54 protein-coding genes and 1 tRNA gene (2 of these 55 running past the window's edge) are annotated in these 56,976 nt (G+C 57.5%); 32 read left to right on the plus strand and 23 right to left on the minus strand.

What is annotated here, in order from left to right:
• The 3 genes in view from AC27VJ_RS20665 to AC27VJ_RS20675 are tightly spaced (each overlapping or abutting the next) and all read left to right on the plus strand, a layout consistent with a single transcriptional unit that may run on beyond the window.
• Positions 1–404, plus strand: the final stretch of a protein-coding gene (locus AC27VJ_RS20665) for a branched-chain amino acid ABC transporter permease (RefSeq protein WP_488685688.1). The gene continues 601 nt to the left of window position 1, outside the view; only the last 404 of its 1,005 coding nucleotides appear in the window; the start codon falls outside the window, past its left edge; the stop codon is at positions 402–404.
• A complete protein-coding gene (locus AC27VJ_RS20670; protein ID WP_488685587.1) occupies positions 401–1,165 on the plus strand; it encodes an ABC transporter ATP-binding protein in 765 nt (254 codons plus the stop codon). The genes AC27VJ_RS20665 and AC27VJ_RS20670 overlap by 4 nt, the downstream gene beginning before the upstream one ends.
• Positions 1,146–1,874 (plus strand): ABC transporter ATP-binding protein, encoded by a 729-nt coding sequence (locus tag AC27VJ_RS20675; protein ID WP_488685588.1) that lies wholly within the window; start codon positions 1,146–1,148, stop codon positions 1,872–1,874. Before AC27VJ_RS20670 ends, AC27VJ_RS20675 begins: the two co-directional genes overlap by 20 nt.
• A 17-nt stretch (positions 1,875–1,891) precedes the next feature.
• Here the strand turns inward: AC27VJ_RS20675 and AC27VJ_RS20680 are convergent, their stop codons facing one another.
• The 7 genes from AC27VJ_RS20680 to AC27VJ_RS20710 all read right to left on the minus strand — a co-directional run bounded on the left by AC27VJ_RS20680 (position 1,892) and on the right by AC27VJ_RS20710 (position 9,138).
• Positions 1,892–2,998, minus strand: a complete 1,107-nt coding sequence (locus AC27VJ_RS20680) for a thioesterase domain-containing protein (RefSeq protein WP_488685589.1) — start codon at positions 2,996–2,998, stop codon at positions 1,892–1,894.
• Positions 2,965–5,022 (minus strand): non-ribosomal peptide synthetase, encoded by a 2,058-nt coding sequence (locus AC27VJ_RS20685; protein WP_488685590.1) that lies wholly within the window; start codon positions 5,020–5,022, stop codon positions 2,965–2,967. Before AC27VJ_RS20685 ends, AC27VJ_RS20680 begins: the two co-directional genes overlap by 34 nt.
• On the minus strand, positions 4,904–5,890 hold the full coding sequence (locus AC27VJ_RS20690) for a condensation domain-containing protein (RefSeq protein WP_488685591.1): 987 nt from the start codon (positions 5,888–5,890) through the stop codon (positions 4,904–4,906). The genes AC27VJ_RS20685 and AC27VJ_RS20690 overlap by 119 nt, the downstream gene beginning before the upstream one ends.
• A 731-nt stretch (positions 5,891–6,621) precedes the next feature.
• Positions 6,622–6,771, minus strand: coding sequence for a hypothetical protein (locus AC27VJ_RS20695; protein WP_488685592.1), 150 nt, complete (start codon positions 6,769–6,771; stop codon positions 6,622–6,624).
• A gap of 46 nt (positions 6,772–6,817) precedes the next feature.
• Positions 6,818–7,600 carry a DJ-1/PfpI family protein gene (locus AC27VJ_RS20700; RefSeq protein ID WP_488685593.1) on the minus strand — a complete coding sequence of 261 codons (783 nt, stop codon included), beginning with the start codon at positions 7,598–7,600 and terminating at the stop codon, positions 6,818–6,820.
• 286 nt (positions 7,601–7,886) lie between these two features.
• Positions 7,887–8,252: a hypothetical protein gene (locus tag AC27VJ_RS20705; protein WP_488685594.1), complete on the minus strand. Its 366-nt coding sequence runs from the start codon at positions 8,250–8,252 to the stop codon at positions 7,887–7,889.
• A gap of 286 nt (positions 8,253–8,538) precedes the next feature.
• Complete coding sequence (locus AC27VJ_RS20710) at positions 8,539–9,138, minus strand: helix-turn-helix domain-containing protein (RefSeq protein WP_353578360.1); 600 nt, start codon at positions 9,136–9,138, stop codon at positions 8,539–8,541.
• 156 nt (positions 9,139–9,294) lie between these two features.
• Between AC27VJ_RS20710 and AC27VJ_RS20715 the strand changes: the two genes are divergently transcribed.
• The 4 genes from AC27VJ_RS20715 to kynU are packed head-to-tail and all read left to right on the plus strand — an operon-like array spanning position 9,295 to position 13,394.
• The gene (locus AC27VJ_RS20715; RefSeq protein ID WP_488685595.1) at positions 9,295–10,275 is read left to right on the plus strand and encodes a dipeptide epimerase; all 981 of its coding nucleotides are present in this window, start codon (positions 9,295–9,297) and stop codon (positions 10,273–10,275) included.
• 20 nt (positions 10,276–10,295) lie between these two features.
• On the plus strand, positions 10,296–11,300 hold the full coding sequence (locus AC27VJ_RS20720) for an N-acetyltransferase DgcN family protein (RefSeq protein WP_488685689.1): 1,005 nt from the start codon (positions 10,296–10,298) through the stop codon (positions 11,298–11,300).
• 55 nt (positions 11,301–11,355) lie between these two features.
• Positions 11,356–12,195: a tryptophan 2,3-dioxygenase gene (locus AC27VJ_RS20725; RefSeq protein WP_488685596.1), complete on the plus strand. Its 840-nt coding sequence runs from the start codon at positions 11,356–11,358 to the stop codon at positions 12,193–12,195.
• A gap of 2 nt (positions 12,196–12,197) precedes the next feature.
• On the plus strand, positions 12,198–13,394 hold the full coding sequence (kynU, locus tag AC27VJ_RS20730; protein ID WP_488685597.1) for a kynureninase: 1,197 nt from the start codon (positions 12,198–12,200) through the stop codon (positions 13,392–13,394).
• Positions 13,395–13,401: 7 nt separating this feature from the next.
• Here kynU and AC27VJ_RS20735 read toward each other — a convergent pair whose 3' ends face one another.
• Positions 13,402–14,169, minus strand: a complete 768-nt coding sequence (locus AC27VJ_RS20735) for an IclR family transcriptional regulator (RefSeq protein WP_488685598.1) — start codon at positions 14,167–14,169, stop codon at positions 13,402–13,404.
• A gap of 177 nt (positions 14,170–14,346) precedes the next feature.
• Here AC27VJ_RS20735 and AC27VJ_RS20740 point away from each other — a divergent pair, with 177 nt between their 5' ends.
• The 7 genes from AC27VJ_RS20740 (at position 14,347) to AC27VJ_RS20770 (ending at position 22,696) form a co-directional block, all read left to right on the plus strand.
• On the plus strand, positions 14,347–15,864 hold the full coding sequence (locus AC27VJ_RS20740; RefSeq protein WP_488685599.1) for an ABC transporter substrate-binding protein: 1,518 nt from the start codon (positions 14,347–14,349) through the stop codon (positions 15,862–15,864).
• Positions 15,865–15,944: 80 nt separating this feature from the next.
• Positions 15,945–16,922 carry an ABC transporter permease gene (locus tag AC27VJ_RS20745; protein ID WP_488685600.1) on the plus strand — a complete coding sequence of 326 codons (978 nt, stop codon included), beginning with the start codon at positions 15,945–15,947 and terminating at the stop codon, positions 16,920–16,922.
• 14 nt (positions 16,923–16,936) lie between these two features.
• Entirely contained in the window at positions 16,937–17,854 is a 918-nt protein-coding gene (locus AC27VJ_RS20750; RefSeq protein ID WP_488685601.1) for an ABC transporter permease, read from the plus strand.
• On the plus strand, positions 17,854–18,831 hold the full coding sequence (locus tag AC27VJ_RS20755; RefSeq protein WP_488685602.1) for an ABC transporter ATP-binding protein: 978 nt from the start codon (positions 17,854–17,856) through the stop codon (positions 18,829–18,831). Before AC27VJ_RS20750 ends, AC27VJ_RS20755 begins: the two co-directional genes overlap by 1 nt.
• A 19-nt stretch (positions 18,832–18,850) precedes the next feature.
• Positions 18,851–19,876 (plus strand): ABC transporter ATP-binding protein, encoded by a 1,026-nt coding sequence (locus AC27VJ_RS20760; RefSeq protein WP_488685603.1) that lies wholly within the window; start codon positions 18,851–18,853, stop codon positions 19,874–19,876.
• Positions 19,866–21,185 (plus strand): NAD(P)/FAD-dependent oxidoreductase, encoded by a 1,320-nt coding sequence (locus AC27VJ_RS20765; protein ID WP_488685604.1) that lies wholly within the window; start codon positions 19,866–19,868, stop codon positions 21,183–21,185. The genes AC27VJ_RS20760 and AC27VJ_RS20765 overlap by 11 nt, the downstream gene beginning before the upstream one ends.
• Positions 21,182–22,696 (plus strand): amidase, encoded by a 1,515-nt coding sequence (locus tag AC27VJ_RS20770; RefSeq protein ID WP_488685605.1) that lies wholly within the window; start codon positions 21,182–21,184, stop codon positions 22,694–22,696. The genes AC27VJ_RS20765 and AC27VJ_RS20770 overlap by 4 nt, the downstream gene beginning before the upstream one ends.
• Before the next feature lie 80 nt (positions 22,697–22,776).
• On the opposite strand, the gene AC27VJ_RS20775 is transcribed toward AC27VJ_RS20770, so the two are convergent.
• The 4 genes from AC27VJ_RS20775 to argH all read right to left on the minus strand — a co-directional run bounded on the left by AC27VJ_RS20775 (position 22,777) and on the right by argH (position 28,600).
• Complete coding sequence (locus tag AC27VJ_RS20775) at positions 22,777–25,461, minus strand: TIGR02302 family protein (protein ID WP_488685606.1); 2,685 nt, start codon at positions 25,459–25,461, stop codon at positions 22,777–22,779.
• Positions 25,462–25,626: 165 nt separating this feature from the next.
• Positions 25,627–26,895 carry a diaminopimelate decarboxylase gene (gene lysA, locus AC27VJ_RS20780; protein WP_488685607.1) on the minus strand — a complete coding sequence of 423 codons (1,269 nt, stop codon included), beginning with the start codon at positions 26,893–26,895 and terminating at the stop codon, positions 25,627–25,629.
• 11 nt (positions 26,896–26,906) lie between these two features.
• Positions 26,907–27,104, minus strand: coding sequence for an LPS translocon maturation chaperone LptM (gene lptM / locus AC27VJ_RS20785; protein ID WP_488685608.1), 198 nt, complete (start codon positions 27,102–27,104; stop codon positions 26,907–26,909).
• A 95-nt stretch (positions 27,105–27,199) separates the two neighbouring features.
• Entirely contained in the window at positions 27,200–28,600 is a 1,401-nt protein-coding gene (argH, locus tag AC27VJ_RS20790; protein ID WP_488685609.1) for an argininosuccinate lyase, read from the minus strand.
• Positions 28,601–28,624: 24 nt separating this feature from the next.
• Between argH and tlpA the strand changes: the two genes are divergently transcribed.
• Positions 28,625–29,293, plus strand: coding sequence for a thiol:disulfide interchange protein TlpA (gene tlpA / locus AC27VJ_RS20795; protein ID WP_488685610.1), 669 nt, complete (start codon positions 28,625–28,627; stop codon positions 29,291–29,293).
• 9 nt (positions 29,294–29,302) lie between these two features.
• Here the strand turns inward: tlpA and AC27VJ_RS20800 are convergent, their stop codons facing one another.
• From AC27VJ_RS20800 to AC27VJ_RS20830, 7 genes are all read right to left on the minus strand, one after another.
• A complete protein-coding gene (locus AC27VJ_RS20800) occupies positions 29,303–30,184 on the minus strand; it encodes a 3-hydroxybutyryl-CoA dehydrogenase (protein ID WP_113089211.1) in 882 nt (293 codons plus the stop codon).
• A 120-nt stretch (positions 30,185–30,304) separates the two neighbouring features.
• The gene (locus AC27VJ_RS20805; RefSeq protein WP_113089212.1) at positions 30,305–31,234 is read right to left on the minus strand and encodes an electron transfer flavoprotein subunit alpha/FixB family protein; all 930 of its coding nucleotides are present in this window, start codon (positions 31,232–31,234) and stop codon (positions 30,305–30,307) included.
• Positions 31,235–31,258: 24 nt separating this feature from the next.
• Positions 31,259–32,005: an electron transfer flavoprotein subunit beta/FixA family protein gene (locus AC27VJ_RS20810; protein WP_488685611.1), complete on the minus strand. Its 747-nt coding sequence runs from the start codon at positions 32,003–32,005 to the stop codon at positions 31,259–31,261.
• 119 nt (positions 32,006–32,124) lie between these two features.
• Positions 32,125–32,961 (minus strand): rhomboid family intramembrane serine protease, encoded by an 837-nt coding sequence (locus tag AC27VJ_RS20815; protein WP_488685612.1) that lies wholly within the window; start codon positions 32,959–32,961, stop codon positions 32,125–32,127.
• A 21-nt stretch (positions 32,962–32,982) separates the two neighbouring features.
• Positions 32,983–33,570, minus strand: coding sequence for a cob(I)yrinic acid a,c-diamide adenosyltransferase (locus AC27VJ_RS20820; RefSeq protein ID WP_488685613.1), 588 nt, complete (start codon positions 33,568–33,570; stop codon positions 32,983–32,985).
• 15 nt (positions 33,571–33,585) lie between these two features.
• On the minus strand, positions 33,586–33,783 hold the full coding sequence (locus AC27VJ_RS20825) for a twin transmembrane helix small protein (RefSeq protein ID WP_113089216.1): 198 nt from the start codon (positions 33,781–33,783) through the stop codon (positions 33,586–33,588).
• 62 nt (positions 33,784–33,845) lie between these two features.
• Positions 33,846–34,679 carry an SDR family oxidoreductase gene (locus AC27VJ_RS20830; protein WP_488685614.1) on the minus strand — a complete coding sequence of 278 codons (834 nt, stop codon included), beginning with the start codon at positions 34,677–34,679 and terminating at the stop codon, positions 33,846–33,848.
• Between the two features lie 185 nt (positions 34,680–34,864).
• Between AC27VJ_RS20830 and AC27VJ_RS20835 the strand changes: the two genes are divergently transcribed.
• Complete coding sequence (locus AC27VJ_RS20835) at positions 34,865–35,773, plus strand: YihY/virulence factor BrkB family protein (RefSeq protein WP_488685615.1); 909 nt, start codon at positions 34,865–34,867, stop codon at positions 35,771–35,773.
• On the opposite strand, the gene gluQRS is transcribed toward AC27VJ_RS20835, so the two are convergent.
• A complete protein-coding gene (gluQRS, locus tag AC27VJ_RS20840; protein ID WP_488685616.1) occupies positions 35,744–36,625 on the minus strand; it encodes a tRNA glutamyl-Q(34) synthetase GluQRS in 882 nt (293 codons plus the stop codon). The two genes, AC27VJ_RS20835 and gluQRS, sit on opposite strands and share 30 nt — an antisense overlap.
• Here gluQRS and AC27VJ_RS20845 point away from each other — a divergent pair.
• Complete coding sequence (locus tag AC27VJ_RS20845; RefSeq protein WP_488685617.1) at positions 36,624–37,334, plus strand: DNA-3-methyladenine glycosylase family protein; 711 nt, start codon at positions 36,624–36,626, stop codon at positions 37,332–37,334. The two genes, gluQRS and AC27VJ_RS20845, sit on opposite strands and share 2 nt — an antisense overlap.
• 99 nt (positions 37,335–37,433) lie before the next feature.
• Entirely contained in the window at positions 37,434–37,991 is a 558-nt protein-coding gene (locus tag AC27VJ_RS20850; RefSeq protein WP_113089221.1) for an HNH endonuclease, read from the plus strand.
• A gap of 5 nt (positions 37,992–37,996) precedes the next feature.
• On the opposite strand, the gene AC27VJ_RS20855 is transcribed toward AC27VJ_RS20850, so the two are convergent.
• Positions 37,997–38,512: a disulfide bond formation protein B gene (locus AC27VJ_RS20855; protein WP_488685618.1), complete on the minus strand. Its 516-nt coding sequence runs from the start codon at positions 38,510–38,512 to the stop codon at positions 37,997–37,999.
• 251 nt (positions 38,513–38,763) lie between these two features.
• On the opposite strand from AC27VJ_RS20855, the gene AC27VJ_RS20860 reads away from it, so the two are divergent.
• The 14 genes from AC27VJ_RS20860 to pglB all read left to right on the plus strand — a co-directional run bounded on the left by AC27VJ_RS20860 (position 38,764) and on the right by pglB (position 54,153).
• Positions 38,764–38,848: transfer RNA gene (locus AC27VJ_RS20860), tRNA-Leu, on the plus strand.
• Positions 38,849–39,362: 514 nt separating this feature from the next.
• Complete coding sequence (locus AC27VJ_RS20865) at positions 39,363–41,015, plus strand: ABC transporter substrate-binding protein (protein ID WP_488685619.1); 1,653 nt, start codon at positions 39,363–39,365, stop codon at positions 41,013–41,015.
• 38 nt (positions 41,016–41,053) lie between these two features.
• The gene (locus AC27VJ_RS20870; RefSeq protein WP_488685620.1) at positions 41,054–42,064 is read left to right on the plus strand and encodes an ABC transporter permease; all 1,011 of its coding nucleotides are present in this window, start codon (positions 41,054–41,056) and stop codon (positions 42,062–42,064) included.
• On the plus strand, positions 42,061–42,909 hold the full coding sequence (locus tag AC27VJ_RS20875) for an ABC transporter permease (RefSeq protein WP_488685621.1): 849 nt from the start codon (positions 42,061–42,063) through the stop codon (positions 42,907–42,909). The genes AC27VJ_RS20870 and AC27VJ_RS20875 overlap by 4 nt, the downstream gene beginning before the upstream one ends.
• Positions 42,888–44,618: an ABC transporter ATP-binding protein gene (locus AC27VJ_RS20880; protein ID WP_488685622.1), complete on the plus strand. Its 1,731-nt coding sequence runs from the start codon at positions 42,888–42,890 to the stop codon at positions 44,616–44,618. The genes AC27VJ_RS20875 and AC27VJ_RS20880 overlap by 22 nt, the downstream gene beginning before the upstream one ends.
• Complete coding sequence (locus AC27VJ_RS20885; RefSeq protein WP_488685623.1) at positions 44,615–45,706, plus strand: LLM class flavin-dependent oxidoreductase; 1,092 nt, start codon at positions 44,615–44,617, stop codon at positions 45,704–45,706. Before AC27VJ_RS20880 ends, AC27VJ_RS20885 begins: the two co-directional genes overlap by 4 nt.
• Positions 45,707–45,840: 134 nt before the next feature.
• On the plus strand, positions 45,841–46,059 hold the full coding sequence (locus AC27VJ_RS20890; protein ID WP_488685624.1) for a hypothetical protein: 219 nt from the start codon (positions 45,841–45,843) through the stop codon (positions 46,057–46,059).
• A gap of 432 nt (positions 46,060–46,491) precedes the next feature.
• Positions 46,492–47,793: an ABC transporter substrate-binding protein gene (locus AC27VJ_RS20895; protein WP_488685625.1), complete on the plus strand. Its 1,302-nt coding sequence runs from the start codon at positions 46,492–46,494 to the stop codon at positions 47,791–47,793.
• Positions 47,794–47,857: 64 nt separating this feature from the next.
• A complete protein-coding gene (locus tag AC27VJ_RS20900; protein ID WP_488685626.1) occupies positions 47,858–48,799 on the plus strand; it encodes a carbohydrate ABC transporter permease in 942 nt (313 codons plus the stop codon).
• Positions 48,800–48,810: 11 nt separating this feature from the next.
• On the plus strand, positions 48,811–49,650 hold the full coding sequence (locus AC27VJ_RS20905; protein ID WP_488685627.1) for a carbohydrate ABC transporter permease: 840 nt from the start codon (positions 48,811–48,813) through the stop codon (positions 49,648–49,650).
• Positions 49,651–49,687: 37 nt separating this feature from the next.
• Positions 49,688–50,773 carry an ABC transporter ATP-binding protein gene (locus tag AC27VJ_RS20910; RefSeq protein ID WP_488685628.1) on the plus strand — a complete coding sequence of 362 codons (1,086 nt, stop codon included), beginning with the start codon at positions 49,688–49,690 and terminating at the stop codon, positions 50,771–50,773.
• Between the two features lie 40 nt (positions 50,774–50,813).
• Positions 50,814–51,716 (plus strand): SMP-30/gluconolactonase/LRE family protein, encoded by a 903-nt coding sequence (locus tag AC27VJ_RS20915; protein WP_488685629.1) that lies wholly within the window; start codon positions 50,814–50,816, stop codon positions 51,714–51,716.
• A 47-nt stretch (positions 51,717–51,763) separates the two neighbouring features.
• Positions 51,764–52,735, plus strand: coding sequence for a mannonate dehydratase (locus AC27VJ_RS20920; protein WP_353578325.1), 972 nt, complete (start codon positions 51,764–51,766; stop codon positions 52,733–52,735).
• A gap of 65 nt (positions 52,736–52,800) precedes the next feature.
• The gene (gene pglB / locus AC27VJ_RS20925; protein WP_488685630.1) at positions 52,801–54,153 is read left to right on the plus strand and encodes a polygalacturonase PglB; all 1,353 of its coding nucleotides are present in this window, start codon (positions 52,801–52,803) and stop codon (positions 54,151–54,153) included.
• Between the two features lie 21 nt (positions 54,154–54,174).
• On the opposite strand, the gene AC27VJ_RS20930 is transcribed toward pglB, so the two are convergent.
• Positions 54,175–55,278, minus strand: a complete 1,104-nt coding sequence (locus tag AC27VJ_RS20930) for an alpha/beta hydrolase (RefSeq protein ID WP_488685631.1) — start codon at positions 55,276–55,278, stop codon at positions 54,175–54,177.
• A gap of 100 nt (positions 55,279–55,378) precedes the next feature.
• Positions 55,379–56,976, minus strand: partial view of an efflux RND transporter permease subunit gene (locus tag AC27VJ_RS20935; protein WP_488685632.1) — the 3' portion only. 1,477 nt of this gene lie beyond the right edge of the window; 1,598 of the gene's 3,075 nt are visible here — the last part of the coding sequence; its start codon lies off the right edge, out of view; it ends in the stop codon at positions 55,379–55,381.

Consider the following 56,976-nt stretch of genomic DNA (forward strand, 5'->3'; position numbering starts at 1 on the left):
TGCTGAGCCGGGGCGTTCGGCAGGATACGCTGCGCATTCGCGCCATGGGGGCGTCGCCCAGTTCCGTGCTGGTCAGGATGTATGTCATCTCAGGCTCGGTCGCAGGCCTCGGCGGGGCATTGAACGCCATCTCCACGCAGGTCGTCGCGCTGGATACGTTGTCCTTTACCCAGTCTGCCGAGGCGTTGGTCATGCTGGTGCTGGGCGGAACCGGCTCCCTGTTCGGTGCCTTAACGGGAACGCTGATCTTCATGCTATTTGAAGACTATGTTTCGGCTGCCAATCCCTTCCACTGGCTGACGATGGTCGGCGCATTGCTGATCGCCGTCGTCCTGTTCGCTCCGAAAGGGATTTATGGAACGGCTGCCGATTACATTTCGCGGCGTAGGGAGGCGAAGCGATGAGCGCGGTTTTCGAAGTCGACAATCTTAAAAAGACGTTTGGTGGTCTGACTGTCACCGACAATGTTTCTCTGTCGCTGATGCCGGGCGACCGCGTCGCCCTCATCGGGCCGAACGGTGCGGGCAAGACCACCTTCGTCAACCTCGTCACCGGCAATCTCCAGCCCAATTCCGGAGACGTGCGCCTCAATGGAGAGACCGTCACGAAAATCGGCGCTGCGGGCCGTGTCAGGCGTGGTCTCGTGCGCTCTTTTCAAGTCACCCGGCTTTTTCAGGATATGACGCCTGCCGAACATGTGGCGCTGGCAATGCTGCAACGGGATGGCCGTGCCACCCGCCTTTTCGGCAATTTTCTGACGATGCCCGACGTCATGGCCGAAGTTACAGCGCTGCTCGGAAAGCTCGGTCTGGCTGAACTTGCGCATCGCAGGGTCAGCGAGATTGCCTATGGCCAGCAGCGCCTGCTGGAACTTGCCATGGCGCTGGCGCTTAAGCCGAAGGTGCTGCTTCTGGACGAACCGGCGGCGGGCGTGCCGCAAAGCGATACCGGGCTTATCGAAAACGCCCTCGCCAACCTGCCCGCCGATCTCGCGGTGCTGATGATCGAGCATGACATGGATCTGGTCTTCCGTTTTGCAAAGCGTGTGATCGTTCTGGCGGCGGGCGCCGTTATCTTCGATGGCTTGCCCGCCGATGTCACCAAGGATGCCCGCGTGCGGGAAGCTTATCTGGGGAGCTATGCCGATGCCAGCCAAGTCGCTTGAGGTCGAAAACCTATCCGCCGGATATGGCCAGACGAAGGTGCTGGAAGACGTTACTTTCTCGGTGCCAGCCTGCCAGCGCCTTGCCGTGCTTGGCCGAAACGGTATGGGCAAGACGACCTTGCTCGCCACGCTCGCGGGTCAGACCAAACGCTACGAAGGACGCATCCGCCTGGGTGACACGGACATAACGAGCGTGGCAAGCGCTTCGCGCGCCCATGCCGGCCTCGGTTATGTGCCGCAGGCCCGCTGCGTGTTTCCAACGCTAACGGTGGAGGAAAACCTGTTTGTCGGTCTGAAAGGGCGGCCGAAATCGGCACTGGAAGAAGCCTATCAGATGTTTCCGCGTCTTAAGGAACGGCGTCGCAACCTTGGCAATCAATTGTCCGGCGGCGAACAGCAGATGCTGTCCACCGCCCGCTCCATCCTTGGCCGCCCGTCGGTTCTACTGCTGGACGAACCGCTAGAAGGGCTGGCCCCGGTGATCTGCGAGGAACTGATGCTGGCCTTCGCCGATCTCGCCAAGACCGGCGACATGACGATCCTTCTGGTCGAACAACGCATCCAGAGCGCGCTGGACTTCGCCGAGCAGGTCATCATTCTCGAACGCGGCAGACTGGCCTGGAGCGGAACGCCACAGGCCCTTGCCGCCGACCATGCCACAATTGAACGCCTTCTCGGCGTCGGCGGCCTTTTGAGCGAAGAGGCTTAAGGTTTAGGACAACGCTGTCAGCCTAGGTGGTGACTTGCCTGAACCATCGAGCTTTTGCTGGAAACCTGTTCTCTGTTCCGCATGAGGTGCGGCATTTTTTTCAAAGCATGCTGCATGAAAACCGCTGCTATTTTCTCTGCGCTGTGTTGCTCCAGCATGTCTTCATGATCACAGTTGAGTTCATGTCGGTGCACGTCTCCAATCGTATGTGGCAGCCAAGCTTCAACGCGATAATTGAGAATTTTGTGAAGGGTTTTGGCGGTTGCTGGCTTGGCGCTGAAAAACTGTATATCGGCATTGATCCTGCCAGGAGCGAAGCGCTGGGCGATATCCAGATGGTGCAGGATGACCTCGCGCAGCCGTTCCATGAACGCCGGGTCTTCTCGCAAAATCTCTTTGAAAAAGACATTCTCCCGTAGCCCGTATTGTTGAGCAAGAAAGTCGCCGAGAGCCGAGAACGCTGGTCGGTCTCCGATGATGTTCTCATCGAAACCGAGGAAGCCCAAGGCTGCTTTTGCCAGGACCGTTTCGTCGTTGAATGCCGCACCCGAGGGGGGCATGAAGGGATAGGAGTCGAGGAGAGCGAGAAAGGCGACATCATCACCTTTTTGCTCCAACTGTCTGGAAAGCTCGTGGGCAACCAGTCCCCCGAAAGACCAACCGATGATATTGTAGGGTCCGTCAGGCTGAATCTCGCGAATCCGGCTAAGATAGTTCTGCGCCATCTCCTCGATCGATGCCGGTGGTCCTACGTTGTTCAGGCCGTCCGCCTGAAAAGCGAAAATAGGAATATCCTCGTGGATATATTTGGCCAGAGACGTGAAAGCCCAACCCAGACCCATGACAGGGTGTATGCAAAACAATGGCGAATGATTTCCTTTTGCTCGAATGGGCAAAAGGGGAGTTATGGACGCCTTCTGCTTTCTTGGACCATCGAGATGTTTTGCAAAACTGGCAATAGTTGGCGTATCCACAAAGCTAGACCATGCGATGTCGCCATCAATCGTGCGGCTGAGAGCCGACATCATCGACGCCGCTGCAAGAGAATCCCCTCCCAGCTGGAAAAAATCATCATGAATGCTGACGGCTTCTAGATCGAGGACATCACACCACAACTTCGCCAATAAGGCTTCTGTGGCAGTGCTGGGTTCAACATGGTCTTTTGAGACTCGCTCCTGCGGTGCCGGCAGAGCATTTCTGTCGATCTTTCCATTGGTGTTCCAGGGGAAGATCTTTCATAACGACATAGATGGCCGGGATCATATGTGACGGCAGAGTTCCGGCCAGACGGTTCGCCAGATGCGCAGTATCGATTGTGGCGCCGGTGGGGCGTCAGATAGGCCACCAACTGTTTGCGTTGGCCCTGGTCTTCCCGCAGCACCACCACTGTCTGGTGCACAGAACCGGTCGACATGATCGCGGCTTCGATCTCGCCCGGTTCGACCCGGAAACCGCGGATTTTAATCTGGTGGTCGTTGCGACCAAAATATTCAAGTACGCCATCGGGGCGCCATCGCGCCAGATCGCCGGTACGATACATGCGACCCTCACCCTTCTTGAATGGGTTCGGGATAAAACGTTCGGCCGTCAGCTCCGGCTTGTTGAGATAGCCTTTCGCAACGCCTGCACCGCCGATGTAAAGTTCTCCGGCGCTGCCGGGAGGAACAGGCTGATGCAATTTATCCAGAACATAAAGCTCGGTATTGCGGATCGGCCTGCCGATGGGCACGCTGTCCAGATCGGAACCGCTGAGCGGCATGCAGGCGGACCAGACCGTCGTTTCGGTGGGGCCATACAGATTGATGACCGGGTGTCCCAGTTTTTCCATCAAACGGGCGAGGTCGGGTGGCAACGCTTCACCACCCACCAGAGGGCGCAGCCCTTTCAACTCTGCCGCATATTCACTCAAGAGCATGCGCCACAAGGAAGGCGTTGCCTGCATCAAAGAGACAGCGTTGTCTTTGATGACGCGGTAAAGGGCAGCAGGGTCCCTTACCACGCAACGTGTGGTGATGACCGTTGTCGCTCCCACGGTTAGCGGCAGGAAAAGCTCAAGTGCGGAAATGTCGAATGCAATCGTGGTGACCGCAACGATCCGGTCTTCCGGTTTTAGGGCCAGCAACTCCTGCATGGCTTGAAGGAAATTGAGCAACGAAGCGTGGGCAATCTCAACACCTTTCGGGCGTCCGGTGGAGCCGGAGGTAAAAATGACATAAGCGGTGTCCTGCGGTTCAGGACTGTCAAAAAATGCGTCGCCTGAAACATTTGCGGGCTCCTCGTCCAGCAGAACGACCGGTGCCGTCAGGACAGGAAGCGAAACGCGAGCGGCGCTCGTAGACAGGACGATGCTCGGCATTGCGTCTTCCAGGATTGTCGATAGACGTTCGCGCGGATCGGACGGATCAAGTGGCAGATAGGCCGCGCCTGTTTTGGCAACCGCGAGAAGCGCGACTACCATTTGTTCGCTTCGCGGCATTGCTATGGCCACGAGATTGCCTCGCCCAATGCCCAGACCTCGCAATACTGCCGCCCACATGTCCGACGCCCTGTTCAGCGCCTCGTAGGTCAGTTCCCGGTCTTCGAAAATGACGGCCTTTGCATGCGGCTGCCGCTCAACCTGTTGGCTGAACAGGTCGAGCCAAGTGGCATTTTCGACAGGTTTGCTGGTGTCGTTCCAGTCATGCAGAACACGTTCGCGTTCGTCCGCCAGCAGCAGCGAGATATTGCAGACAGACTGAGCAGGGTTGGCAAGTATAGTGCGAATGAGGTGAAGGAACCGCTCCTTGTGCTCTTCCAGTTCCGCTAAAGTGTAAAGGGCGGGGTTTGCGTCGAAATCGATCTGCAGATCACCTCCATCGCCACGATCATAAGCAAAAATCGTGAAATCGGTCATGGTGCCGTTGGAGAGATTGTGCGCTGCGGCAGCGTGTCCATCAAATCTCAGGTCGTAGTCAAAAGGTTCGATGTTGACGCCCAGACGTGCGATCTGCTCATCCTGGCTGGTGAAATTAAGATCGCGCCGCATGTCCTCATAGCGATATCTTTGATAACGCAACGCGCGCATCATTTGACTGGAGGATTGTTTGACCAGATCCTGCCAGGAAAGCTCCGGCGTGATCTTGAACCGAAGAGGAACGGCGTTGGCCACCAATCCCAGGTATCCGACGCACTGCGCTGCTGATGCGGCCTGTGACCATTGTCACCATGGTCAGATCGTAGCAATCGGTGGCCCGAGCGTAATAAGCGGCCACCGTTGCTATCAATGCTTGTGGCAGGCTTGCCCCGAGCTGTTTCGCTTCCTGTTGCAGTCGTTTAACGTCGTCGCGTCCAAGCGTGGTTCTTAGCCGCAGCAGACCGCCAGAGGGAACCTCGCTGCGCTGCGCCAGCGTAACAGGTGGAGAAATGCCTTTCATCTGCTCAAGCCAATAGGCTCGGTCGCGTTCAAAATGGAAGGAGTGGCGATAGCTTTCTTCGCTTTGCAGTAGCTCTTGAAGCGACCCAAAGTCATATGCGCCTGGATCTTCGCCTCGTTTCAGCGACGTGTAAATCTCAGCCTGACGGCGTGCGAGAAGTCCACCGGAAAAGCCATCGAAAAGAATGTGGTGAACCCTGTGGTACCAAATCCAGTGGTCGTCTCTGATCTTGATCAAGGCGCTTGACCAGAGGTCGTCCTGCTCCAAATCGAGCTGGCGTTGCATCTCCGAACGCATCCAGTCGTATGCTTTTTCCAATGCCGCGTGGTCGGTGCTGAAATCGATTACCTCGAAATCTCTTCCCACATAAGGGGTGATAATCTGGCGAGGCTTGCCGTCGATCTCCGTGATCCGTAGACGCGTCGCGTCGATCTCTTGGGATAAGCGCTGCAGGGCATCGCAAAAAACATGCGGGCACACGGGTCCGGAGATTTCCATGGCTTCTGCCAGCACGAAACTTAAGTCCGGCGGGGATAATTTTTCTTTTACCCACATGCCTGTCTGTGCGACTGAAAGAGGATACGACTTAGAATGCCCGTCCATCGAATGATCCTTCATAAATCGAGTAGGCAAAAGAGTTCGGTCATATGTCCACGCGCACAGAATCGCATTGCGCTTTCACGCATGCTGCCGTGCCGAAGAATTCAGATGGTTCATAGCTCACAGAGGGAGCGCATTGGGCACCAGCTCGTTTGCTGCAGTGCAAGGTATCGAGTTTATGTTATTTTACAAGTTCAAGATGCATATTTAAAATAAACCATTTAAAGTTTATGATTGACATGTATGTTTCAGGACTTACCTGAGGATATATAAGTCGATAAAATAATTATCGAATTGAAAAACGAGTTTTCGAACTACATAAATAACTGATACTGAAAGGGTTGTCATATTAATGCCATTTAAGGGGGCATATTTTTATATTATAAATTTTTACGGGTAATTTTGCGGCGCCAGATTTTGAACGCCGTTGATGCCGCGCTAAGAACCTGGAACACCAAGTGGGGCGTTTGAAAGGCCGCTTTTCTTATGGTTTCCGAGATGGCGAGCGGCGGCATCCCCGTTGCCCTAGGCTAAATGCAGCGCGCATCCATGTCTCTTGCCGAGCTCTTCAGGCCGAATTCCTGTCGCATGCGCGGAAGTATGGACGCTCGTGTCTAAGTCGGGCCAGGTGTTTGAGGCGTGGAATTTCCACGCCCCTTTTTTGGTTTTCAAATTTCCACAACGCATCCCAGACGCTGAAGGGACGCATCCACCCAGGCGTGGTCGCTGCCCCTTCAGGGCACTTTGGTCATGTCGCGATCCATCCCCTTGTCGAGTTCATGGGTTTCATGTGGCTGTTCAGATTGTGCTGCGGCTGCGGCTGACGCGGCGAAGGGAGCGAGAAGCGCGAGGAGTGTCATAGTCCGGCGGTCGGTATCGATCATGGTTTTCTTCCAAAATGGGTTGAGGCGTGAAAAAGGCGCGATGAAATCAGCTTTTGAGGCGTTCCGCAGCGCGGAGGGCAGCCGCCTTGGCGTCATCCATCACGGGCTTGCGTATCTTGAGGAATGAGTTGGTGATTTCTGGCCCAGCTTTTTCAGGGCTGCCGGCGTCGAACGGCGGGTGGGGATCGTATTCGATTATGAGCTGGATCCGCTTGGCTGTTTCGTCGCCGCGAAGCCGGGCGACGATCGAGAGGCCGAAGTCTAGCCCGGCTGTGGACCCGCCGCCCGTGATGATGTTGCCATCCTCCACGACACGGTCATGTAGCGGTATCGCCCCGAATGTCGGCAGGATATCGCGGACGTTCCAAAGCGTCGCGGCCCGCTTGCCCTGAAGCAGTCCGGCAGCGCCCAGGACGAGTGTCCCCGTGCAGACTGCGGTGACGTATTTCGCACCCGCTGCCATCTCCCTGACGAAGGCGAGCGTTTCGGCATCCTCCATCAGTTCAGTTGAACCGGCGAGGCCACCCGGAATGAAGAAGACGTCCACGTTGCGCGGGCAGTCCTTGAAGGTCGTGGTGGCGGTGACTGGAATGCCGACATCCGTGGAAAGAGGTGTTTGGTCTTTCCAGACGAGATGAACCTTTCCTCTCGTCATGTTGAACACCGTCATCGGACCGATGAGATCGAGAAGGATCATCTTCGGATGGACCAGCATCGCGAAGACCGGTCCGCTGTCAGGAGACTGCGCTCCTGTCGCGGCGGCTGCATCGGTGAGGAAAAGGCCGGCTCCGGTCGCGGCCATAAGAAGATTGAACTCTCTGCGGTTCATGATTGTATCCTTTTTAAATTGAGAATGCTTTGGGGACGGGTCCGCCCACGGCGGAGCGGCCAAGTTCAAAGAAGCGCGCTTGGGATCGTTTTCAGGGCTTGGTCCGGGCCGGCGCCGTAGCGTATCGCTGTGGTGCCCCGCGCAGATGCAACGAGAGCACGATCCGCGCATGCGGACGCAGTTGTTCCGTTCGACATGGAATGAACTCCGGCAACGTGCCGGAAGATGTTTCGCCACAGGCGAAGCAACCGGCACAGACTGAAATCGCCACTGATCTCAGCGGTAATTATGCAGTCAGGCCGGATGGAGGTCCGCGAGGCGAGGTATTAGGGGAGAAGAGCTGACGGTAGAACGCTTCCTTACGGATCGGTGTGAAACGTTCAGCCTCGCGAAGGATTTGCAGCCCGAGTTCATCGGCGGGAGTAGGCAGGAGTACCGAAGCCGTCAAACGGCATGCTTCACAACCCGATCCGATGGCGTGCTGGCCGTGGGTGCCCTTACCGTCTTCCGATGGGAGGCAGAGAACCGGGGTAGTTCCGTCCGGAAGGACATATTGTGCGATTTCGTTAAGGGGAATTTGGCTGTTAGCCAGCATCAGTGGCTTATGGGCAAAGCCTACCAACAGCAAAGCAAGCGCGCATATGATGCGCACGATGCGTTGCTCAGCTAAGTCCAATCGCCTGATCATTGATCCCCACAGTGCCTATCGTGACACATTTCGGACACTATCTGCCGTTCTCAAACGGAGCATGCGGCATTTTGGACAACTTTGTTTTTCATCAAGCTAAGCTGAAGCGACAGCGCTGCTACTTCTTCCAAGACGAGGTTGGACTTGACGTCATCGGTTTGATCGAGACAAGAAAATCCAATCGTCGCATGATCATGGGACGATTTTGATCAGCCTGGTTATCGACAAGGGGTATGGGACTGTTCCGCTGTCACGGGCAGGCCACGACCAAAATCCGGGCATCCTCTTCACCGGCAGAGGTGTAGATATGGCCCATGCCGCTATCCAGATAGGCGCTTTCCCCGGCTGAAAGTGTGACGGGAGCGTGGTGTTCGGTGTAGATCGTCAGTTGCCCTGACATGACAAGCACGAATTCCTGGCCGGGATGACGAATATAGTCGTCAAAGGACATTTTGCTGTGGGCTTTTACGACACCTGTCATCGGTGTCATGGCCTTCTGCCAGACTTCCGGGAACAGGATTTCATAGGAGTATTCCTCGGTTTCCTGTGGCTGAAACTCGCCGATACGGGCTACGGCGAGGCTATTCTTCTGGAAGCTGTCTCCCTCACGGCCAAAAAGAGCCGCTAGCTCCATTCCAAGCCCTGCCGCCAGACTGCTCAGGCGGTCATAGGTGAGTGCCATCAGTCCGCGCTCGACTTTCGACAGCGTCGATATGGCAAGGCCGGTCAGTTCCGACATTTCCGCAAGCGTGAGGTTCCGGTCACTGCGCATTTCACGCAGACGGCGCCCGAACTCCATTCGCTGCTCTTCGGCGCTTTGTGCCGTTCCGTTCGTATCGATGATGTTCATTCCCAAACATTACCAACTGGTGGTAAGAAATGAAATGTTTTCGTATCGGAAAAAAGTATTTTCCAATACGAAAAATCGTGCTAGATATTTTCTCGCACAAATAGCTCACCTTGTTTTCACCTGGCCACAAGACACCTGCTTGAGGAATGCTGGACTATGACCGAAATTGAGCATTCAACCGAGTTTTGGCCTCTCGCCCAACCCTTCCACATCGCGACCCATACGATCACGGGCATCGAGACGGTTCATGTCACGGTCTCGCGTGATGGAGTGAAGGGGTGCGGCGAAGGCGTGATCCCCATCGTCTTCGATGTGACTCTGGATGACACCGTGAATGCGTTGGTTTCGGCAAAACGCGCTGTCGACGCTGGTGAAGATGTGCTCTCCGTTTGCAATGCACTGCCCGCGGGGCCTGCTCGCAATGCACTGGATTGCGCGATCTGGGATATGAAAGCCAAGGCATCAGGCGCCAGCATCTGGAGTCTGGCGGGGCTCGCCTCGGGTCCAGACGCGCTTGATGTTGGATCAACAATCGGTATCGGCTCTCTGAATGATATGGCGCAGGCTGCTTTGCGCTCGCAACACCGAGTGCTGAAAATCAAGCTCAACACCGAACAGGTGATCGAGCGCGTTACATCTGTGCGCAATGCGCGACCCGATGCGAAGCTGATTGTGGATGCAAACCAAAGCTGGACTGTCGAGTTGCTTCAGGCTCACCTCGATGAATTGTCGAGACTGGGCGTGCAGATGATAGAGCAGCCGCTGCCGGTGAACGGAGACGATGGTCTTGGCGGCATTCGCTCGGCTATCCCGATTTTTGCGGATGAATCCTGCCACACCACGGCAGATATTCAAAGGGTGGCGGCGCTTTATCAGGGCGTCAATATCAAGCTGGACAAGACCGGCGGTCTGACCGAGGCGCTGGCGCTGGCCGCTGCGGCGCGCCAATCCGGTCTCGGCGTGATGGTTGGATGCATGGCGGGAACCTCCCTTTCCATGGCTCCGGCCTACGTCATTGCCAGCCTTTCCGACTGGATCGATCTCGATGGCCCGCTGCTGCTGGCCTCGGACCGGCCATTCCCCATGACCTATCGCGACGGAAAAATTTCTCAATTCTCCACGGCTTTGTGGGGCTAATTTCAAGGAAAACCAAAATGATTTCTATCGAAGCGCCCTATCTGGTTTATCTTGGCGATACGCCACGGGCTGATTTTGCAAAAACCGGCGCTGGCCTGCATTACTGGCGGCCTGAGCGTTGCCTGGCGCAGCTGCGGGAGCCGAATTGCGCTGCTGATCTGGGTTTGCCGGATATGACAATCGCCGAAGCGGTTGCTGCAGGGGCAAAAACTCTGGTGATCGGGACTTCGCCTCCGGGTGGGGCCGTACCGGAAAATTGGGTGAAGACCCTGGTTGAGGCTGTGAACAGCGGGCTTGATATCGCCTCTGGCATGCATGAGCCTCTGCATCACATTACGGAACTGGCCGAGGCAGCCAAGGCCAACGGTCGAAGCCTTCATGACGTGCGCCGCTTAGGCGGGCCGCACCCCATTGCCAATGGCGCTCCCCGGTCGGGCCGGCGTGTTCTGACCGTCGGAACGGATTGTGCTGTGGGCAAGAAATACACGGCTCTGGCCATTCACCGGGAGATGGCAACACGCGAGATCAAGGCAACATTTCGCGCAACGGGGCAGACGGGTGTGCTGATTGACGGCCATGGTTTCGCAATCGATGCAATCATTGCAGACTTTCTGGCTGGCGCGGTCGAAACGCTCACGCCTGCGGCTGCCGCAGATCATTGGGATATCGTCGAGGGGCAGGGGTCGCTGATCCACCCCGCTTATGCGGGCGTATCGCTTGGCCTGCTGCATGGTTCGCAGCCGGACTCCTTCGTCGTCTGCCATGATGCGGGGCGCGAGGAGCTTGCAGGTTTCCCCGGACATAAGACGGGATCTATTGCGGAAATCATCTCGCTGACCACCTTGCTTGGAAGCAAAACGGCCCCTTCTATTCGCTGCGTCGGGATCAGCATCAATACATCCCGGCTTGGCGAGGCGGAAGCGAAGGCTTTACTTGCCGAGACAGCCGCCGCTCACGGCCTTCCAGCATGTGATCCGGTTCGCTTCGGGGTTGGCGATATCGTGGACTACATGGTTTCCGCCTGAATTGATGCGCGCATGCGCACAGGCGTTTGGCTCTTCCTTGAAAGGTAAGAATTGTATGGTCGAGAAAGTCTATGATCCGGGTACAGAGGGCGCAAAGATGTCGTTTGCGGACGCAATGTCCTATGGCGATTACCTCCATCTCGATGGAATTCTCGGTCAGCAACACCCGCTCAGCCAAGCCCATGACGAGATGCTGTTTATCATCCAGCACCAGACCAGCGAACTCTGGATGAAGCTTGCTATCCATGAGATGGACGCTGCCCGGCGCGCGCTGAAGGCCGGAGATACCTCCAACATGTTCAAGATGCTGGCCCGCGTGTCGCGCATTTTCGAACAGCTGAACAGCGCATGGGACGTTTTGCGCACCATGACGCCTGCCGATTACACCAAGTTTCGCGCAGCGCTCGGCCCGTCCTCCGGGTTTCAGTCCTACCAGAACCGGATGATCGAATATATTCTCGGCAACAGAAACCCCAACCTGCTCAAGCCGCACGAACATCGACCCCAGATTCATCAAATGCTGGTGGATGAGCTTGATCGACCCAGTTTTTACGACGAGGTCATTACGCTTCTGTTCCGCACGGTCGATGGCACGGACGAGCATGTGCCGCCACCTCAATTGCGGTCGCCCCATGCCGCAGTTCCCGAAATTCAGGCGCGCTGGAAGACGGTTTACGAAAATATCGATCAATACTGGATGATGTACGAGCTTGGAGAAAAGCTGGTGGACATCGAGGATTATTTCCGCCGCTGGCGCTTCAACCACGTCACCACCGTGGAGCGCGTGATTGGTTTCAAACGCGGCACCGGCGGCACGGCTGGGGTCGAATATTTGCGAAAAATGTTGGGCGTCGAATTGTTTCCTGAACTTTGGCACCTGCGCGGAGAATTGTGATTATGACGATGAACACGGTTTTGAGAAAAGAGCTTTTCAATCTGCCTGATGGCGTCATCTATCTCGATGGCAATTCGCTGGGTCCTTTGCCAGCCAGTGCTTTGGCAAGAGCCACCAAGACGATTGGCGAAGAGTGGGGGCAGGAACTGATCCGCGCATGGAACAGTGCTGGCTGGATGTCCCTTCCCCAGCGGGTAGGCGACAAGATTGCACGAATGATCGGTGCTCCAGCGGGTTCCGTTACGACAGGCGATACGTTGTCCCTTAAGGTCTATCAGGCGGTTGCGGCAGCGCTGAAAATGCGGCCAGATCGTAAGGTGATCCTGTCGGATAGTGGCAATTTCCCCTCGGACCTTTATATGGTCGGCGGATTGATCGATACGATTTCCAGCGGTCACCGTCTTCTCACCCCATCTCCCGATCAGGTTGCCGACCACATTGATGAGACGGTTGCGGTGGTGATGTTGACGCAGGTCGATTATCGCACGGGACGACTGCACGACATGCACGCCATTACGCGCAAGGCGCAGGAAGCCGGCGCGGTGGTCATATGGGATCTGGCCCATAGCGCGGGTGCCGTGCCACTTGATCTGACCGGTTGCGGTGCGGAATTTGCGGTGGGCTGCTCATACAAATATCTGAACGGCGGCCCCGGCGCGCCAGCCTTTATTTATGTCCGTCCAGATGTGATCGAGAGCATCGAGCCTGCTCTGGCCGGATGGATGGGGCATGATGCGCCCTTCGGTATGGAACTGGCCTATCGCCCCGCCATGTCAATCGAGAGGCTGCGGGTCGGGACACCGGCCATCGTGCAACTGTCGATTCTGGATGAGGCCCTCGAGGTATGGAAGGGCGTAGAAATGAGCGACGTTAGAAAAGCCTCCGTCATGCTCAGCGAAATGTTCATTGCAGGTGTCGAGTCGCGATGCCCAGACCTCAAGCTGGCGTCACCCAGACAAAGCGATACCAGGGGATCGCAGGTCTCCTTTGCTTTCGAGCATGGCTACGCCGCCATTCAGGCACTGATCGACCACGGCGTCATCGGTGATTTCCGCGCGCCCGATATCATGCGCTTCGGCTTCTGCCCTCTCTATATTGGCGAAGACGATGTCACCAACGCAGTCGAGATCGTGGCAAAGGTGATCAATGACGGCCTCTGGGACGACCCGAAATACAAAAAGAAACTGGCGGTGACATGAGCCTTCGTCAAAACGATGGGTTCTGCAACGACGTGCAGGAGGCTGTCAGGGCTTTTGCCGCCTCGATAGTCATCTCCGTGAGGGCCTCTTCGCGTTTTGCCAGTTCCTGCAGGGGCAGGATCAGGCAGATGGCACCGATGCAGTGTCCCTTCCTGTTGTTCACGGGGGCAGCGACGCAACCGATGTAGGGGTCGACCAGGCCGCGCGCGATCCAGAAGCCGGTTTCGCGGGCAAGGCCGATCTCATGGCTGAGAATGTCCAGTGAGGTCGGCTGGCCCGATGGGGTCGAAAAATCCTCTGACGGAATGAAGCGGGCCAGATCGTCACGGGAAACATTTTGCAGGAGGAAGCGCGCTGACGCAGTCCAGGGAAGGGGCATACGCGTGCCCTCCGATGCACCACGATATGTGTGGCCACGCCCGGACCGGGAGACGAGGATCAGTTGCTTCCAGTCCTGAAGCACATCCAGTTCGACGAGTTCGCCTGTGGCTTCAGAGAGCTTTTTGACCACATCCTTTGCCTCGCGCAGCAGGGGCGTACTTTTATCATAGGCAAAGCCTAGCAAACCGCATCTGCGACCGGGAACGATCAGGCCATCGGGCTCGATCTGATCAAGGTAGCCGCGGGTGAGCAGAGTGTCGATGACGCTGTAGATCGTGGTGCGTGGCGCGCCGAGGATTGCCGCTATGGCGTTGCGCGTAATCGGTTTTTCCTGCTGCATCATCACGTCGAGTACGTCCAGCAACCTGTCGGTTCCCTTAGCTCTGATATTCATACCAATCCTCCTATTGACAGACGGAATATTTGAAACCTAAAATGCCTTATAACGATATCATGTTCCTTGTAAAGGACATGAACAAAAAAGGGGAATGCCAAAATGCATGTGAGACCCAAAGTTATCCTGTCAAAAACAAAAGCTGCCGTTGGGGCAATCTTCGTCCTGACGATGCTGATGCAAAACACTCAGGCCGCTGATCTCAATCTCGCCATGAGTTCTCCGGCGACCTCGATGGACCCGCAATTTCACAACGCAAACCAGAATGTCGCGGTCCTGCGCAATATCTTCGAAACGTTGACAATCATGGATTCGGACAGCCGGATCACCCCCGGTCTCGCCGAATCCTGGACGAAGATTGAAGATTCGACGTGGGAGTTCAAACTTCGGAAGGCGAAGTTTCATGATGGTAGCGAGTTTACGGCGGAAGACGTCGTTTGGTCGCTGAAGCGTCCAAGCACCATCGAGAACAGCCCTTCGAGCTACACGATCTACACTCGTTCCATCATTCGCACGGAGATCGTATACGAGCACACCGTCCGCCTGATCACCGCGACGCCCTATCCGCTGCTGCCAGCGGATCTCGTCTCGATTTTCATGTTGAGCAAAAAGGCAAGCGATGGCGTGAAGTCGGAGCAGTTCAATTCTCCGAAATATGTCGTCGGAACCGGCCCCTACAAATTCGTCAGCTACACGCCTGATGACCGTGTCGTCACGACGCGCTTTGACGATTACTGGGGCGGAAAGCCCAAATGGGACAATGTCACGCTACGTTTCATGCCCAATGACGGCAGCCGCATGACGGCGCTGCTATCAGGCGATGTCAACGCCATCGAAAACGTTCCGACGCCCGATATTCCGAAGTTGAAGGCGAACCCGGATTTTGTCTTTGCATCGAAAAAATCCAACCGCATGGTGTTCCTGTTTCTCGACAGCGGTCGCGACACGACACCGGGCGTGAAGGCAATTGATGGAAAGCCGCTCGCGAGCAACCCTTTCAAGGACATTCGTGTGCGCAAGGCGATCAATATGGCGATCGACCGCAAGGCCATCAACGACCGCCTGATGATGGGACTTGCCTACCCCACCAACAACATGGCCACCGACCAGATGATGGGTTACGACCCGGAACTCGAAAAAGTGCCATTCGACCCGGCTGCCGCCAAAAAATTGCTGGCAGAGGCCGGTTATCCTGATGGATTTCGTCTGACGCTCGGAACACCCAACAACCGCCTGATCAATGACGAACGCGTTGCCCAGGGCATCGCCCAGATGCTGACCCGCATCGGGATTCGCACCGATGTGGATGCGGGTCCGTTCGCTTCGGTCAACACCCGTGGCAACAAGGGCGAATATTCATCCGTGATGATGGCCTGGGGTGTCCAGACATCCGAAGCCTCCACCGGAATTCGCATGCTGGTGGCCTGTCCGGACAAGCAACGGGGCTGGGGCGTTGGCAATTGGGGGCATTACTGCAACCCCAAGCTCAACGAGCAGCTCGTTGCCTTGACATCGGAAATGGACGACCAGAAACGCAACGACATGCTCAAGGCTGCGGTCCACACGGTCATCGACGACATGGCCATCGTGCCGCTCTACTTCCAGGGTTCGACCTGGGCTGCGCGCAAGGATGTGGAGATCATTCCGCGCATGGATGAGCGCACCTCCGCTGCGATGTTCATACCCAAGACGTAGATGCTAGCGCGGGCGTGCTTGCGTGAAGCACGCCCTTTTCCCTTGCGTCACCTGACGCCGCAACGCGATTGGTCATATCCATGTTAGCCTTCCTGATACGACGGATAGGGCAGGGTATTCTTGTTCTATTCACCATGGCAGTTCTGGTCTTCCTGGCAATCTTCGCGCTGGGAAACCCGGTCGATGTGCTGGCCAGCCCCGATGCCGACCAGGCCGAGCGAGCCGCACTCGCCGCCCGGTTCGGTCTGGATCAACCCTTGCCGGTACAGTTCACTTCCTTCATTTCCAACGCTCTCAAGGGTGATCTCGGCAGTTCCTTTACCTACGGAAAGCCCGCCCTCGCGGTTATCGTGGAAAGACTGCCTGCCACTCTGGAACTGGCTGTCGTTGCCCTCATTCTCTCGGTCTGTATCGGCGTGCCGCTGGGTGTCATTGCCGGCATGAAGCCGAAATCGGTGGCGGGACGGGCGATCATGTCCACCTCGATCCTCGGCTTCTCGCTGCCCAATTTCTGGATCGGGCTGATGCTCATCCTGTTCTTCTCGGTCTATCTGGGCTGGCTTCCTTCGGGTGGTCGCGGCCCGACCGAAAGCTTCCTTGGCCTGCAGCTTTCGCTGGGGTCGTGGGAGGGCATACGGCACCTCATCCTACCGGCCATGACCTTGGCGCTCTATAAATCCTCGCTTGTCGTGCGGCTATGCGAAGCCGGGACGCGTGAGGTTATGACCCAGGAATATATCCGTTTTGCGCGCGCCAAAGGCATCTCTCAATTCCGCATCATTCGTCTGCATCTGCTGAAAAACATGATGATCCCGGTCATCACCATACTGGGCATGGAGTTCGGCGCGATGATTGCGTTCACGGTCGTCATCGAAACGGTCTTCTCCTATCCGGGCATGGGCAAGTTGCTGATCGAATCCATCAACCGCCTCGACCGTCCGGTGGTGGTTGCCTATCTGATGGTCACGACCGTCATATTCGTCGTCATCAACCTCGTCGTCGATCTCCTTTACGTCGCGCTTGACCCCCGGGTCAGGCTGGGCGGTGGAAACTCATGAAAAGGGATATGATTATGACAATCAGCGAAAATGCCCCTACTGCCGCTCCTGTTCACAAAGGCGAACGCCTGCTGGTTCGGCAAGCCCGCGATCTGGTGTCTAGCCCGGAAGCGGCCATTGGATTGATATTTTTTGGGCTACTTGCTCTCGCGGCCATCTTTGCCGCCTGGATTGCACCGCAAAATCCCTATGATCTGATGCAGCTCGATATCATGGACAATATGCTGCCTCCGGGTTCGCAGCTTTCCAGCGGTGTCACGGCATGGCTCGGCACCGATGATCAGGGCCGTGATCTCTTGTCTGCTATTATCTATGGTATGCGGATTTCACTCGGCGTTGGTATTTCGGCGGTTGCGATAGCCAGTGTCATCGGCGCGTGTATCGGCGTTCTCTCGGCCTATATCGGTGGCCGCTTCGATGCTCTGGTCATGCGTATCGTCGATCTTCAGCTGTCGTTCCCATCCATCCTGATAGCGCTTGTTCTGCTGTCCGTCTTCGGTCGCGGAGTGGACAAGGTCGTGCTGTCGCTGGTGGCGGTGCAATGGGCCTATTATGCCCGCACCGTGCGCGGCTCCGCTCTGGTGGAAAAGAACAAGGACTATATCGCCGCCGCGCGCGGTCTGGAAATTCCCCAGTCCCGTATCCTGCTGCGGCACATGCTTCCCAATTGTATTCCACCGCTGATCGTCGTTTCCACGGTTCAGATTGCCCATGCCATCACGCTGGAATCGACATTGTCCTTTCTGGGCGTGGGCGTGCCGGTGACGCAGCCTTCGCTGGGGATGCTCATTGCCTCCGGTTATGATTTCCTACTGTCAGGCAATTACTGGGTCTCCACCTATCCCGGCATCGCGCTCGTCGTCATCGTCATCGCGATCAATCTGGTCGGTGATCGGCTGCGCGTGGTTCTTAACCCGAGGTTTTTAGGCTGATGGGTGATCTTGTTTCGACACAACCGGCGCTCAGCGTCGAAAATCTCAATGTTTCCTTCAAAACCCGCAAAGGCAGGGTCAGCGCCGTCACGGATGTGAGCTTTTACGTCAACCCAGGCGAGGTTCTCGGTGTCGTCGGCGAATCCGGCTCCGGCAAATCCGTGACAGGTCTTGCCCTGATGGGCCTCATCGATCCTCCTGGTGTCGTCTCAGCCAAAGGCATCAAACTTGATGGCGAGAATATTGCCGCTCTCCCGGATCGGGAATTCAGAAGGCTTCGCGGCAATCGCATTGCCATGATCTTTCAGGATCCCATCTCGACGCTGAACCCGGTTTTGCGCATCGATACGCAGATCATCGAAGCCATCAGTGCACATGAGCGCCTGTCGGCCAAAGCATCAAGAGCCAAGGCGATTGAGGCCCTGAAAGCCGTCGGCATCCCATCACCGGAATCGCGGTTGGAAGCCTATCCACATCAGTTCTCCGGCGGCATGCGCCAGCGCGTGGCAATCGCCATTGCGCTTCTGCATCGCCCCTCGGTGTTGATTGCGGATGAGCCGACGACAGCACTCGATGTCACGATACAGGCGCAGATTCTTGCGGAGGTCCAAAAGCTTGCTGCCCAGAGCAACACGGCGCTGGTGTGGATTACCCATGACCTCTCGGTCGTGGCCGGTCTGGCTGATCGAATAGCGGTTATGTATGCGGGACGTATCGTCGAGAGCGGCACTGTATCGGACATTCTGGTCAATCCTGCCCACCATTACACCGCAGGCTTGATTGCGTCTGTGCCAAGCCGCAATCGTCGGGGGCAGCCGCTTGCACAGATACCCGGAACGACACCCAATCTCGGCAATATGCCGGGCGGTTGCGCCTTCCACCCCCGTTGCGCGGCAAGCACAACGGTCTGTGCCAGCACATTGCCGGTTTCATCGAACGCAGGCGGCCATTTCGTTCGCTGTCATCACCCGAGATAGAAGAGAGGTGGACCAAGCCATGCAGCAACCAATTCTCACACTGGACGGTCTGTCCCGGCAGTTTCGCGGCACGCCCGATCTTGCGCAGCGAATATCCGATTTCATCATGCGAACATCCTCGGAAGTGGTGGTGCGCGCGGTAGACGATCTCAATCTGGACATCCAACGGGGAGAAATCATCGGGCTGGTCGGCGAATCCGGCTGCGGAAAATCGACATTGGCGCGGATCGTGTCTGGCATTCTGCCGCCGTCTCAAGGTCGCATCATTCTCGATGGACGCGATGTCGCCACCATGAGCGAGGCCGAGCGAAAGCGAGCCAGCCTGTCGATCCAGATGGTCTTTCAGGATGCGACGGCCGCACTCAATCCGCGTAAGCGCGTCGTCGATCTGATCGGCGAGGCGGCGGTCGTGCATGGGATCATCCCCGCCCGTGATCTCGTTTCCTATGTCAGCGGCGTGATGGAACTGGTCGGGCTCGATCCCGCCAGCCGCGATCTTTACCCGCACCAGTTCTCAGGCGGTCAGCGCGCCAGAATTGGCATTGCACGCGCGCTTGCCGTCAAGCCACGCGTTCTGGTGTGCGACGAGTCGACCGCAGCGCTCGACGTTTCCATTCAGGCGCAAATTCTCAATCTCTTTTCGAAATTGAAGCGTGAACTCGATCTGACCTATATTTTCGTCAGCCACGACCTGGGCATGATCGAAAATTTCTGCGACCGCATAGCGGTCATGTATCTGGGCCGGATTGTCGAACTGGCCGATACCGAGCAACTGTTTGCCGATCCCCGCCACCCCTATACGCGCGCCCTTCTTCAGGAAATTCCGACCCTTGAGCCGCGCAAACGACAGTTTACCGCCATTCAGGGCGAACTACCGTCACCACTTGAGCCACCTTCGGGATGCCACTTCCACCCGCGCTGTCCCGTTGCAGCACTAATCTGTTCTCAGGAAAGACCGGCCTTGCTCGACAGTGGACCGATGCGGTTATCGGCTTGCCACTTCCGGAATGAGTTACAGGCGAGGGAGCGGACAAGTGCGATGTGACGAAGGTCCGGCAGCCCGTTCCAGCGGCTCGAAAGCATCCGACGTCGATGTGATTGTCCTTGGTGCGGGTATCGTTGGCATATCCACGGCCCTGTACCTCCAGATGCGTGGCCTTCGCGTGGCGATCATCGACCGTCAGGAGCCGGGAAAAGCGACCAGCTATGGCAATGCCAGTTTCATCGAAACATCTGCACTGTTGCCGCATCCTTTCCCCAAGGGCATCGCGAACCTTTTACGTCTAGCTTTCAATCGCTCAACCGCCGTCAGAACCGACTATCGATTTCTGCCCAAAATTCTCCCTTGGCTTTTCGCCTACAAACGGGCGTCCTCTGCCGGAAATCTCGCCAAAATCGCTTCGCCGTTCAGACGCCTGAGTGGGGCTTCCCTTGCGGAGCATCGACTGTTGATCGAAAAAGCCGGTGCATCCGACCTTCTGAATGAAGATGGCTGGCTGGAACTGTGTCGCACCGAACGGGACCTGCACGAGGCCGACCGTGCTGCGGACGCGGCGAGAGATCACGGCATAAACGCACGAAAGATCGATGGCAGCGCGCTTTCGCGACTTGAGCCGGCGTTAAAGACGCGGTTTGCGGGCGCCATTCATTGGCTCGATACTGCCCGCATCGTTGATCCTGGCGGCCTGATGACCAGACTCTATGGCCTTTTCATCGCTCAGCAAGGTGTCTTTCAAAAAGGCGATGCCCTTGGACTTCGATGTGTTGACGGTGTGTGGGAGGTTCCCGCCTCGGACGGTATATTGCGAGCGCCCAAAGTGGTGGTGGCGCTGGGGCCATGGTCTGTGGATCTGGTTCACAAGCAGGGCTATCGCATGCCCTTCATCGCCAAGCGCGGGTATCACCAGCATTTTCAAAATACCCCGCCACCCCTGCGGCGCGCCATTTATGTGCGTGACCGGCACTGCCTTATCGTGCCGATGGTGCAGGGTGTGCGGGTGATGACGGGCGTGGAACTTGCTCCGCGGGACGCATTGCCTACGCCCTCCCAACTGGAAAAAATGATTGATTGTGCCCATGAGACGCTGGCGCTGGGCGAGTGTCTGGAGGCGCAGCCATGGCTAGGCGCGCGACCCTGCATGGCAGATATGCTGCCTGTCATCGGCGCGGCACCACGTCACGAAGGCCTGTGGTTCGGTTTTGGGCATGGGCATTACGGCTTTACCCAAGGCCCGGTCACCGGGCGGTTGCTCGCGGAACTCATGAGCGGAGAGCAGCCATTTTTACCTGTTGAACCCTATTCGCCAGCCCGCTTTGAACGAAAAACAGTGACTCGGGAGAGCATACCAGCATGACAAAACAACCTCATTTCGACGGATCCCCCTGCGATCTCGATGCCACCACTGCGCGCCGGCTGATAGGGCAAAAGGCCTTGTCGCCGGTGGAATTGGTGCAGAGCTGCATCGAGCGCATCGAAGCAGTCGATCACGCCGTCAATGCCGTGGTGACGCGCGATTTCGACAAGGCGCTTTCAACGGCGCGCAGAATGGAGGAGGAGGTGATGAGCGGCGCGCCGCTCGGCCCCCTTCACGGCCTTCCCGTCGGGATCAAGGATACGGCGGAAACCGGCGGGCTGAGGACGACCTTTGGCAGCGTGGTCTTTCGCGATCATATGCCTCAAAAGGATGAAGGCTTCGTGGCGCGGTTGCGGGACGCAGGTAGCGTTGTGATCGGTAAAACCAATGTGCCGGAATGGGCAGCCGGCGGAAACACCCGCAATCCGGTGTTTGGCGCAACCGGAAACCCGTTCGATACAACGAAAACCGCTGCCGGTTCGTCCGGCGGATCGGCCGCTGCCCTCGCGTGTGGAATGATGCCTCTTGCATCCGGCTCTGATACGGGAGGCTCGTTGCGCAACCCCGCCGCCTATTGCGGCATCGTTGGCTTTCGCCCCACGCCCGGCCTGATACCGAGTGAAAAGCGCGGAACGGCGTGGCTTCAGGTTTCCACCCTCGGTCCCATGGCGCGGACCGTTCAGGACACGGCGCTGATGCTTTCGGTGATGGCCGGACGGGATGGACGTGACCCGCTGTCGCCCGTTTGGGAGGACACGCCCTATTCCAGCGCGGATTGGGCAGGCGGGCCCCCGGCTGTTGATCTTTCTCAGCTCAAGGTGGCCGTCACAACCGACTTCGGATTTGCGCCGGTTGAAACTGCCATTGCCGGGGCGCTCAAGGACAAGGTCGCCCGCTTTTCTGATCTTTTCGGCTCTGTCACCGAAGCGACGCCGGATTGCAACGGCGCGGATGACATATTTGCCGTGTTGCGCGCGGTTGCGGCTCTCAGCATGTTCGAGAAAATGATTGAAAAGCACGGCGATCAGATCGGACCGAATATTCATGCCAATGTTGCCGAGGGACTTGGCTATAGCGCTAGCGATGTCAGCCGGGCGCTGAACGAGCAGACGGCCTATCACCGCCGCTGGCACGCATTCTCTGGAGATTACGATATCCTTCTGGCACCCGCCGTCACCGTCTCGCCGCGCTCCTGGCGGGAGCTATACCCGCGTGAAATCGAGGGACGGGCGACACGAAGCTATTACCATTGGCTGGCCTGCGCCTATGCCACGACAATCGCCGGATGCCCGGCACTGTCGCTGCCTGTCGGGGTCGATCATCACGGCATGCCGTTCGGATTGCAGATCATAGCTCGCAGAGGCGCCGACAGGTTCCTGCTCGGTGTTGCACATGCACTGGAATGCGCGCTGGTGGGCGATCCGCTGACGGCACGCCCTCTACCGAACCTTGACGCCCTAACAAACGCTTCGCCGCTGAACCTGTCCAAGGGCTTTTACAGCTGGGATTGAGCGTTAAACGATCCGTTCACGGGTCTGCTGACGCAGACTTCGTGACGAACCTTTAGGCTTTTGGCCTGCGCTAGAGCAGCTTACTGAATGTCCAGCAAGCGCTCCAGATATCGGCGCTCGACCTCTCCGGGCGGGTTGTTACCGAGCTTTTCGCGGATGGCTTCGAGAATCTCGCGGGCGCGCTGGACATCAATTTCATCCGGCACGCGGACCTGATTGTCGCCGAAATCCGGGCCGCTGCTTTCGCGCGGGCGACCAAGCGGATCGCGGCCGTTCTGGCCGCCTTGGCCCATCATGCCTTCCTGACCCTGACCGGGTTGCTGGCCCTGCTGCCGCATGGCCTGCATGATCTGGCCCATCATGTCCTGTGCGCCCTGACGAAGTGCATTAAGGGCATTGCCCTGACCTTCGACGGCCTGTTCGCCCTGACTTTGACCGAGCGCCTGGCCAGCGCCCTTCATTTCCTGCTCGGCCTTGCCGAAATTCTGGCCGGGCTCCATGCCGAGATCGCGCAGGCCTTTTTGCAGATCGCCGAGTTGCTTTCCAAGGCCATCCTGTTGCTGGCGCAGGTTTTTCAGTGCCTCGCGCAGCTGCTCTGCTGTCATCTGGTCGGTCGGGTTCTGACCCTGACCATTCTGGTTTTGACCGTTCTGCCCTTGCTGCTGCTGGTCCTGCTGACCCGGTTGCTGGCTGTTCTGGCCCATCTGCGGATCGCCGCCTTCTTCACCCTGCTGTGGGTCGCCGCGCTGCATGCGGTCACGAAGGGCCTGGTCCAGCTTGAAAGTTTCATTCATCAGCTTTTGTTGCTGCTGCATGATCTCACCCAGCTTGTCGATTTGCTGGCGCAACTGGCTGTTTTGCTGCTGCTGTTGTCCCTGTTGGCCACGCTGGGGTCGTCCGGCCTGAAGATTGTTCATCATGCGCTGCAATTGCGAAAGCATTTCCTGCGCGGCATCGCGGTTGCCGGAGCGCGCTAGGTTCTCGATCTGGTTCATCATGTTTTCCAGATCGCGCTGCCGCAGCACATTTTGTGCTTGCTGATTCATATTAGCTTGCGGTGCGTTCTGCATGCGCTGGGCGAGCTCTTTCATGAAATCGTTCATCGCTTCACGAAGTTCCTGCATCAGCTTGGCGACTTCTTCGTCGGGCGCCTTGCGCTCCAGCGCATCCGAGAGCGCGTTCTGCGCGTCGCGCAGCCGCTGTTCGGCCTGAGAGAGATCACCATCTTCGATGCCGAGTGCAATTTGCCACAGGTAATCTGCGGTGTCCTTGAGCATCTCTTCATTGTAGGCGAGCTTCATGCGCGTCTGTGCAGATTGCAGCAGAAGGTAATGGGTTTTGTTGGGAATGGTCTCTTCAGGACGCAGCCCAACAGCCTCGTTATAGGCGATTGCCTTGGGCATCTGGCGGGTGTCGAGTGAGAAAATCTGGCGCTGTTCGACAATGGCTCCGGCCAGCGGTTCGGAGAAATTGCGTCCGGGCAGGATCATTTCCTGAGAGGGGCTGCGACCAGTTTGGCCAGCACCATCTGTGGCAACCAGCGTAATGCGCACCCGTTTGCCCGCCATGGGATGTTCGGTCAGGTTCCGGCTGGTCACGCCTTTCATGTCACGCGGGTTCTGGCGTGGCAGATCCAGCTTGAATTCCGGTGGCGGATAAAGCGGTGTCGCGCCCTCGGCCACGCCGATGGGCTCGATCACGGCGTGGGCTTCGCGGATGCCATAGTCATCCTTGGCAGTGAAGCCGATTTCCAGCGCACCGTTGACTGCCCGACGTGGCAGATTGTCGAAGGCAATCGTTGGCGCTTTATCAGGGATGACGTTGAACTGCCATTGCTGGCCATTGGCTTCAATGGTGCCGCTTTCCTTTATTTCCATCGCGAAGGTTCGCGGTGCAAGCGGTGTCTCGGTCGTCTCCGCCACTTTCGCAGCGTCCTGTGCACCCGGCTTCTCAGCGCCTTCGGGTGTCAGTTTTTGCAGCTGACCGGCCTCTTGCGGCTCGAAGGTGACCTCTTCATTGCCTTCGCCACCCGTCATGCGGATGGTGAGTTTGGACGATTGCGGCAGAGAGACGGCCTCATGTCCAGCTGCATTGTTGCCGGTGAGAAAGATCGGAGCGCGACCGGTATAGGACGGCGGCGTGACCCAGGCGTCGAGACGAATATCCGGGTTTGCCGGTCCGCTGGACGGGCGGTTGCGGAACGCATCGGCAATATCGCCCGCGCCATTCGAAAAGGAAAAGCCGAAGGCGGCGACAAGAATGAGGGCCGGGATGGCGCGTAGCGCACTGCGGTCGTGGCTGGCGATGTCCGGCTGCGGCAGGCCGGCATCCAGCGCTGCAATCCGTTCGGCCATGCGCAACTGGTGTTCTTTCCACAGCGCGCGCGCGAAAGGCGTTTCAAAAGCGGGCTCATCCTCCTGCACGCCAACGGGTTGGTGCGGAAGGCCGTTACGGGTTTCCAAAAGGCGTGAAGCCTCATCTTTCGTCGGCCATCTTAACCGCGCGATGGGCAGCAAAGCGGTGATGAAGAAAAAGATGAGCAGAAAGACAATACCAAGGCGCAGGAAATCCGGCATCTGCCGGAAAAGGCCAAACCAGGCAAGGGAGACAAATACCGCAGCGAGTGAAAGGGGCAGCAGGGTTTTGGGCGCAAGGCGCTCGGCAAAGAGAACGAGCTTGGCGAAAAAGCGCTTGCCCGCCACGCGGCGTGCAAGGTCCGGCCTGTTTTCGAAAGCGCCTTTTCCGCCCTGCCTGGATGTGGTCATCAATCCGTTCTCCCGGTTCTGGCCACCCGATTTCGCCATTCCCAAACAGCGATTGAACTCAGTGCAACGGAAATGAAGATAACACTCTTTATGGCGAAGACGAGGGCAAGCCTGCGCTCACCCCCATTTTTCAGACCTATTCGCTCAATTGTGATCGTTCAAAACTCAATCGAGCCAGGTGGGGACCGAGTCAAGCGCAATCAGCTCCTCATAGGTGCCACGCGGGCGGATGACGTGGAACTGGTCACCTTTCACCAGGACTTCCGGTACGAGAAGGCGCGAATTGTACGTTCCGGCCTGCACGGCACCATAGGCTCCGGCGGAGCTGACGGCGATCAGGTCACCCGGTTGGGGCGCTGCCATTTCACGGTCCAGTGCCAGATAATCGCCGGTTTCGCAGACCGGGCCAACGACGTCTGCCTTGATGCGCGGGGCGTCAGTGGTTGATTGCACGACCGGGCGAATAGCGTGGTAGGCCTCATACAGCGTCGGGCGAATGAGATCGTTCATCGCCGCGTCCACGATCACGAAGGTCTTGTCGCCACCATCCTTCACATAGATGACTTCCGTCACCAAAATTCCGGCGTTGCCGACGATTAGACGGCCCGGTTCTGTGATGATCTTGCAGTTGAGGCTCTGCAGCTCGTTCTTGACGATATAGGCATAGGCATCCGGCAAGGGCGGCGGATTGTTGTCTTCGCGGTAGGGAATGCCCAGCCCGCCGCCAATATCGACATGGCTGATCGTGTGGCCATCTCCGCGCAGGGCTTCGACAAGCTCGCGCAGCAGCCGGAAGGCATCCTCGAAGGGCTGCAATTCGGTGATCTGGCTACCGATATGCATGTCGATGCCGCTGACCTGAATTCCGGGCAGAGTGGCGGCGTGGCTATAGACGGCGCGTGCCCGCTCATAGGAAATGCCGAACTTGTTTTCCTTCTTGCCGGTGGAAATCTTGGCATGGGTGCCTGCATCCACATCCGGATTGATGCGGAAGGACACATGGGCCTTCCTACCCGCCTTCACGGCGCGAAGGTTGAGAACTTCCAGTTCCGGTTCGGACTCGATGTTGAAGCAGTAGATACCCGCTTCCAGCGCAAAATCCATTTCGGCAACGGTCTTGCCTACGCCGGAAAACATGATGCGGCTTGCGGGGACGCCCGCTGCCAGCGCGCGGCGCAACTCACCACCGGAAACGACATCGATGCCGGCGCCGAGCTTTGCCAGTGTTTTCAAAACGGCCTGGTTGGAATTGGCCTTCATCGCATAGCAGACCATGGAGTCTACATCGGCAAAAGCTTCTGAAAAGACCTTGTAATGTCGCTCCAGCGTCGCTGTAGAATAGACGTAGAACGGCGTTCCAACGGACTTTGCGATTTCAGGCACGGGGACGTTTTCGGCGTGAAGCACGCCGTCGATATAGTGAAAATGGTTCACAGCGCTGGACCTTAAAGGAGCTTATCGAGAATGAAAGGCCGCTCCGGCGTCGGCTGCACCTTGCCATTGGTCGAGCGGATATTGCGCTGCTCTTTCGGCGTGCTCGGCGGATCGATGTCGCCTTTGCGGCCACAGCCTGAAAGAGCAAGGCTAACGGCAAGCGCCACGCCGACGGGAACAATGAAGGTACGCAAGGTTTTTGAAAGCATGGGCCTGTCCAAAGGAAATCTCTGCATTCCTGATAACGAAAAACAGGGCGCTTGTGCACCCTGTTTCTTGTGATGTTCGTCGAACGCTGGATTGATTAGTTTTTACCGCGCCACCAGGCGATCTGCTTGCGCACTTCAGACGGGGCGGTGCCGCCGAAGCTGGTGCGGCTGGCAACCGATGCCTCGACCGACAGAACATCGAAGATGCCTGCCGTGATGGCTGGGTTGATGGCTTGCAACTCTTCCAGAGAGAGATCGGCGAGGTCGCAGCCCTTTTTTTCAGCCAACGCAACGGCATGGCCGGTGGCATGGTGGGCATCGCGGAAGGGCAGGCCCGCTTCACGCACCAGCCAGTCGGCCAGATCGGTGGCCGTGGAATAGCCGGAACCGGCAGCGGCGCGCATCTTGTCGGCGCGCACTTCCAGATCACGCACCATGCCGGTCATGGCAGCAATGGCCAGTTCCAGGCTTTCGGCGGAATCGAAGACCTGTTCCTTGTCTTCCTGCATATCTTTGGAATAGGCGAGGGGCAGACCCTTCATGATGGTCAGAAGTGCGATCAGCGAACCGTTGATACGGCCCGTCTTGGCGCGCACCAGTTCTGCCGCATCCGGGTTTTTCTTCTGCGGCATGATGGAAGAGCCGGTCGAAAACGCGTCGGACAGGCGGATAAAACCGAATTGCGGTGTCGACCAGATGACGATTTCTTCTGCCAGACGCGAAAGATGCGTGGCGCAGATAGAGGCAATCGACAGAAACTCCAGCGCAAAGTCACGGTCGGAGACCGTATCGATGGAGTTGCGGGTCGGCTCGCGGAAGCCCAGCGCATTGGCGGTCATGTGACGGTCGATGGGATAACCGGTGCCTGCAAGTGCCGCAGCCCCAATCGGGCTTTCATCCATATGCTCGATAGCGTGGCGAACGCGCGCGCGGTCGCGCCCGAACATCTCAACATAGGCCATGCAGTGATGACCGAAGGTCACCGGCTGCGCGGTCTGGAGATGGGTGAAGCCCGGCATGACGGTGTCGGCGTGCTCTTCGGCGCGGTCGAGGAACGCTGCGATCAGGGCTGTCAGCATGCCCTCGGTTTTCTGAAGCTCTTCCTTCACCCAGAGGCGAAAATCGAGTGCTACTTGGTCATTGCGCGAACGGGCCGTGTGCAGGCGACCGGCGGCGGGGCCGATGAGATTGGCCAGGCGAGCCTCGATATTCATGTGAATATCTTCAAGCTTGCGGGAGAACTCGAAGGTTCCGGCTTCGATTTCTGACAGGATCGTGTTCAGGCCGTGAATGATCTTGTCTTTATCTTCATCCGAAATAATGGATTTTGCGGCCAGCATGGTGGCATGCGCTATTGAGCCGCGGATGTCCTGCGCATAAAGCTTCTTGTCGAAGCCGATGGAGGCATTTATCTCTTCCATGATGGCCGAAGGACCGGAAGCGAAACGTCCGCCCCACATCTGGTTGGAGGATTTTTGTTCGATGCCGTCAGCCATTCTTTGCCTGCCCTGGAGTATTCAATGACAGAAAAAAAGCCGCTCAGGCTTCCTTCCGCCAGACTTGTTGCAATTGCCGCTATCGCCGGTGTCGTCTGCGGCGCGGGTGTTGTGGCGTTCAGGCTTATTGGGTCTGAGGGTCAGGTTCAAGGGGCAGCAGTGGCGCAAGCCGGTTTATGTGAGGGGGCTGCCAAGCGTATCGCCTCCCTCAAGCCACTTCTGAGGGGTCAGGTTGCCGCCATGTCGGCCAGCGAACGACCGCGGGTCATTCCACTGTCATTCAAGGGCGCTGATGGTGCTGCGATGACCGAAACCGACTTCAAGGGCAAGACGGTGCTGCTCAATCTCTGGGCCACATGGTGCGTGCCATGCCGTGAGGAGATGCCAGCGCTCAATGCCCTCGAAAAGGAAAAGGGCGCTGACAACTTCGAAGTCGTGACCGTCAATATCGATACGGGCGACGACGCGAAGCCGAAAAGCTTCATGAGCGAATACGGGATCGATTCCCTCAAGCTCTACCGCGACAGTTCCATGGGCGTATTCAACGTGCTGAAAAAGGAAGGGCTTGCTTTCGGCCTTCCCGCGACGCTGTTGATCGATGACCAGGGCTGCCTAATGGCTTCCATGAATGGCCCGGCGGCCTGGGACAGCCAGGACGCCAAAACACTCGTAGAATTTGCGAAAGCAAAGTGAGCCGAGGATTTACCGCGTCGGGACGGGTGTTTCGCCGCGGTAATCATAGAAGCCACGGCCGGATTTGCGGCCAAGCCAACCGGCTTCGACATATTTGACCAGAAGCGGGCAGGGGCGATATTTGCTGTCTGCCAGACCATCATGCAGAACCTGCATGATCGACAGGCAGGTGTCGAGACCGATGAAGTCGGCCAGTTGCAATGGGCCCATGGGATGGTTCGCGCCGAGTTTCATGGCGGTGTCGATGGCCTCAACCGAACCCACACCTTCATAAAGCGTATAGATCGCCTCGTTGATCATCGGCAGAAGAATGCGGTTGACGATGAAGGCCGGGAAGTCTTCGGCAACCGTAATCGCCTTGTCCAGCGTGCGGACATATTCCTTGGCGCTTTCAAAGGTCGGTTCGTCGGTAGCGATACCGCGCACCAGTTCCACCAGCTTCATGACCGGCACCGGGTTCATGAAATGGATGCCCATGAACTGTTCCGGGCGGTCTGTTGCCGAAGCAAGGCGGGTGATGGAGAGCGAAGACGTGTTGGTGGCGAGAAGCGCTTCTGGTTTTAGAACCGGGCAGACTTGCGCGTAAATCTTGCGCTTGGTTTCCTCGTGCTCGGTCGCGGCCTCGATCACCAGATCCATTGCGGCGAGATCGTTGATATCCGAGGAGCCGCCTATGCGCGACAGTGCCGCCTTGCGATCATCATCGGCCATTTTGCCATTGCTGACCTGCCGGGCAAGGTTACCGTTGATGGTGGCAAGACCGGCTTCGATGCGATCCTTCGCGAGGTCGTAGATATGAACCTTGTAGCCCGCCAGTGCAGACACATGCGCAATGCCGCAGCCCATCTGACCGGCTCCAATGATACCGATGTTCTTGATTGGGGCGGCCATGATGTGTTTCTCCTGTGGGATGTGCTTGGTGCGCGTCATATTGCGCGGGATGTTACGCATATTACCGTAAAACAAAAGCGGCGCGTTTAGAAAAACGCGCCGCTTTCATGATTGTTATGATCAAAGCGCTTTTTCGAGCTCTGGCAGGGCGTCGAACAGATCAGCCACGAGGCCGTAATCCGCAACCTGGAAGATCGGTGCTTCCTCATCTTTGTTGATGGCGACGATGACCTTCGAGTCCTTCATGCCAGCCAGATGCTGGATAGCGCCGGAAATGCCTGCCGCGATGTAAAGCTGCGGAGCAACGACCTTGCCGGTCTGACCGACCTGCCAATCGTTGGGAGCATAACCGGCATCGACTGCCGCACGCGATGCGCCAACGGCTGCACCCAGCTTGTCCGCGACAGGAAGCAGGACTTCTTTGAACTTTTCCGAAGAACCGAGCGCGCGACCACCGGAGATGATGATCTTGGCAGACGTCAGCTCCGGGCGGTCGGAGGATGCAAGAGCGTCCGAAACGAAGGACGAGACTGCCGGGTTTTCAGCAGCAGCGACGGTTTCAACGGAAGCCGAACCGCCAGCCTGTGCCGGAGCAAAGGTCGAGGTGCGAACGGTGATGACCTTTTTCGCGTCGCTGGCCTGTACGGTCTGGATGGCGTTACCCGCATAGATCGGGCGCTTGAACGTATCGGCGGAGATGACTTCGATGATTTCGGAAATCTGCGCCACATCCAGAAGTGCTGCCACGCGGGGCAGGACGTTCTTGGCGGATGCCGTGGCTGGCGCGATGATGACGTCATAGGAAGCGCTGAGCGAAACAAGCAATGCCGCGAGCGGTTCTGCCAGCTGGTTGGCATAGGATGCGTCGTCGGCCAGCAAGACCTTGGAAACGCCGGACAGCTTGGCGGCTTCGTCAGCAGCAGCCTTGGCGTTGGAACCGGCGACCAGCACGGTCACATCGCCGCCAATCTGTGTTGCCGCCGTCAGTGTCTTTGCCGTCTGGTCGGAAAGGGTTGCGTTGTCGTGTTCTGCCAGAAGAAGAATGGCCATGGTAAAATCTCCCTATCCGAATTCTTAAAGGACGCCGTCGGCCTTGAGCTTCGATACGAGCTCGGCCACCGAACCAACCTTGACGCCAGCCTTGCGGCCTGCGGGCTCCTCGGTCTTCAGGACCTTGAGGCGAGGTGCGATATCGACGCCGAAATCGGCAGGCGTCTTCTTGTCGAGCGGCTTCTTCTTTGCCTTCATGATGTTTGGCAAAGACGCATAGCGCGGTTCGTTGAGGCGAAGGTCGGTGGTGACGACGGCGGGAAGTTTCAGTTCCACCTTCTGCAAACCGGCATCCACTTCTCGGGTTACGGCAACCTTGCCGTCCGAAGGCTCGACCTTGGAGGCGAATGTGCCTTGTCCCCAGCCCAGAAGCGCTGCCAGCATCTGGCCGGTCTGGTTGCTGTCGTCATCGATGGCCTGTTTGCCGACGATGACAAGGCCCGGAGCTTCGGCTTCAACGACGCCCTTCAAAAGCTTGGCGACGGCCAGCGGCTCGACGGCTTCATCGGTCTCGATCAGGATGGCGCGGTCTGCACCCATGGCCAGTGCCGTGCGGAGCGTTTCTTCCGCCTTGGCAGGACCGATGGAAACGACGACGACTTCCTCCGCCTTGCCAGATTCCTTCAGGCGAAGGGCTTCTTCGACGGAAATCTCATCGAAGGGGTTCATCGACATCTTGACGTTGGCAAGCTCAACGCCTGAACCATCCGCCTTGACGCGAATCTTGACGTTGTAGTCCACCACACGCTTCACAGGGACGAGGATTTTCATCGATAACCTTCCTTCAACTCCTGACCGCAAAGCGAGACGCCGAACGGTCCTCCAGATAATCAAGTTGCGACATGGATACGCATTTTTCCCGCAATTTCAACGGAGCAATGCTCATGATCTCATGCACGTTGCGGATATCTTACGTTAACGTGAACGTAAATATCAATCCTTGTGACAATCTTCATCGAATACCATCGAAAGGCCGTTCCGTTTGCGACACGACAGGCTTGTGGGCCCTGATTTTTATGTTCGACGGCGCGCGGCGTCACTATGGAGCGGTCAAACAGCGGCACGCCCTTACTTCGCAGAAACAGCACGAGGATCGCACCTGCAATAATGCCGCCCACATGCGCGCCCCAGGAGACGCGCTCCTGAAACCCGAAGGCGAACATGAAGAATTGCTGCCCAACCCATAGCGCCAGTGGAATGAAGGCGGGCAGGGGAATGGGAATGCGCATGAAGACGAGGATCCACACCCGCACCTTGGGATGCAGCAGCAGATAGGCTGCGACCACACCCGACACCGCACCGGATGCGCCGATAAGCGGGGCTTCCGATGCAGGCTCGACAAGGCCGTGGAAGAGTGCGCCTGCGATCGCGCAGGCTATGTAAAACAGCAGGAAGCGCAGATGGCCGAATGCGTCCTCGACATTATCGCCAAACACCCAAAGGAAGACCATGTTGGAGGCAAGGTGCCAGAAATTCAGATGTAGGAACGCATAGGTCAAAACGGTCGCATCATCGGGCACGATTTGCAGCGCGGGCTCTAGGTAAGCATAGTCGAAGACGACTGCGGGAATGAAGCCGAGACCAAGGGCCGCGGCATTGGCGGCCTCATTGCTGGCAAAAGCGCCCGTCAGCAGCCAGACGAGAACATTGAGACCGATCAGCGACAGGGTCACATATTGCAGCTTGATGTGCTTGAGCGAATTCGCATCGTGCAATGGAATGAACATGCGAAAACGCCCTTGCTTGACCTAGCGGTTCTGACCGGGAACCCAGAGAATATCGGGCATGTCCGATTTCGTCGCATCATTGGCAAAGCGGGCCGCGACAAACAGGAAGTCGGATAGACGGTTGATATACTTCAGCGCTGCGCTGCTCACCACTTCGCCCTCCATCTGCGCCAGCTCCACCATTTGCCGCTCTGCGCGGCGTGACACGGTGCGGGCAAGATGCAGATAGGCGGCGGCGGGCGTTCCGCCCGGTAGGACGAAGGATTTCAGCGGTGAAAGACCGGCGTTCAATGCGTCGATCTCGTTTTCCAGCCGCGTGACCTGCGCTTCAACGATCCGCAATGGCTCGTAGGAGAGCGCCTCGCCCGTGTCAGGCGTTGCCAAGTCGGCACCGAGGTCGAAAAGGTCGTTTTGCACGCGAAACAGCATCGCATCGAGTTCAGCAAGGCCCGATGTGTGCAGCCGGGCAACGCCGATGGCGGAATTCGTCTCGTCAACCGTTCCATAGCTTTCCACGCGCAGATCATGCTTGGTCCGTCGTGGTCCGGATACGAGAGCGGTCGTGCCATCATCGCCGGTGCGGGTGTAAATCTTGTTCAGCTTGACCATGTTTGCTCTCGCCCCTTATCGCCCGCCGCCCGTCAGCCACAGGGTCAGCATGATGAGGATGATGGCGATGGCCTGCAGCAGAAGCCGCAGTTGCATCAACTTGTTGGATTTGTTGGCATCCGTGCCTTTGAGCATGTTGAACAGCCCGCGTATCAGCACAAGCACCACCAGACCCATGACGATGGCTGCAAGAACCATGGTGAAACTCGACATGCTCTACCCTCCCGAAATGCCGTGACCTTGAATGCGTTGTAGCTGATTGGGATGTTAAAGCGCTAGTCGAACTTGCGCAGCAATCGGTAAAACAAATCGGCGGGCAAAAGCCGTTTCAAAATCATCGCCTGTTTGGCTGGGGTGGTGATGACGTAGTGGGTTTTTGGACGCCGCGCCGTCAAGGCATGCTTCAATTCCCTGTAAACGGCATCTGGACCAAGCTTGTGCTTGTTTTTAGGCCCGCTGCCATCCAACCGCGCAAGCTGGCGCTTATAGTCTTGCGCATGCGCGGAATTCTCGAGGTCGATATTGCCCTTGATATGCGCCAGTGCAGTTGCGGTAAATTTCGAGGCGATGGGGCCGGGCTCGATGAGGCTGACGTGAATGCCACTGCCCTGAAGCTCCATGCGCAGCGTAACGCCCAGCCCTTCGAGAGCGAATTTCGACGCCGTGTAGGCACCGCGGTAGCGGTAAGGCACGAGACCGAGAATGGATGAACAATGGACGATGCGCCCGTGTCTCTGCCTGCGCATAAACGGAATGATGCGGCATGTCAGATCGTGCCAGCCAAAGACATTGGTTTCGAACTGCTGGCGCAGAACATCGACGGATAAGTCCTCCACCGCGCCGGGCTGACCATAGGCACCATTGTTGAAGAGCGCGTCGATGCGCCCACCGGTTCTTGCCGCGACCTCATCCACCAGGACGGCGATGGTTTCCGGCTGGGTGTAATCCATCAGCAGCGTCTCGATGCCGCTGCGTTCCAGCGCAATCATGTCTTCCGTGCGTCGCACCGTGGCAAACACTCGCCAGCCATCCTTGTGAAGCGCTTCGGCACAATGAGCGCCGATGCCGGAGGAGCAGCCGGTGATGATGATGGCCGGTTTTTCGGACATGGAATAGGTTTCCTCGGGCAGGACGTGTTATGAAAAATGCCTAGAAAAGCGTAGGGTGAATTTCAGTAGTGCACAATTCTTCTTTTCAAGTGGAACCGGCGCGTGGTCTCATGCGCTGTATAAGCATGACTGACTTCCCATATCTCGCCATGGGTTACAAATGAAATGCCGATTGAGGAGGTGACATGGTTGCCGCGTTGGACATTGTCCGAAAAGTCGCCTTCGATGCCTATTTTCACTTTGCCGAGGATGACGGCTGGGCGATGGCGAGCCATGTCGCGCTTTCCATTCTTCTGGCCTTGTTTCCGTTTCTGATTTTCGGAACGGCGCTGGCTGGTTTTTTAGGGGCTGACCAGTTTGCCGAAACCGCCGTCCATATCATCTTCGACACATGGCCAGCCGCCATTGCAGCACCGCTTGCCGCGCAGGTGCAACAGGTGCTGACCATTCCGCGTGGTGGACTGCTGACGATTTCGGTTCTCGCCGCCGCCTATTTCGCCTCCAACGGTGTGGAAGCGCTGAGAATATCTCTCAACCGTGCCTACCGGGTCAGTGAAACGCGATGGTGGTACGTGACCCGCCTGCTCAGCCTGTTTTATGTGGTCATCGCGGTGACCACCTTTGCTGCTATCAGCATCGTTCTCGTTGCTGTGCCGGTGGCGCTGTCCTTTGCGGAAACGCGCTTTCCCTTGTTGAAAGATGTTCTGGTCACGGTCTCCAATCTCGGCCTTTACGGCACGATCATCGTTCTGGCCGTCGGCCTTTCAGCCGCGCATTTGTGGCTTCCCGCCGGACGCCGCCGCATATGGGATGTTCTGCCGGGCATTATTCTGACGCTGATCTTCTGGGTCATCGGTGCGGCGATCTTTGCCTATTATCTGGCGACCTTCGCCAATTATGCGGCGACCTATGCCGGTCTTGCCTCGGTTATGATCGTACTCGTCTTTCTCTATATGGTGGGCGTCATCTTCATGCTGGGGGCCGAGGTGAATGCGGCGCTGATGAAATATCGCATCAGGCATGTCATCAAGGCAGGCATTCACAATGGCAGCCTGAGAGAAGCGCTAGATGCCGAGGAGGCTGCGGATATCTGACGGTGTGTGGCCCTGCTGGCGCAAAGCCTGAAGGCCCGTGCTGCTGATGCTTTTGGAGAGTTTCCGACCCTCCTCGTCCAACACCAGCTGGTGGTGATGGTATTCCGGAACCGGCAGTTTCAGCAGATGCTGGAGCAATCGATGGACTGATGTCGCGGCAAACAGATCCATGCCCCGCACGACATTGGTTATACCCTGCAAGGCATCATCCAGCACAACGGACAGATGATAGCTGGACGGTGCATCGGACCGGGACAGGATGACGTCTCCCCACGCTGCCGGATCGGCCTTGATGATTGCCCTCTCGCCGCTGCCGGTCTCACCCCATTCCAGAGAATGCCAAAGGTGGGGGATGGCCTTGTCCATATCCAGCCGCCAGGCGTGCTGGATATTTGACGAAAGCAGCGCTGCGACTTCCTCTGCGGGCCTTTGCTTGTCGAGCGGTGGATAGAGCGCCGCGCCATCAGGGTCGCGTGGCCAGATCTGTCCGTTGGACTCGTAGTTTCTGACGAAAGCTTTCGTCTCGCTACGGCTCATGAAGGACGGATAGGCCAGTCCCATCCCGATCAACGTCTCCAGCCCTTGACGATAATCCGCAAAATGGTCGGATTGCTTGCGCACGGGCTCTTCCCATAAAAGGTCGAGCCACCTGAGGTCTTCGTAAATTCCCTGCTCGAGTTCCGGCGTGCAACGCGTGAGATCGATATCTTCGATGCGCAGAAGAAAACGTCCGTCCACCGCTTTCGCCATGTCATGATTGAGCATGGCGGAGAGCGCATGGCCCAGATGCAGCCGGCCATTGGGGCTCGGTGCAAAACGAAAAACCGGCTTTTGACCTGAAAGCGAAGACATGGTTTCTTCTGCCACGGTTTCCGGTGCTTCGCCAAGACGAAGTCATGCGTGTTGGGGTGCGGTGGTCAAAATCATTCGAAATGCTGCTGACATCGAGGAAGGACTGAAAGCCCTTGTCCTCACAGACCCGCGGCTGGAGCGCGTCGCCGAGAGGGCAGGGCCGCTGCCGTTACGGCTAAGCGAGCCCGGTTTCGCGGGGCTTGCCCATATCATCGTATCGCAGGTCGTGTCCCGCGCCAGCGCCGATGCCATCTGGCGACGACTGCTTGATGAGATGGGCGAGGTGACGGCGCGGAATTATCTGGCCGTAACCTCTGTGGACGTACCGCGCTTTGGCCTTTCCCGTGCCAAAGCGCGAACCCTGCACGGCGTTGCCGCCGCTATCGTCGAGGGCGGGCTTGATCTCGAATCTGTGAACCTGCTGGATGATGTGAGCGCATTCTCCGCGTTGACCGCGCTGAAGGGCGTCGGTCCATGGACGGCGCAGGTCTATTTGATGTTTTGTGGCAAGCACGCGGACATTTTTCCATCCGGCGATGTAGCGCTACAGGCAGCCGTGGCCAATGCGTTTGGCATGGACACCCGCCCGAGTGCCAAACAACTGGCAGAAATGGCGGTGTTCTGGTCGCCGTGGCGGTCTGTCGCGGCCCGGCTTTTCTGGGCCTATTATGCGTCCATGACGCGGCGCGATGTCTTGCCGATTGCCTGAAATAAGCCTTTCTTTCAGCGCTTCATTTATAGGCTTCACAATCCTGTAACAACAGACCTAATATACAAGTGCAGATGCCGAATCGATCAGGAGACGCCCTTGACGATTGCAGTTTCACCACAGGCCCTGCCCGCGCTCGTTCTGAACGCAGACTACAGGCCGCTGAGTTATTATCCCTTGTCGTTGTGGTCCTGGCAGGACGCGATCAAGGCCGTATTTCTTGACCGTGTGAACATCATTGCAGAATATGATCACGCGGTATGTTCGCCCAGTTTTTCCATGCGGCTGCCGAGTGTCGTAAGCCTGAAGACCTATGTGCAGCCGACGCGAAATCCCGCCTTCACACGCTTCAACGTGTTTCTGCGTGACAAGTTCGAGTGCCAATATTGCGGTTCGAAAGACGATCTGACTTTCGATCACGTCATTCCGCGTGCTCATGGCGGTGAAACGACGTGGTTGAACGTTGTCGCGGCCTGCTCACCCTGCAATCTGAAGAAAGGCAGCAAGCTGCCGAAGATTGCAGGCATGTTCCCGCACCAGAAGCCTTATCAGCCGACGGTGCAGGATTTGCATAATAATGGCCGTTCTTTCCCACCCAACTATCTGCACGAAAGCTGGATGGATTATCTCTACTGGGATACCGAATTGCAGCCTTGATCGGCTCAGGCGCTCTTGCGGGTCGTACCGAAAAACGCGATGCCCGCAAGAACGATACTTGCAATCACGTTCCAGCCCGCGAAAGACAGGCCGAGAACGCGCAGTGCGGCGTCGTTGCAGGATGGCGGCTTGATGGCATTGAGGTCGTTCAGCAGGCTACCGGCATTGGTCGTAACCGATGGGGCACCCGTCGAGCAGGTGATCGGACCCGGCCAGAAACCCCATTCCACCCCCGAATGATACACGCCAAGGCCAGCACCGATCAGCATGGCGATACCGATCAGAACAAGCGCAGACCTTGTCAGCCACACCGGCAGCTTGAACAGGCTGGCGGCAATGGCAAGAATGCCAACCGGAATGGCATAATAATAAGGGTCTCGCTGCAAAAGGCAGAGTGCACAGGGGGTGTAACCACCAATGTGCTGGAAGCCTAGCGCCGATCCCACGGTGAAGATCATTCCCACCGTAACCAAAATGGCCGACATGCTACGGTTCTTCTCTGCAGAGGCTGCACTTTCCATGGTCTGTCCTTACATTCGACGCAAGATTTGAAACAAGTGATTGGGTAAAAAACAAGGCGGGCTGCAGACATTATTAAAGTCCGCCCAATGCCTCTAATCCAGTCTCAAGCCGCTTGCAAATCCTTCATCGAATGCCGTGATACCGCTTCTGAGCAAAGTTTCGTGAATTCGAGATTTTCGCAAAAATCTGTTGACCTCACATACCCGGTTCGTATAGTCCGCCGCATACCAAGGAATGAGATTCCAAAGTTGCCCCTTTGGCGGAATTGGTAGACGCGCCTGACTCAAAATCAGGTTCCGAGAGGAGTGCTGGTTCGATTCCGGCAAGGGGCACCATCAGCTTTTCAGCACCACAGAAATCATTGCGATGTTAAGCTGTTTTTGCCCCATTCGTTGGCATAGCTTTCGTACGTTCTGGACAGATGTTCCTGTCAGCATTCCCGACTTGTCTAAAGCACGGTGAAAGCCAGTGCTAACGTCAAGCCAAACGGCGGGAAAAATAATCCACAAATTCCATAGAAAAAGAACAGGCGGTCTTTCTATCAAGCGAGACATTGGTAGTCTGTGTGGCATGATATTCATCAAAAATCGGAAAGGGGCCGCTTGATGATCACGACATGTAGCACCAGGCGCGGCCTTTAAACGAAGCGGCCGCAGCGGATTGAGTAGCGGGCTACATTGGTCCCACCGTTTCATTCCAGCGGCATAGCGACAGTTTCATCCCAACTTCAAAACAGGCGTGGTTCGCTCGGCACAACTTGTCCCGCGAAGGAGCAACTGTGCGCTCAGCTCTCCCAAGCCGCCTGTGATCACAGCAACGCGAAAACGCATTCATATTCAGGAAACATACATGACCGACCGTTCTTCTCTGCTTTCTCTTTCCCGCCGTCGCCTGTTGATTACGACAGCAGTCGCGGCCGCAGCGGCTTTGGTTTCTCCGGCTGGTTTCAATCCTGCCCTTGCCACCGAAACTCCGCGCGATGGTGGCGACATCACCTTTTTGATCGACTCTCTCGGCGATACCTGGATACCCAACAACAGTGCGATCTCAAGCTTTCAGGGCCATATTTGGGGTCATGTGGCTGACAAACTGGTTTACGTCGATGCCGAGGGCAAGGTCAGCCCGTGGCTGGCGGAGCGCTGGGAGCAGAACGACAAGGCTACCGAATTTACGCTTCATTTGAAGAGCGGCGTGACCTTCTCTGATGGCACGCCGCTGGATGCTGCTGCCGTCGTTGCTAATCTCGATATTTGGTATGCCGGGCGCAAGAAGGAAGGCATAAACCCCATCGGCCTCTTCCCGAAAACCTATGAGCGCGCCGAGGCCGGCGATTCAGCAACGGTAAAGGTGTTCTTCAAGGCGCCGACACTTGGGTTTATTCCGACGCTCGGTTATCACGGTTCGATCCTGATCTCCCCGAAAACCATTGCGCAGCCGGCAACCGAACAGGCCGATCTCAGCAAGACTTCCGGCAGCGGACCCTATGTGGTCGAATCCTGGAAAGAGGGTGACCATGTCACTCTGACAAAGCGCAAGGACTATAATTGGGGTCCGCTGGCTGTCGGCCACACCGGCCCGGCCTTCCTCGATTCCATCACCTACAAGCTGGTTGTTGAACCATCACTGCGGGTGGCCTCTGTCCAGTCCGAACAGGCAGACGTTGCCTATAACGCGTCTCCTCAGGAACTGAAGTCGCTAAAAGAAGAAGGGTTTACCGTTGCCACGCCGCGTTACCTCGGTTTCGTCAACGGCTGGGCGGTCAATACCAAACATGCCCCTTATGATGATGTGAAGGTGCGTCAGGCGCTGCAGGCGGGTATCAACCGTCAAGAAATCATCGACACCGTCTATACGTCGGACTGGAAGCTGGCGACCTCCTTCATCCAGAGCAATGTGCCCGGCGCTTCCGACCAGAGTGCACTTTTGGCCTATGATCCGGCCAAGGCAGAGAAGCTTCTGGACGAGGCCGGTTGGGTCAAGGGTGCCGGTGGCATCCGCGCGAAGGACGGCAAGCCGCTTGTGCTGACGATCCACTCCAACCCCTATCTGGCCACATCACGCTCGGTCGATGAGTTGATTGCCCAGCAGCTTGGAAAGCTCGGCTGGAAGGTCGAAATCCGTGCTTATGACGTGGTGACATTTGGTGAAAAGGTGAAATTCGGCGGTGCTGCCGTTCCCGCCTATGAGGTGACGCGCAGCTTCATCGATGCCGGAACGGTCGCAAGCATTCTGACCAACGCCAACAATGGCGAGAACTGGTTTGCTCTCGATGACCGTGACGCGACGCTGAACGGATTGCGCGACAAGATCGCCGCTGCCGGATCGCTGGATGAGAGAACACCGCTGCTCGGCGAATTGCAGCATTACGTTTTGGAACAGGGATATTTCATCCCGCGCACGCAGATCGTCCAGCGCATCTATGTGCAATCACCCAAGCTCAAGGGCGAGGTCTATAACGGCGTCGCTTATGCCAGCTACTACACGGCTTTCCTTGCAGACTAAGACGTTTTGAAACCCTTCCATGTGAAAGGAGTGCCGGTGTGAGCAACAGCTATCTGACCTATGCCGCAAAGCGGCTTGGCCAAGCGGTGATCGTCATCTTGCTGGCCTATGTCCTGACATTCGTGGTCGTCAGCATTTTGCCCGGCGATCCGATAACCAGCGTGCTGCGCAACCCGCAGAACGGGTTTACCGAAGAGCAGATTGCGGAAATCATAGCGGCTCAAGGGCTGGACCGACCGGTGCTGGTGCAGCTCTGGTCTTCCCTTTCCGGCTTTCTGACCGGGGATCTCGGTCTTTCGATGCGCTCCAGCCGTCCAGTGGTGACCTTGATTGCGGAGGTCTTGCCATCGACGCTCATTCTTGCCTCCGCAGGCCTTGCGGTTGCACTGATACTGGCAATTGCGGTGGCCTATGGGACGCAATTCGTGCCCAAACGCTACGGCCAGGGGCTGCTGCGAGGCTTCCCTTCGCTGTTCCTCTCGGTGCCGAATTTCGTGATCGGTCTGGCCTTGATCCATATTTTCGGCTTTCAGATAGGCCTCTTCCGCGTCATCAATCCTGATAGCTTCTGGGCCACCCTGTTTGCGGCGATTGCGCTTGGCATTCCGGTTTCCGCACAGATCGCAGAGGTGCTGATTGCCAACCTAGACCGGGAGGCGGAGCAGGAATATGCGACGGTTGCCCGCAGCCGTGGCATCGGGCGCACGCGCCTGTTTGCAAAACACCTGCTCAAACCCGCCTCACTGCCGATTGTCACCGTCATCGCACTGACCATCGGCGAATTGCTCGGCGGCTCGCTGATTACCGAGACGGTGTATGGCCGCACCGGCATTGGTAGTCTAGTGCAGCGCGCGGTCAGCACGCAGGATTTGCCGGTCTTGCAGGCTGTGGTGTCGCTGGGCGCGGTGGTGTTCGTTCTCGTCAACCTCATTGCTGACCTTCTTTATCCGCTGCTCGATCCACGCGTCAAAATCCTGGGCGGGCAGAAGCGCAGCCCGACCACTGCTGACGAAACCTCCATCAGTGCAATCAAGGCGGTGACACCATGAGCCTCGTCTATAGCTCACCTTCGTCGGGCGTAGAGCAATCCGGCTGGAAAGCTGCACTTCGGATGCCGCCTATCGTGGCAATCTCCTTAGCCATCGTTGTGCTCGTTATCGCCTGGTCGATAGCGCCCGGCCTGTTCACCAGCCACAGTCCTTTTGTCGGCGTTCCCGCTGACAAGCTGCTCGGCCCCAACCTTGAGCATTGGTTTGGCACCGATCATCTGGGACGCGATCTCTACACCCGCGTTGTCTATGGGACCGCTTCTTCCGTCACGAGCGCGCTGGTCGCCGTCGTCATCGGGGTTGTTACTGGAGGGCTGATCGGCCTGATGGCTGGCTTCCTCGGCGGCTGGGTCGATGTCGTCCTTGCGCGCTTTGTCGATGTGCTCTTAGCCATCCCGAAATTTTTGCTCGCGGTCATCGTCGTCACCGCCATCGGTTTCGAAACGATCAATGCTGCCATCGCCACCGGCGTATCGGCAGTCGCGATCTTCGCGCGTGTTTCCCGCGCCGAGGTCATCAAGACGCGGCAGGCGACCTTTGTGGAAGCTTCGTTTCTGGCGGGTGGCTCGCGCTGGTACATTCTTTGGCGTCACATTCTGCCGAATGCGTCTCGCTCGATTTTGCCGCTCGCGGTGCTGCAATTCGGCGAATCCATTCTCATTATCGCCAGCCTCGCTTTCCTCGGCTACGGCGATCCGCCACCCGCCTCGGATTGGGGCCTGCTGATCTCTATCGGCAAGGATTACCTGAAATGGCCGTGGCTTGTTTACGCACCCGCATTCGTCACGATCTTGACCGTCCTCTCAGTGAATAGGATCAGCCGATGGCTTCGCAAAACAGACTGACCCCCACACTCGTTCACAGCAACGCTTTGCCCCCAGTGGCCAAGCAGGCCAGTCCTATTCTCAAAGTCGATGGATTGTCCGTCGCATACGGCAAACAGACGGTCGTTCGGGATGTGGGCTTTAATCTGGAGCGGGGCAAAAGCCTTGCGCTGATTGGGGAGTCGGGCTCCGGTAAATCCACCATTGCCCGCGCCGTGCTGCGGCTCTTGCCCGCTGGCGGGCAGGCAAGCGGACATGTGCAGTTCGATGGCCGCGATTTGCTGGCTCTGCCGGAGAGGCAGTTCCGGCCCTTGCGTGGTCGAACCATTGGCTTTGTTCCGCAAGATCCGGGCAATGCGCTCAACCCGGTTCGCACAATCGGCGCGCAGGCGATGGAAGCAGCGGATCTGACGGATGAGCCGGATGCGGCCATCCGCAAGGCCCTCATTCTCGATATATTCGCGCAGGTTGGCCTCGACAATCCGCAGCGGGTCTATGATTCCTACCCGCATCAGCTCTCCGGCGGCATGCTTCAGCGCGTGTTGATCGGCCTTGCGGTGCTGCCGCGCCCGGCACTTCTGGTGGCGGATGAGCCGACATCGGCGCTGGATGTGACGATCCAGAAACGCATTCTCGATCTTCTGTCGCGCTTGCAGCACGATCTGAACATCAGCCTCCTGCTCATTACCCACGATCTAGCCATTGCCGCAGAGCGGGCCGATCAGCTGGTGGTTCTGAAAGACGGCACGGTACAGGAGGCGGGCAACACGCGGGCCGTCTTCTCCTCGCCCAACTCGGCCTATTCGAAAAAGCTGCACTCGGATGTTCCTGCGCTCAATCCAGATCGATACGCCCGGCTGCGCGATCCCGGTCTTCGGCTCGTCAGCGGTGGCGCCGAAAAGCCCAGCAAGATCGAGGTCACGGATGTCTCGAAGACCTTCACGGTCGATGGCAAGACAACGACCGCCGTGGACAACATCTCCTTCAGCGTCGCGCCGGGAACGACCCATGCGCTGGTGGGCGAATCCGGCTCCGGCAAGACAACGACGATCCGCTTGCTGCTGGGCCTAGAGCAGCCGGATAGCGGCGAGATTACTGTTGCGGGAGAGCGTGTTTCCGGCCGGTCGCGAGAGTCCCTGCGCGAGGTGTGGCGACATCTTCAACTGGTCTATCAGAATCCGTTCACGTCGCTGGACCCGACATGGACGGTGGAGCAGCTGGTACGAGAACCTCTGGGCCGCTTCAAAATCGGCACGAAACAGGAGCGCACTGAGCAGGTGCGGGAAGCGCTGGCGAATGTTGGGCTGGGCGCGCATTTGCTCGCCCGCAAGCCGGGGGCGCTTTCCGGTGGCCAGCGTCAACGCGTTGCGATTGCGCGTGCGCTGGTCCTCAAGCCGGATGTCATCGTGCTCGATGAGCCGACTTCCGCCCTCGATGTTAGCGTTCAGGCAGAAATTGTCGAGGTTCTGCTTTCGTTGCAGGCCAAGCTTGGTCTGACCTATGTCTTCGTGTCCCACGATCTGGCGCTCGTGCGGCAGCTTGCTCACACCGTCTCGGTCATGCAGCGCGGCAGCATCGTGGAACACGGACTGGTTCGTGACATCTTCGACAATCCGCGCCATGCCTATACCGCGACCCTGCTGGAATCCATCCCCTCCGGCATCCATGCGCCGTCCGAAGTGCCGCAAGCCGCTGTGCGGCGCGTTGCTCGCAAGGAACAGATCGCATGACCATCGCCCTATCAAGCCCAACACTAGCGGCTTCATTTCGTTCAAAGCATCGCCTGGGTTTCAACACGAGAGTGTCGTTCAGCGATGACGCCGGCCCGGCGCAGGGGCTGAAAGACGGGATCAGGCTTTTCGTGGAGGCGGAACGGCTGGGCTACCAATCCGGCTGGGCCTATCAACGGCACTTTGACCATTATCTATCATCACCGCTTCCGTTCTTTGCCGCAGTGGGCCAGCATACGAGTTCGATCACGCTGGGCTCTGCCGTCATTCCCATGCGGTATCAGGACCCGATCCTGCTGGCCGAAGCGGCGGGAACCACGGATTTGCTGATCGGCAGGCGGCTGGAACTGGCTATTTCGACCGGCGCCAACGGCGCTTTCGATGCCGTTTTCGGCACCGTTGATACCGATGCGCGAACGGAAGCAAAGCGGCGGCAGGCACGTTTTCTGGCGGCGATTGCAGGTGAGGTTCTTCACACCGTTACCGAGGCTGGCCAAGGCGCGCCGCAGGGTGCAGAATTGCGGGTCACGCCGCACAGCCCCACGCTTCGATCCCGCATTCGGCAGGGCTCTGCCAGCGTCGGTTCGGCCATACAGGCGGCAGAGCTCGGTATCGGTCTGATTTCCGGCACCGTTCAGCACGATCAGGAAGAGGGCGAGACATTCGGGCAATATCAGGCCCGCATTATCGAAACCTACCGGACGACGTGGCGCAAGATATGGGGGACGGAGCCGCCGCCGGTTGCCGTGGCCGCCTCGATCCTCGTCGGCACCACCTCCGAATTGCGTGACAAATACGCGGCCTATGATCTGGAGCGTCGCACCAAGGGCATCGCGGCGTCCCGCCCCAAAGGCGCGCTCGAACCACCCGGCCAACCCAAAGGCGCACAAATTTCCCCCGTATTTCAGGGTGCGCCGGATCAGGTCATCGAAGCGGTTTATAACGATCCCGGCCTTGCCGCTGCCGATGAAATCGTGCTGTTCCTGCCGCCTGCTTTCGGGCTTGAAGAGAATTTGCGGTTGCTGACCGATCTCTCCGAAACGGTAGTCCCAGCCTTCGGATGGTCACCGGGTCCATCACGCCAATAACCTTCACCCGTGATTGAGACGAGAAAGCTCTGCCTGCAAAGGCGGAGCTAAAGGTCATTTCGTGCGTCGCTGCACGCTGAATCGATGGAACTATCGACCCTTACTCCTGTTACCTCTGCATAAGGAGATATGACATGGATAAGAAGACCTCAAAAACAGGGCCAGAACAGGATGCAAAAGGTCAGTATGCACCCTCTCAGGCGGATGGAAAAAGCTCTGGCGTCGCCAGCGCCAAGCCGACGGTCATAACCGGATCAGAAGACGCGACGGAACATCGCGATCCTCCGGGCAAGAAAAAATCTGACAAGAATTGGGATGTCAATTTTGACGATAAGGCTAACGATAAGTCCTGAGTTGACTGGACCATGCCTGCAGTCTTTTCAGTAGATCTCCAGTTGAATCGTCGTCACAGCCGTTCTGCTAAGGCTGAGTTAATTCCCTCTAATAAATATATTTATAATATGTATTTTGTTTTTGCCGTTCGGGCGTTTGCAGCAAGTGCCTTTGCAAAATCCGAGCGGTGACTGCGGTTCGCGGAGCTTTTTCTAAATTCTCTAGGGGCGGGAGTCCTATGATGCCAAGAGAACCCCTGATTGGCGCCAAAAGCCAACATCCTCTAGGTTTTTAGTCCGAAGCAATCATGTGAATTTGCTATAGCAAGAACCCCCAAAACATATATTAGCATATAAATTCCTTGTATCATCTTATCACTTGCGCTAACTCATCATGTGAGTTTGGGCTGATGCTGTCCGTGCGTTGCCCTGGGAGAAACTTGGGAGGCGTGAATGCATAGGAAGTCTTTAAAGGCGTTGCTGCTTGGCTGCGCTGTCATGTGTGCGGGTGTCGGTTCGGCGCAGTCTCAAACCATCAGCGTATGGTCCAGACAAACGGATGAATCGCTCAGCGTTTTGAAAGCGCTGACGGATGCGTTCACCGCAGACACTGGCATCAAGGTCGAGACATTCAATACCGGCATTGATTTCGAGCAGCGGCTTGCGCGCGCTGCCGCCGGTCGCACGCTGCCGGATATCGTGTTGAACGATACGACGGCAATGGGCCAGATGCGGCAGATGGGTATTCTCGAAACCATTGATCCCGCCAAGATCGCAGGCAGTCAGGATGTTTCGCCCTCCGCCTGGGATGGCGCCAAGGCGAATGATGGCAAGACATATTCGGTGCCGTTTTCGGCGCAGTCCTTTGCCATGTTCATCCGCAAGGACTGGCGCGAAAAGCTGAATATGCCGCAGCCCAAGACGTGGGATGATGTGCGCAAGCTGGCCGAAGCCTTTACCAACAAAGACCCTGACGGCAATGGCAAGGCCGATACTTTCGGCATGGCTATCCCGGGATCGACTACCCGCGGCTACGCAAGCTGGTTCATGAGCAGCTTCATCTGGCAGGCGGGTGGCGATTACGTCAAACAGGCCCCGGATGGTTTCATTCCAACGCTGAATACGCCGCAGGTTGCTGAGGCGCTGACCTATGTGCGCGGTATGATCTGCGACAAGCTCGCTCAGCCGGGTGCCATCAATGCAACGACTGGCGATACGCTGCCGACCTTCCGCTCCGGCCAGACCGGTATCTTCATTTCGGGTCCGTATCATATTCCGCAACTCGACGCCGAGCCCGGCAAGGATGTTGTCGAGGTGGTGATGATGCCTGCCGGTCCCGGCGGTATCGCCTCTCTGTCCGAAGGTACCAGCGCCTATCTGTTGAAGAGCGTCAAGGATGTTGATGCCGCCAACAAATTCCTTTCCTTCCTGATTTCACCGAAAGGTCAGGAAATCGCCATGGCGCAGGGGTCTGGCAAGACGCCGATCGTTCGCTTGCCCGTTAACACCAAGGTTGACGTCAATGCGGTTCGCAATGACCCGCGCTGGATGGTCTTCAAGGAAACCTTCGATAAATACGGCCACTATATGCCAGCCGTTCCAAACTGGACGGCGATCCGCACCGTTACCGGTGAAGGCTTCAACCGTATTCTGGCGCAGTGCGATGCCGATGTGGCGAAGGAACTGGAAGCCCTGAATACCCAGGTTGCGACAGAATTGAGCGGGCAGAACGCCCTTTCCGCTTCCAAGCAATAATGGCTCCCTTGCGTCTCTGCACATGCAGAGGCGCAAAGGCTAAGCCTTGTCTTTTGAGGTGAACATGTCCGCCACACCACAGACATCAGCCGTTGGAACAGTTGCTCGTCCAACCGGTGCCAAGCGCCGGCGCTCCCGGAAACGTCTTGGCGCAACATTGACGCCATGGCTGTTTCTGGCGCCCGCGCTGATCATTTTCACATGGTTCAAGTTCTACCCGATGGTATCGGGCTTCTCCATGTCCTTCTACGACGTGCAGTTCTACTCGGATAGCAAATGGGTGGGCCTGGATAATTTCTACAGGGCATTCAACGACCTTGCCCTGCGTGCGGCCGTCATCCACACCACGATCTACGTCATCGTGGCAACGCTGTCGGCCTCGTTCATCGCTTTCTTCATGGCTTTGGCACTCGAGGGGCCTGCACGGCACCTCAGTATCATCCGCACCGCGGTTTTTCTGCCTGCCATCACCAGCGTGGCCATCATTGCCGAAATCTGGCGCATATTGTTCAATTCCGCCGACTACGGATTGGTCAACTCGCTGATCGGCTTCTTCGGCATCGCCCCGCAAGGCTTTCTCAGCGATCCGAACCAGGCACTCTGGGTTCTGATCCTCATGAGCGTCTGGAAAAGCGCGCCCTATGACATGGTCATCTTCGTTGCCGGTCTCGTGGGTGTGAACCGGGAGCTTTACGATGCAGCCAGTGTGGATGGCGCGAGTGTCTGGCGCAAGCTGTGGCATGTGACACTGCCGGGCATCATTCCGTCGATATCGGTGGTGTTGATGCTGTCCTTTATTCGCGGGTTCCGCGTGTTTGCCGAAGTCTACGCGACGACGGGCGGTGGTCCGGCCGGCTCGACCTCCACCATCATGACGCACATCTACAAGGTGGGGTTCGAGGAGCTGAATTACGGCTATGCGTCTGCCGTCTCGCTGATGCTGCTGGTGTTCACGGTTCTGCTGACACTGCTGCACATGACCATCAAATCCAGACTTACCCGTTGATGAGGCGATAGATGAAAACTCCCCTCTGGCTCACCGTGATCCGGTATGTTCTCTACGCGGTCTTGCTCATTGTCTTCGTGGGTCCGTTCTGGGGCGCGCTTGTAACGGCGTTCAGCGGCGTCAGCCTGAAGCCGGGCGAATTGACGCTGATCCCGCACAGCCCGACGCTTGAGAATTTCCGCATCGCCATCTTCGATATGAAGGTTTGGCGTTACCTCACCAATTCGGTCATCGTCGTCATTGTCGGCACGGCTTTGCAGGTCACCGTCAGTGCGCTGGCCGCCTATGCGCTTGCCCGCAAGAAATTCCGGGGTGCGGCTGTCGTCAGCCTGCTCATTCTGTGCACGCTCATGCTGCCCGAAGAGGTCATCGCCATTCCACTCTATCTGGTGATGCAGAAGGAACTGCCTATTATCAATGTCTCCATCTACAACACCTATCTGGCGATGATCCTGCCGGTCGTTGGCTGGGCGTTCTCGATATTCATGCTGACGGAGTTCATGCGGGCCATTCCGCTCGAACTCGAAGAAGCCGCGCGCATCGATGGTGCGAGTGAGTGGCAGATTTTCTACCGTGTCATTCTTCCTCTGGTCCGGCCAGCGCTGGGCACCGTTCTGATCTTCGGCTTTATCATGATCTGGGATCAGTATTTGTTGCCGCTGATCGTGGTCAACGACAAGGAGTTGATGACGTTGCCGGTCGCGCTCGGGTCTCTGCGAGTGGACGATACGATCACGCCAAACATTCTCGTGGCAGCAACGCTCGTGGCTATGGCGCCCAGCGTCATCGTCTACCTCCTGCTCCAGCGCCAATTCAATCGCGGCATCATGGCAGGCGCAGTCAAAGGCTAATTGCGCCCTGTGCGCCACATTATTTTAGGAGGAAAACATGGGTGCAGTTTCACTCAGGAACGTTTCCAAGTCGTTCGGTGCGGTTGATGTCATCAAGGATGTTTCGATAGACATCGAAGACGGCGAGTTCTGCGTTTTGATCGGGCCAAGCGGTTCTGGAAAATCTACCCTGCTGCGCATTATCGCGGGGCTGGAAGAGGCGAGCGATGGCACGATCCAGATCGGTCAGCGAGACGTGACCGACCTCGAGCCGAAGGAACGCGATATCGCCATGGTGTTCCAGAGCTATGCGCTTTATCCGCAAATGACAGTGCGTGAAAATATGAGTTTCGCGCTGCGTCTGGCGAAACGTCCCAAGGATGAGATCAAGCAGAAGATCGATGAGGTGGCGCAAATGCTCGACCTCGGCAAATTGCTGGATCGTCTGCCGAAGGAACTCTCCGGCGGTCAGCGCCAGCGCGTTGCCATGGGACGTGCCATTGTGCGCAACCCTGCGGTCTTCCTCTTCGATGAGCCCTTGTCCAACCTCGATGCAAAGCTGCGCAGCCAGGTGCGCGGCGAAATCCGCGATCTTCACCACAAGTGGAACACGACGTCGGTTTACGTGACCCATGATCAGGTGGAAGCCATGACCATGGGACAGAAGATCGTTGTTCTGCGCGACGGTCGGGTGGAGCAGGCGGGAACGCCGCTCGAGCTTTACGATCTTCCGAACAGTGTTTTCGTCGCTAGCTTCATCGGTTCGCCAGCAATCAATCTGGTGAAGGCCAAAGTCAGCACTGACGCGACGAGCCTGCTGTTGCAGGATGGCAAGAGCCAGTTGCCGATGCCGGGACGTTACCCGAATGCGGCAGGACGACAGGTCGTGGTTGGCGTGCGGCCGGAATATTTGGAAATCGTGCCGCGTGACAGCGCGGGCGCGTTACCAGCCACCGTGCATGCCGTGGAAACAACGGGCTCGGATACGACAGTCATTTGCGACAGCCCCGTCGGCCAAATCCTCGTTTCCTCCAAAAGCCGCAGTTCTCTGCATCTTGGCGAAGAGGTCGCCCTGAAGATTGCTGATGAAAAAGCCTTGCTTTTCGATGGTGAGACGGAGCAGCGTCTGGTGCCTGCATCCTAGCTTTTTAAAGGCACAAACGCATGAAGCGGAATGTGACGATATGACAAGACAAGGCGCATCTGTTTACGTGGCTGAAAGGGTTGCCCAACCCGGCTGCACCGTGGGTGAAACGCCTGTCTGGGAGCCTGAACATGGGCGCGTGACATGGGTCGATTCACCCGGTGCCAGCCTTCACAGAATGACCTACCCGGCTGGCGTGATGGAGCGGTTCGATCTCCCGCTCAAGGTCGGAGCTCTTGCCCTGCATCTCGGCGGCGGGTTTATCGCCTCCACGGAACGTGGTTTTGCCAAACTCGATGTCATCGATGGCAAGGTGATGATCGACGCAGGCGCAGGACCGGAACTCAAGTCCGGTTGGCGCATGAATGATGGGGCCTGTGATAGACAGGGCCGTTTCTGGTCTGGCTCGATGGCACCGGACACATCCGCGCCGGGTGCATTCGGCACACTTTTCAGCATCGGTACTGGTGGCGAGGTTCTGGACAGGGGCGGCAGCTTCCGTACCCAGAACGGCCTTGCCTGGAGCCCGGACGGGCTTTCCATGTATGTCTCGGATTCGAACACGCTCAATCCCTATGTCATGGTCCATGATTTCGATCCCGCCTCGGGGCAATTCCAGAATGGGCGGCTGTTTGCGGATCGGGCAAGATTGGGCGGGCGTCCCGATGGCGCGGCGATGGATGTCGATGGCTGCTACTGGATTGCGGCGAGCGATAGTGGCCGCGTGTTACGCATGACGCCGGATGGGCGCATCGATGCCGAAATCCATGTCGATGTGCCGAACCCGACGAATATCTGCTTCATCGGAGCGGATTTAAGAACCGCTTTTATCACCACACTCAAGGCGAATGGCACAGGACCGGGCGGAGACGTTTACGTGGTTCAGCTTCCCTTTCAGGGCCTGGCAGAACCGCGCTACGATCCCGGGTCTTTCGACCCTTAAGGCGCTGACGTTCGACTGATTCATGAATTCCAAACGGAGCAATGCAGATGTATCTCGGAACACAAATCCCCGCCCGCCATGACGATGACTACAGGGTGATGAAGCAGCTGGGCGTCAACAATATCTCGGCAACGCCGCCGGGTGATTGGCGCAGCTGGGATCGACCGACGCTCGAAGCCTTCCGCGAGAAGATCGAGAGTTTTGGGCTGATCCTCGATATGACGCAGCTGCCGATGCCATCCACGCGCGTCGACCGCGATGTTCCATGCAAGGACATCATGCTGGCAGGGCCGGAACGCGACAGCCAGATCGACGGCATTTGCCGCCTGATTGAAAATTGCGCCGCCGCTGGCATTCCATCCGTGCGCTACAATTTCAACTATATCGGCATTCCGCGCACACCGATGGAGCCGGGCAGGGGTGGCTATATGGCGGAAGCCTTCCGGCTGGATCTGGCCAACCCCGATGAGCCGACCCCGCAGGGCATTGGCTCAATCGATGAAGATACGATCTGGGAGCGTGTGGATTATTTTCTGGAGCGGGTCGTGCCCGTTGCCGAAGCCGCCAATATCCGCCTTGCCTGCCATCCGCATGATCCCGCAACGCCGCCCGGTTACATGGGCGTGACGCGCGTTCTGGGCTCTGTCGAAGGCATGAAGCGCTTTGTCAGCATGCATGAGAGCCCGGTCCACGGCCTGAATTTCTGCATCGGCACGCTGGGTGAGATGGTCGAGGATGTGTCTGAAGTGCCCGCCATCACCCGCTGGTTCGGTGAGCGTGGCAAGATCATGAACATTCATTACCGCAACATCGTCGGCAAACGCTATTCCTTCCGCGAAAGCTTCCCCGAAGATGGCGATATCGACATGCCGGCGGTTATCGATGCGCTGCGTGACACGGGTTACAAATACATGGTCATGCCGGACCACGCGCCGACGCTGTCGGGCGATAACCAGCAGCAGGTCGCATTTGCCTTCTGCTACGGCTATATCGCTGCGCTTTTGCAGACCCGTTGCTGATTTCAATGGCGGCCCGGTCGAAACGGGTCGCCTCCAAATCCTTTTCAGATAAGCAGGTTGGAACCATGCCTTTCTCCCCCACCATTCGCATTGCGCCTCAGACAGAAGAGATCACCGGAAAGCTTCAAGCGCTTTTCGATACGCATGAGGGACTTCTGCATGTTGTGCTGGAGCCCGGTCTCCATCGCTGCGGCGGTCTGCGCCTGCGCTCCAATCTCACGATCGAGATATTGGAGGGAGCGGAGCTGCATTTTGTTCCGAGTTACGATGCCTATGCGCAAACCACTGTCGCAATCGTTGCGGAGGAGAGCGACCGGGCGATGATGACGGCAGTTAGGGCGGACAACATTGCGCTAATTGGAGGTGGGCGGATTTTTTGCGCTGGCTCGACGCGTTATACTCATGGCGATGATGGTGACATGGGCACACTGGTCGCATCGCGCTATCGCCCGCGTATTCTGGTGCTGGATGGTTGCAAGGACATCCGCATCGAAGGGCTGCGGATCGACGATTCGCCCATGTGGACCATGCATTTTGCGGGTTGCGAGAACATTCAGGTCAAGGGCGTTGCCGTCGATAACGATCGGCGTATGCCCAACACGGATGGTATCGTGATCGACGGCTGCCGCAATGTCGAGATTTTCGACAGCGTATTCCGCACTGCCGATGATGGCATCGTGCTGAAGACGACGCGTCGCGAAGATGGATCGCTGACCGGGCCGTGTGAGAATATCAACATCCGCAATTGCATCGTCGAAAGCCGCTCCTGTGCGCTGAAACTGGGTACGGAAAGCTTTTCGCCATTCCGCAATATTTCCTTCGAGGATGTTCACATCGAAAAGTCCAATCGCGGCCTCGGTATCTTCTCGCGCGATGGCGGCTTGGTGGAGGGCATTCGCTTCGTGCGCATTTCCGTTGATTGCCACGAGACGCCGGCTGGCTTCTGGGGCTCTGGCGAAGCGATCACAATCACGGTTCTCGACCGGCGACCGGAAGAGTTTCCGGCGGGCACGGTCAGCGACGTTCTGATCGAGGATGTCACCGGCGTCATGGAAGGTGCGATCAACATGGTCTCGGAACATGAGGGCGGCATTTCCGATATCACCTTGCGGCGCATTTCGCTCGACCAAAAAGCCGGTCCTTTGAAAACCGGCCTGTGCTATGATATCCGCCCGACGATTGAAGACCGTTTTGATCGCTTCCCCATCGGAGACAAAAGCGCTGGCCGCGTCAATGCCTGGCGTTTTGGACCTGATGGCAGAATTATCGGCCTCATCGACTACCCGAACGGCATCCCCGGAATTTTCACCAAAGGGGTGTCCGATCTCATCGTGGAAGACATCGAGATCACCAGACCCGATCCGCTGCCGGAGAACTGGAATGCGCAGGTTGTGATGGTAACGGCAGCCTCCGCTTAAAATCGCGGAGGCTCGCTTTCTTCACTGGCGTGCGATCTGCCCTGCCAGCTTGAACGGGCTTGCAACAGCAGCACCGGCGGCGTCAAAGACGAATGCGCCGATATTGTTGCCATTGCTGCGCATTTTGGCATCGGCCTTGCTGAGATCGCCCGCAAATTTTGCGAGCGAAGCATAGCGGTCATGCCCCAGCCCGTCTGACGATTGCAGTGAGGAAATGTCGATCACCGTCAGGTGCTCGGCTTTCGCTGTTTTCTGGATGATGGGGTCGTGTATGTCGAGAAGCCCCACCCGCGGGCGCTCGCCGCCAACAAAGCCCGAGATGCTGAGCGCGTTATCGTCTTTCGATACCAGCAAGGTGATCGGATTGGGGATGCGACCAATGTCCTTGAGCTGCGACTGGAAGACATCGACGTCGATATCAGGCGCGGCAAGGATGATCTGAAGCTTTGCCAGCACGTCGTCGCGTCCCTGAAGCTTCAGCTGCCGGGCGACTTCCATGGATAGAAAACCGCCCATGCTGTGGCCGAACACGACGACCCGCTTGACCTTGGGCGATTTCGTCAGTGCCGTCAAAAGTGCATCCAGTTCCGTGCGGGAATATAAAACCGCATCCTTATCCGCCACATATCCCGTGACGCTGGCTGATGAGGGCCACGAGAACATGATGGGCGGGCTGATCGTCTTGGCATCCGCTGCCATCTGCGCCGTGCGAAACAGAGCCTCCTGATAGGAGTAATTATAGCCATGGACGAAGACGGCAACCGTGCCATCGAAATTGGCCGCACGCGTTGCTGCCAGCACCAGCCCGTCCTTCGACAGGTTTTCGCGTCCCGTCACCACAAATTGGCGCTTCGGGTCGGGCTGCTTTGCCGGATAGGTGATGGCCGCGCCTTTTCTGTCCGGCGGGATCGAAAACACGAACCGGTCGTAGTGAACTGCCGCCGCCCAGCGATTGCCGAAGGAGTTGTCTTTGCTCTGGTGATCGCGGTTGGTGACAGCCAGAACGCCGATGGTCTGAGCCGTGTCGTTCTTCAGCGCAACGGGCTTGAGGACGTCGGCCTCGGGACGGGACGCGCAGCCGGAAAGGGCAAGTCCAATGGCGGCGATGGCGAGGGCAGAGCGCATGGTCCGGTCACCGCAGAAGGAAAAAAGAAACATTATACGTGTCGCTTTATAAATTAAGGGCGGGATGGGAGGGCGCGTTTCGCACCCTCCCTCATATCAATCAGGCCGTTGCTGTCTCGTGGTTCGGTTCAGCGTCGTCTTCACGCGGAATTCTAAACCAGGCGACATAGAGAGCTGGCAAGAACAGAAGCGTAAGAACCGTACCGACCACAATGCCGCCCATCATTGCATAGGCCATTGGTCCCCAGAAAACTTCCCGGGAGATGGGGATCAAGGCAAGGGTGGCTGCCGCAGCCGTCAGCATAATGGGCCGCATACGATGCTCCGTGGCCTCGATCACCGCGCGCCAGGGCGATACGCCCTCGGTTCTGAGATGCTCGATTTGAACCACGAGGATGACCGAGTTTCGGATCAGAATGCCGATGAGAGCGAGGACACCGAGAATGGCGACGAAGCCCATGGGAGCATTGCTGAGGAGAAGCGCCGCGACGACACCGATCAGAGCAAGTGGTGCAACAGCGAAGACGAGGAACAATCTGCTGAAGCTTTGCAGCTGAAGCATCAGAATTGTCGCCATTGCCAGCAGCATCATCGGTGCAACAGCTGCAATTGGCCCCTGTGCATCCGCACTGGATTCAACCGAGCCACCGATTTCCACCTTGTAGCCAGCGGGAAGCGATGCCGTGAACTTTGCCACTTCCGGCTTCAACTCCTCGACAATCGTCGCCGGTTGCGTCGAGCCGATGACGGCGGCCTTGACCGTAATCGTCGGGATACGATCACGGCGTCCGATCATGGGCTGCTCGAGTTCGTAACGGAACTTGGCGACCGCAGAAAGCGGAACCGATTTTCCATTCGAACCCGCCAGCTGCAGGTTCTTCAGCGTTTCGATAGAACCACGCTCGACATCTTCGGCGCGACCAATGACGTCGATGAGATAGATATCGTCCCTGATCTGGGTGCTGGACGTACCCTCAACGATGTCATTCAGCAGGGTCGCGATATCCTGAGAAGAAACGCCAAGCTGCCGCGCTTTGTCCTGCAACACATCCACCTTCACGACGCGTGATGGCTCGTTCCAGTCATAGGTCATGTTGGTTAACAGCGGATTGGCATTGACGATGGTTCCGAACTGCTGGGCAAACTGACGCACTTTCTGCACGTCTGGACCGCTGACGCGATACTGCACAGGCTTACCCACCGGTGGGCCGATATCGAGGAGTTTGACGAAGGCATCAGTGCCGGGGAAGGTCTGTGTGAGGTAGGCCTGAAGTTCGCGCTGAAGGCGGTTTCTTGCCTCCAGATCCTTGGCCACGATGACATTCTGGCCAAACCAGCTGGCTGGGCTTTGAACGTCATAGGACAGAATGAAGCGAGGCGCGCCTTCACCAACATAGGTCGACCAATGGTCGATGTCCTTATTGCCGACGAGCTTGTCCTTTTCGAACTGCGCCATCTGCTTGTTGGTCTCGGCAATGGTGCTGTTCTGCGGCAGGCTCCAGTCCACGATGAGTTCGACGCGGTCAGATGCCGGGAAGAACTGCTGTTGCACAAGACCCAGTCCACCCAGAGACAGGGCGAAAATAACGACCGTTGTGGCAATCGTAATCCACCGCCACCGCATGGCAAGGCGCAGCAGCCACGCAAAACCTTTGGCCGTGCGGCTCTTCTGCTCATGATGCGATTTCATCGTTTTTG

This window comes from Agrobacterium sp. 20P9.1.2 (assembly GCF_057799395.1).

Excerpts from the sequence above, each read along its gene's own strand:
- AC27VJ_RS20810 (WP_488685611.1), bottom strand. The coding sequence starts at position 32,005 with ATGAAAATCCTCGTCCCTGTGAAGCGTGTGGTGGACTACAACGTCAAG.
- AC27VJ_RS20755 (WP_488685602.1), top strand. The coding sequence starts at position 17,854 with ATGGGTGATCTTGTTTCGACACAACCGGCGCTCAGCGTCGAAAATCTC.
- AC27VJ_RS20835 (WP_488685615.1), top strand. The coding sequence starts at position 34,865 with ATGGTTGCCGCGTTGGACATTGTCCGAAAAGTCGCCTTCGATGCCTAT.
- lptM (WP_488685608.1), bottom strand. The coding sequence starts at position 27,104 with ATGCTTTCAAAAACCTTGCGTACCTTCATTGTTCCCGTCGGCGTGGCG.
- AC27VJ_RS20920 (WP_353578325.1), top strand. The coding sequence starts at position 51,764 with ATGTATCTCGGAACACAAATCCCCGCCCGCCATGACGATGACTACAGG.
- AC27VJ_RS20750 (WP_488685601.1), top strand. The coding sequence starts at position 16,937 with ATGACAATCAGCGAAAATGCCCCTACTGCCGCTCCTGTTCACAAAGGC.
- kynU (WP_488685597.1), top strand. The coding sequence starts at position 12,198 with ATGACGATGAACACGGTTTTGAGAAAAGAGCTTTTCAATCTGCCTGAT.
- gluQRS (WP_488685616.1), bottom strand. The coding sequence starts at position 36,625 with ATGTCTTCGCTTTCAGGTCAAAAGCCGGTTTTTCGTTTTGCACCGAGC.
- AC27VJ_RS20875 (WP_488685621.1), top strand. The coding sequence starts at position 42,061 with ATGAGCCTCGTCTATAGCTCACCTTCGTCGGGCGTAGAGCAATCCGGC.
- AC27VJ_RS20690 (WP_488685591.1), bottom strand. The coding sequence starts at position 5,890 with ATGGACGGGCATTCTAAGTCGTATCCTCTTTCAGTCGCACAGACAGGC.
- AC27VJ_RS20885 (WP_488685623.1), top strand. The coding sequence starts at position 44,615 with ATGACCATCGCCCTATCAAGCCCAACACTAGCGGCTTCATTTCGTTCA.
- AC27VJ_RS20775 (WP_488685606.1), bottom strand. The coding sequence starts at position 25,461 with ATGACCACATCCAGGCAGGGCGGAAAAGGCGCTTTCGAAAACAGGCCG.
- AC27VJ_RS20815 (WP_488685612.1), bottom strand. The coding sequence starts at position 32,961 with ATGTTCATTCCATTGCACGATGCGAATTCGCTCAAGCACATCAAGCTG.
- AC27VJ_RS20770 (WP_488685605.1), top strand. The coding sequence starts at position 21,182 with ATGACAAAACAACCTCATTTCGACGGATCCCCCTGCGATCTCGATGCC.
- AC27VJ_RS20865 (WP_488685619.1), top strand. The coding sequence starts at position 39,363 with ATGACCGACCGTTCTTCTCTGCTTTCTCTTTCCCGCCGTCGCCTGTTG.
- AC27VJ_RS20825 (WP_113089216.1), bottom strand. The coding sequence starts at position 33,783 with ATGTCGAGTTTCACCATGGTTCTTGCAGCCATCGTCATGGGTCTGGTG.
- AC27VJ_RS20910 (WP_488685628.1), top strand. The coding sequence starts at position 49,688 with ATGGGTGCAGTTTCACTCAGGAACGTTTCCAAGTCGTTCGGTGCGGTT.
- AC27VJ_RS20740 (WP_488685599.1), top strand. The coding sequence starts at position 14,347 with ATGCAAAACACTCAGGCCGCTGATCTCAATCTCGCCATGAGTTCTCCG.
- AC27VJ_RS20880 (WP_488685622.1), top strand. The coding sequence starts at position 42,888 with ATGGCTTCGCAAAACAGACTGACCCCCACACTCGTTCACAGCAACGCT.
- AC27VJ_RS20675 (WP_488685588.1), top strand. The coding sequence starts at position 1,146 with ATGCCAGCCAAGTCGCTTGAGGTCGAAAACCTATCCGCCGGATATGGC.
- AC27VJ_RS20930 (WP_488685631.1), bottom strand. The coding sequence starts at position 55,278 with ATGCGCTCTGCCCTCGCCATCGCCGCCATTGGACTTGCCCTTTCCGGC.
- tlpA (WP_488685610.1), top strand. The coding sequence starts at position 28,625 with ATGACAGAAAAAAAGCCGCTCAGGCTTCCTTCCGCCAGACTTGTTGCA.
- AC27VJ_RS20895 (WP_488685625.1), top strand. The coding sequence starts at position 46,492 with ATGCATAGGAAGTCTTTAAAGGCGTTGCTGCTTGGCTGCGCTGTCATG.
- AC27VJ_RS20700 (WP_488685593.1), bottom strand. The coding sequence starts at position 7,600 with ATGAACCGCAGAGAGTTCAATCTTCTTATGGCCGCGACCGGAGCCGGC.
- AC27VJ_RS20745 (WP_488685600.1), top strand. The coding sequence starts at position 15,945 with ATGTTAGCCTTCCTGATACGACGGATAGGGCAGGGTATTCTTGTTCTA.
- AC27VJ_RS20725 (WP_488685596.1), top strand. The coding sequence starts at position 11,356 with ATGGTCGAGAAAGTCTATGATCCGGGTACAGAGGGCGCAAAGATGTCG.
- AC27VJ_RS20845 (WP_488685617.1), top strand. The coding sequence starts at position 36,624 with ATGGTTTCTTCTGCCACGGTTTCCGGTGCTTCGCCAAGACGAAGTCAT.
- AC27VJ_RS20890 (WP_488685624.1), top strand. The coding sequence starts at position 45,841 with ATGGATAAGAAGACCTCAAAAACAGGGCCAGAACAGGATGCAAAAGGT.
- AC27VJ_RS20905 (WP_488685627.1), top strand. The coding sequence starts at position 48,811 with ATGAAAACTCCCCTCTGGCTCACCGTGATCCGGTATGTTCTCTACGCG.
- AC27VJ_RS20820 (WP_488685613.1), bottom strand. The coding sequence starts at position 33,570 with ATGGTCAAGCTGAACAAGATTTACACCCGCACCGGCGATGATGGCACG.
- AC27VJ_RS20695 (WP_488685592.1), bottom strand. The coding sequence starts at position 6,771 with ATGATCGATACCGACCGCCGGACTATGACACTCCTCGCGCTTCTCGCT.
- AC27VJ_RS20715 (WP_488685595.1), top strand. The coding sequence starts at position 9,295 with ATGACCGAAATTGAGCATTCAACCGAGTTTTGGCCTCTCGCCCAACCC.
- AC27VJ_RS20760 (WP_488685603.1), top strand. The coding sequence starts at position 18,851 with ATGCAGCAACCAATTCTCACACTGGACGGTCTGTCCCGGCAGTTTCGC.
- AC27VJ_RS20900 (WP_488685626.1), top strand. The coding sequence starts at position 47,858 with ATGTCCGCCACACCACAGACATCAGCCGTTGGAACAGTTGCTCGTCCA.
- AC27VJ_RS20855 (WP_488685618.1), bottom strand. The coding sequence starts at position 38,512 with ATGGAAAGTGCAGCCTCTGCAGAGAAGAACCGTAGCATGTCGGCCATT.
- AC27VJ_RS20735 (WP_488685598.1), bottom strand. The coding sequence starts at position 14,169 with ATGAATATCAGAGCTAAGGGAACCGACAGGTTGCTGGACGTACTCGAC.
- pglB (WP_488685630.1), top strand. The coding sequence starts at position 52,801 with ATGCCTTTCTCCCCCACCATTCGCATTGCGCCTCAGACAGAAGAGATC.
- AC27VJ_RS20710 (WP_353578360.1), bottom strand. The coding sequence starts at position 9,138 with ATGAACATCATCGATACGAACGGAACGGCACAAAGCGCCGAAGAGCAG.
- AC27VJ_RS20830 (WP_488685614.1), bottom strand. The coding sequence starts at position 34,679 with ATGTCCGAAAAACCGGCCATCATCATCACCGGCTGCTCCTCCGGCATC.
- AC27VJ_RS20670 (WP_488685587.1), top strand. The coding sequence starts at position 401 with ATGAGCGCGGTTTTCGAAGTCGACAATCTTAAAAAGACGTTTGGTGGT.
- AC27VJ_RS20915 (WP_488685629.1), top strand. The coding sequence starts at position 50,814 with ATGACAAGACAAGGCGCATCTGTTTACGTGGCTGAAAGGGTTGCCCAA.
- AC27VJ_RS20800 (WP_113089211.1), bottom strand. The coding sequence starts at position 30,184 with ATGGCCGCCCCAATCAAGAACATCGGTATCATTGGAGCCGGTCAGATG.
- AC27VJ_RS20805 (WP_113089212.1), bottom strand. The coding sequence starts at position 31,234 with ATGGCCATTCTTCTTCTGGCAGAACACGACAACGCAACCCTTTCCGAC.
- argH (WP_488685609.1), bottom strand. The coding sequence starts at position 28,600 with ATGGCTGACGGCATCGAACAAAAATCCTCCAACCAGATGTGGGGCGGA.